The 53,882-nt window shown below is 69.7% G+C and carries 62 protein-coding genes (2 of these 62 cut by a window edge); 26 read left to right on the top strand and 36 right to left on the bottom strand.

Annotated elements, in window-relative coordinates; genetic code table 11:
- From AB0L64_RS03440 to AB0L64_RS03430, 3 genes are all read left to right on the top strand, one after another.
- Window positions 1-496, top strand: the 3' end of a protein-coding gene (locus AB0L64_RS03440) for a diguanylate cyclase (RefSeq protein WP_363707270.1). 944 nt of this gene lie to the left of the window's left edge; only the last 496 of its 1,440 coding nucleotides appear in the window; its start codon lies beyond the left edge, outside the window; the stop codon is at window positions 494-496.
- Window positions 497-570: 74 nt separating this feature from the next.
- The gene (locus AB0L64_RS03435) at window positions 571-1,644 is read left to right on the top strand and encodes a hypothetical protein (protein WP_363707268.1); all 1,074 of its coding nucleotides are present in this window, start codon (window positions 571-573) and stop codon (window positions 1,642-1,644) included.
- Window positions 1,645-1,769: 125 nt separating this feature from the next.
- Window positions 1,770-2,714, top strand: a complete 945-nt coding sequence (locus AB0L64_RS03430) for a hypothetical protein (protein WP_363707266.1) — start codon at window positions 1,770-1,772, stop codon at window positions 2,712-2,714.
- Here the strand turns inward: AB0L64_RS03430 and AB0L64_RS03425 are convergent.
- From AB0L64_RS03425 to AB0L64_RS03415, 3 genes are read right to left on the bottom strand one after another with little or no spacing between them, the layout of a single operon-like run.
- The gene (locus AB0L64_RS03425; RefSeq protein ID WP_363707264.1) at window positions 2,698-3,180 is read right to left on the bottom strand and encodes a GNAT family N-acetyltransferase; all 483 of its coding nucleotides are present in this window, start codon (window positions 3,178-3,180) and stop codon (window positions 2,698-2,700) included. The two genes, AB0L64_RS03430 and AB0L64_RS03425, sit on opposite strands and share 17 nt — an antisense overlap.
- A 31-nt stretch (window positions 3,181-3,211) precedes the next feature.
- Window positions 3,212-4,036, bottom strand: a complete 825-nt coding sequence (locus AB0L64_RS03420; RefSeq protein WP_363707262.1) for a Fic family protein — start codon at window positions 4,034-4,036, stop codon at window positions 3,212-3,214.
- Entirely contained in the window at window positions 4,033-4,263 is a 231-nt protein-coding gene (locus AB0L64_RS03415) for a hypothetical protein (RefSeq protein ID WP_355693036.1), read from the bottom strand. Before AB0L64_RS03415 ends, AB0L64_RS03420 begins: the two co-directional genes overlap by 4 nt.
- Before the next feature lie 157 nt (window positions 4,264-4,420).
- On the opposite strand from AB0L64_RS03415, the gene AB0L64_RS03410 reads away from it, so the two are divergent.
- A complete protein-coding gene (locus tag AB0L64_RS03410; protein WP_363707260.1) occupies window positions 4,421-6,001 on the top strand; it encodes an alkaline phosphatase D family protein in 1,581 nt (526 codons plus the stop codon).
- A gap of 3 nt (window positions 6,002-6,004) precedes the next feature.
- Here the strand turns inward: AB0L64_RS03410 and AB0L64_RS03405 are convergent, their stop codons facing one another.
- Together AB0L64_RS03405 and AB0L64_RS03400 are read right to left on the bottom strand one after the other, a co-directional pair.
- Complete coding sequence (locus tag AB0L64_RS03405; RefSeq protein WP_363707258.1) at window positions 6,005-6,814, bottom strand: polysaccharide lyase family protein; 810 nt, start codon at window positions 6,812-6,814, stop codon at window positions 6,005-6,007.
- Window positions 6,814-8,322: an alkaline phosphatase D family protein gene (locus AB0L64_RS03400; RefSeq protein ID WP_363707256.1), complete on the bottom strand. Its 1,509-nt coding sequence runs from the start codon at window positions 8,320-8,322 to the stop codon at window positions 6,814-6,816. The genes AB0L64_RS03405 and AB0L64_RS03400 overlap by 1 nt, the downstream gene beginning before the upstream one ends.
- A gap of 155 nt (window positions 8,323-8,477) precedes the next feature.
- On the opposite strand from AB0L64_RS03400, the gene AB0L64_RS03395 reads away from it, so the two are divergent.
- From AB0L64_RS03395 to AB0L64_RS03380, 4 genes are all read left to right on the top strand, one after another.
- Entirely contained in the window at window positions 8,478-9,353 is an 876-nt protein-coding gene (locus tag AB0L64_RS03395) for an aldo/keto reductase (RefSeq protein WP_363707254.1), read from the top strand.
- 44 nt (window positions 9,354-9,397) lie between these two features.
- Window positions 9,398-9,733 carry a tetratricopeptide repeat protein gene (locus tag AB0L64_RS03390; RefSeq protein WP_363707252.1) on the top strand — a complete coding sequence of 112 codons (336 nt, stop codon included), beginning with the start codon at window positions 9,398-9,400 and terminating at the stop codon, window positions 9,731-9,733.
- A gap of 136 nt (window positions 9,734-9,869) precedes the next feature.
- Window positions 9,870-10,982 (top strand): LLM class flavin-dependent oxidoreductase, encoded by a 1,113-nt coding sequence (locus AB0L64_RS03385; RefSeq protein WP_359940128.1) that lies wholly within the window; start codon window positions 9,870-9,872, stop codon window positions 10,980-10,982.
- A complete protein-coding gene (locus tag AB0L64_RS03380; RefSeq protein ID WP_359940131.1) occupies window positions 10,979-11,581 on the top strand; it encodes an FMN reductase in 603 nt (200 codons plus the stop codon). Before AB0L64_RS03385 ends, AB0L64_RS03380 begins: the two co-directional genes overlap by 4 nt.
- Here the strand turns inward: AB0L64_RS03380 and AB0L64_RS03375 are convergent.
- The gene (locus AB0L64_RS03375; RefSeq protein WP_363707249.1) at window positions 11,567-12,340 is read right to left on the bottom strand and encodes a TetR/AcrR family transcriptional regulator; all 774 of its coding nucleotides are present in this window, start codon (window positions 12,338-12,340) and stop codon (window positions 11,567-11,569) included. The genes AB0L64_RS03380 and AB0L64_RS03375 overlap by 15 nt on opposite strands.
- Before the next feature lie 96 nt (window positions 12,341-12,436).
- On the opposite strand from AB0L64_RS03375, the gene AB0L64_RS03370 reads away from it, so the two are divergent.
- The gene (locus AB0L64_RS03370) at window positions 12,437-13,378 is read left to right on the top strand and encodes an ATP-binding cassette domain-containing protein (RefSeq protein WP_363707247.1); all 942 of its coding nucleotides are present in this window, start codon (window positions 12,437-12,439) and stop codon (window positions 13,376-13,378) included.
- A complete protein-coding gene (locus AB0L64_RS03365) occupies window positions 13,375-14,166 on the top strand; it encodes an ABC transporter permease (RefSeq protein ID WP_363707245.1) in 792 nt (263 codons plus the stop codon). Before AB0L64_RS03370 ends, AB0L64_RS03365 begins: the two co-directional genes overlap by 4 nt.
- A 97-nt stretch (window positions 14,167-14,263) precedes the next feature.
- Here the strand turns inward: AB0L64_RS03365 and AB0L64_RS03360 are convergent, their stop codons facing one another.
- Complete coding sequence (locus AB0L64_RS03360) at window positions 14,264-14,590, bottom strand: hypothetical protein (RefSeq protein ID WP_363707243.1); 327 nt, start codon at window positions 14,588-14,590, stop codon at window positions 14,264-14,266.
- Between the two features lie 39 nt (window positions 14,591-14,629).
- On the opposite strand from AB0L64_RS03360, the gene AB0L64_RS03355 reads away from it, so the two are divergent.
- On the top strand, window positions 14,630-15,529 hold the full coding sequence (locus AB0L64_RS03355) for an FkbM family methyltransferase (RefSeq protein WP_363707241.1): 900 nt from the start codon (window positions 14,630-14,632) through the stop codon (window positions 15,527-15,529).
- On the opposite strand, the gene AB0L64_RS03350 is transcribed toward AB0L64_RS03355, so the two are convergent.
- Window positions 15,504-16,271, bottom strand: coding sequence for an SDR family NAD(P)-dependent oxidoreductase (locus tag AB0L64_RS03350; protein ID WP_363707239.1), 768 nt, complete (start codon window positions 16,269-16,271; stop codon window positions 15,504-15,506). The two genes, AB0L64_RS03355 and AB0L64_RS03350, sit on opposite strands and share 26 nt — an antisense overlap.
- Before the next feature lie 80 nt (window positions 16,272-16,351).
- Here AB0L64_RS03350 and AB0L64_RS03345 point away from each other — a divergent pair, with 80 nt between their 5' ends.
- Window positions 16,352-16,891: a GNAT family N-acetyltransferase gene (locus tag AB0L64_RS03345; protein ID WP_359940152.1), complete on the top strand. Its 540-nt coding sequence runs from the start codon at window positions 16,352-16,354 to the stop codon at window positions 16,889-16,891.
- Here the strand turns inward: AB0L64_RS03345 and AB0L64_RS03340 are convergent.
- The 6 genes from AB0L64_RS03340 to AB0L64_RS03315 are packed head-to-tail and all read right to left on the bottom strand — an operon-like array spanning window position 16,881 to window position 23,664.
- Complete coding sequence (locus AB0L64_RS03340; protein WP_363707236.1) at window positions 16,881-17,696, bottom strand: bifunctional allantoicase/(S)-ureidoglycine aminohydrolase; 816 nt, start codon at window positions 17,694-17,696, stop codon at window positions 16,881-16,883. The genes AB0L64_RS03345 and AB0L64_RS03340 overlap by 11 nt on opposite strands.
- Complete coding sequence (gene allB / locus AB0L64_RS03335; RefSeq protein ID WP_363707234.1) at window positions 17,693-19,033, bottom strand: allantoinase AllB; 1,341 nt, start codon at window positions 19,031-19,033, stop codon at window positions 17,693-17,695. Before allB ends, AB0L64_RS03340 begins: the two co-directional genes overlap by 4 nt.
- Window positions 19,030-20,163: a glycerate kinase gene (locus AB0L64_RS03330; protein WP_363707232.1), complete on the bottom strand. Its 1,134-nt coding sequence runs from the start codon at window positions 20,161-20,163 to the stop codon at window positions 19,030-19,032. Before AB0L64_RS03330 ends, allB begins: the two co-directional genes overlap by 4 nt.
- 9 nt (window positions 20,164-20,172) lie before the next feature.
- Window positions 20,173-21,948 carry a glyoxylate carboligase gene (gene gcl, locus AB0L64_RS03325; protein WP_363707230.1) on the bottom strand — a complete coding sequence of 592 codons (1,776 nt, stop codon included), beginning with the start codon at window positions 21,946-21,948 and terminating at the stop codon, window positions 20,173-20,175.
- Complete coding sequence (locus AB0L64_RS03320) at window positions 21,948-22,832, bottom strand: 2-hydroxy-3-oxopropionate reductase (protein WP_363707228.1); 885 nt, start codon at window positions 22,830-22,832, stop codon at window positions 21,948-21,950. The genes gcl and AB0L64_RS03320 overlap by 1 nt, the downstream gene beginning before the upstream one ends.
- 19 nt (window positions 22,833-22,851) lie before the next feature.
- Window positions 22,852-23,664, bottom strand: a complete 813-nt coding sequence (locus tag AB0L64_RS03315) for a TIM barrel protein (RefSeq protein WP_363707226.1) — start codon at window positions 23,662-23,664, stop codon at window positions 22,852-22,854.
- Window positions 23,665-23,930: 266 nt separating this feature from the next.
- Between AB0L64_RS03315 and AB0L64_RS03310 the strand changes: the two genes are divergently transcribed.
- From AB0L64_RS03310 to guaD, 6 genes are all read left to right on the top strand, one after another.
- On the top strand, window positions 23,931-25,463 hold the full coding sequence (locus tag AB0L64_RS03310) for a helix-turn-helix domain-containing protein (RefSeq protein WP_363707224.1): 1,533 nt from the start codon (window positions 23,931-23,933) through the stop codon (window positions 25,461-25,463).
- 143 nt (window positions 25,464-25,606) lie between these two features.
- Window positions 25,607-27,532 carry a 2-oxo-4-hydroxy-4-carboxy-5-ureidoimidazoline decarboxylase gene (uraD, locus tag AB0L64_RS03305; RefSeq protein ID WP_363707222.1) on the top strand — a complete coding sequence of 642 codons (1,926 nt, stop codon included), beginning with the start codon at window positions 25,607-25,609 and terminating at the stop codon, window positions 27,530-27,532.
- Complete coding sequence (locus AB0L64_RS03300) at window positions 27,529-28,965, top strand: FAD binding domain-containing protein (protein WP_363707220.1); 1,437 nt, start codon at window positions 27,529-27,531, stop codon at window positions 28,963-28,965. The genes uraD (AB0L64_RS03305) and AB0L64_RS03300 overlap by 4 nt, the downstream gene beginning before the upstream one ends.
- The gene (gene xdhB / locus AB0L64_RS03295; RefSeq protein ID WP_363707218.1) at window positions 28,962-31,301 is read left to right on the top strand and encodes a xanthine dehydrogenase molybdopterin binding subunit; all 2,340 of its coding nucleotides are present in this window, start codon (window positions 28,962-28,964) and stop codon (window positions 31,299-31,301) included. Before AB0L64_RS03300 ends, xdhB begins: the two co-directional genes overlap by 4 nt.
- On the top strand, window positions 31,289-32,212 hold the full coding sequence (gene xdhC, locus AB0L64_RS03290) for a xanthine dehydrogenase accessory protein XdhC (protein WP_363707216.1): 924 nt from the start codon (window positions 31,289-31,291) through the stop codon (window positions 32,210-32,212). Before xdhB ends, xdhC begins: the two co-directional genes overlap by 13 nt.
- On the top strand, window positions 32,209-33,489 hold the full coding sequence (guaD, locus tag AB0L64_RS03285; protein WP_363707214.1) for a guanine deaminase: 1,281 nt from the start codon (window positions 32,209-32,211) through the stop codon (window positions 33,487-33,489). Before xdhC ends, guaD begins: the two co-directional genes overlap by 4 nt.
- 62 nt (window positions 33,490-33,551) lie before the next feature.
- Here the strand turns inward: guaD and AB0L64_RS03280 are convergent, their stop codons facing one another.
- From AB0L64_RS03280 to AB0L64_RS03245, 8 genes are all read right to left on the bottom strand, one after another.
- Window positions 33,552-34,517, bottom strand: coding sequence for a type IV toxin-antitoxin system AbiEi family antitoxin domain-containing protein (locus AB0L64_RS03280; RefSeq protein ID WP_363707212.1), 966 nt, complete (start codon window positions 34,515-34,517; stop codon window positions 33,552-33,554).
- A 116-nt stretch (window positions 34,518-34,633) separates the two neighbouring features.
- Window positions 34,634-35,977 (bottom strand): 8-oxoguanine deaminase, encoded by a 1,344-nt coding sequence (locus AB0L64_RS03275; protein ID WP_363707210.1) that lies wholly within the window; start codon window positions 35,975-35,977, stop codon window positions 34,634-34,636.
- Entirely contained in the window at window positions 35,974-36,882 is a 909-nt protein-coding gene (gene pucL, locus AB0L64_RS03270) for a factor-independent urate hydroxylase (protein WP_363707208.1), read from the bottom strand. Before pucL ends, AB0L64_RS03275 begins: the two co-directional genes overlap by 4 nt.
- Before the next feature lie 6 nt (window positions 36,883-36,888).
- Entirely contained in the window at window positions 36,889-37,206 is a 318-nt protein-coding gene (uraH, locus tag AB0L64_RS03265; RefSeq protein WP_363707206.1) for a hydroxyisourate hydrolase, read from the bottom strand.
- Window positions 37,203-37,697: a 2-oxo-4-hydroxy-4-carboxy-5-ureidoimidazoline decarboxylase gene (uraD, locus tag AB0L64_RS03260; RefSeq protein ID WP_363707204.1), complete on the bottom strand. Its 495-nt coding sequence runs from the start codon at window positions 37,695-37,697 to the stop codon at window positions 37,203-37,205. Before uraD (AB0L64_RS03260) ends, uraH begins: the two co-directional genes overlap by 4 nt.
- A gap of 89 nt (window positions 37,698-37,786) precedes the next feature.
- Window positions 37,787-38,194: a helix-turn-helix domain-containing protein gene (locus AB0L64_RS03255; protein WP_363707202.1), complete on the bottom strand. Its 408-nt coding sequence runs from the start codon at window positions 38,192-38,194 to the stop codon at window positions 37,787-37,789.
- A complete protein-coding gene (locus tag AB0L64_RS03250; RefSeq protein WP_363707200.1) occupies window positions 38,187-38,426 on the bottom strand; it encodes a thiamine-binding protein in 240 nt (79 codons plus the stop codon). Before AB0L64_RS03250 ends, AB0L64_RS03255 begins: the two co-directional genes overlap by 8 nt.
- A gap of 9 nt (window positions 38,427-38,435) precedes the next feature.
- The gene (locus AB0L64_RS03245) at window positions 38,436-39,635 is read right to left on the bottom strand and encodes an aldolase/citrate lyase family protein (protein ID WP_363707198.1); all 1,200 of its coding nucleotides are present in this window, start codon (window positions 39,633-39,635) and stop codon (window positions 38,436-38,438) included.
- Window positions 39,636-39,735: 100 nt separating this feature from the next.
- Here AB0L64_RS03245 and AB0L64_RS03240 point away from each other — a divergent pair, with 100 nt between their 5' ends.
- Window positions 39,736-40,497 carry an IclR family transcriptional regulator gene (locus tag AB0L64_RS03240; RefSeq protein WP_363707195.1) on the top strand — a complete coding sequence of 254 codons (762 nt, stop codon included), beginning with the start codon at window positions 39,736-39,738 and terminating at the stop codon, window positions 40,495-40,497.
- Between the two features lie 16 nt (window positions 40,498-40,513).
- On the opposite strand, the gene AB0L64_RS03235 is transcribed toward AB0L64_RS03240, so the two are convergent.
- From AB0L64_RS03235 to fgd, 4 genes are read right to left on the bottom strand one after another with little or no spacing between them, the layout of a single operon-like run.
- On the bottom strand, window positions 40,514-40,639 hold the full coding sequence (locus tag AB0L64_RS03235; RefSeq protein ID WP_363707193.1) for a hypothetical protein: 126 nt from the start codon (window positions 40,637-40,639) through the stop codon (window positions 40,514-40,516).
- Window positions 40,640-40,663: 24 nt separating this feature from the next.
- A complete protein-coding gene (locus AB0L64_RS03230) occupies window positions 40,664-41,248 on the bottom strand; it encodes a GNAT family protein (protein ID WP_363707191.1) in 585 nt (194 codons plus the stop codon).
- A 38-nt stretch (window positions 41,249-41,286) separates the two neighbouring features.
- On the bottom strand, window positions 41,287-41,862 hold the full coding sequence (locus AB0L64_RS03225) for a GNAT family N-acetyltransferase (protein WP_363707189.1): 576 nt from the start codon (window positions 41,860-41,862) through the stop codon (window positions 41,287-41,289).
- Between the two features lie 10 nt (window positions 41,863-41,872).
- Window positions 41,873-42,877, bottom strand: coding sequence for a glucose-6-phosphate dehydrogenase (coenzyme-F420) (gene fgd, locus AB0L64_RS03220; RefSeq protein WP_355693103.1), 1,005 nt, complete (start codon window positions 42,875-42,877; stop codon window positions 41,873-41,875).
- 380 nt (window positions 42,878-43,257) lie between these two features.
- Between fgd and AB0L64_RS03215 the strand changes: the two genes are divergently transcribed.
- Together AB0L64_RS03215 and AB0L64_RS03210 are read left to right on the top strand one after the other, a co-directional pair.
- On the top strand, window positions 43,258-44,088 hold the full coding sequence (locus AB0L64_RS03215) for a carbon-nitrogen hydrolase family protein (protein WP_363707187.1): 831 nt from the start codon (window positions 43,258-43,260) through the stop codon (window positions 44,086-44,088).
- Between the two features lie 36 nt (window positions 44,089-44,124).
- Window positions 44,125-44,616, top strand: coding sequence for a methylated-DNA--[protein]-cysteine S-methyltransferase (locus AB0L64_RS03210; protein WP_363707185.1), 492 nt, complete (start codon window positions 44,125-44,127; stop codon window positions 44,614-44,616).
- A 107-nt stretch (window positions 44,617-44,723) separates the two neighbouring features.
- Here AB0L64_RS03210 and AB0L64_RS03205 read toward each other — a convergent pair whose 3' ends face one another.
- Both AB0L64_RS03205 and AB0L64_RS03200 read right to left on the bottom strand, forming a co-directional pair.
- On the bottom strand, window positions 44,724-45,176 hold the full coding sequence (locus AB0L64_RS03205; protein ID WP_363707183.1) for a hypothetical protein: 453 nt from the start codon (window positions 45,174-45,176) through the stop codon (window positions 44,724-44,726).
- A 19-nt stretch (window positions 45,177-45,195) separates the two neighbouring features.
- Window positions 45,196-46,038, bottom strand: a complete 843-nt coding sequence (locus AB0L64_RS03200) for a DUF72 domain-containing protein (protein WP_363707182.1) — start codon at window positions 46,036-46,038, stop codon at window positions 45,196-45,198.
- Window positions 46,039-46,058: 20 nt separating this feature from the next.
- Between AB0L64_RS03200 and AB0L64_RS03195 the strand changes: the two genes are divergently transcribed.
- Window positions 46,059-47,003 carry a phosphotransferase gene (locus AB0L64_RS03195; RefSeq protein ID WP_363707180.1) on the top strand — a complete coding sequence of 315 codons (945 nt, stop codon included), beginning with the start codon at window positions 46,059-46,061 and terminating at the stop codon, window positions 47,001-47,003.
- Between the two features lie 87 nt (window positions 47,004-47,090).
- On the opposite strand, the gene AB0L64_RS03190 is transcribed toward AB0L64_RS03195, so the two are convergent.
- Entirely contained in the window at window positions 47,091-47,465 is a 375-nt protein-coding gene (locus AB0L64_RS03190; protein WP_363707178.1) for a hypothetical protein, read from the bottom strand.
- A gap of 60 nt (window positions 47,466-47,525) precedes the next feature.
- The gene (locus AB0L64_RS03185) at window positions 47,526-47,924 is read right to left on the bottom strand and encodes a hypothetical protein (RefSeq protein ID WP_363707176.1); all 399 of its coding nucleotides are present in this window, start codon (window positions 47,922-47,924) and stop codon (window positions 47,526-47,528) included.
- A gap of 98 nt (window positions 47,925-48,022) precedes the next feature.
- Between AB0L64_RS03185 and AB0L64_RS03180 the strand changes: the two genes are divergently transcribed.
- Window positions 48,023-48,361: a ClpX C4-type zinc finger protein gene (locus AB0L64_RS03180; RefSeq protein WP_363707174.1), complete on the top strand. Its 339-nt coding sequence runs from the start codon at window positions 48,023-48,025 to the stop codon at window positions 48,359-48,361.
- A gap of 4 nt (window positions 48,362-48,365) precedes the next feature.
- Here the strand turns inward: AB0L64_RS03180 and AB0L64_RS03175 are convergent, their stop codons facing one another.
- The 6 genes from AB0L64_RS03175 to AB0L64_RS03150 form a co-directional block, all read right to left on the bottom strand.
- The gene (locus AB0L64_RS03175; RefSeq protein ID WP_363707172.1) at window positions 48,366-49,217 is read right to left on the bottom strand and encodes an alpha/beta hydrolase; all 852 of its coding nucleotides are present in this window, start codon (window positions 49,215-49,217) and stop codon (window positions 48,366-48,368) included.
- Window positions 49,218-49,319: 102 nt separating this feature from the next.
- Window positions 49,320-49,484: a hypothetical protein gene (locus tag AB0L64_RS03170; protein ID WP_363707171.1), complete on the bottom strand. Its 165-nt coding sequence runs from the start codon at window positions 49,482-49,484 to the stop codon at window positions 49,320-49,322.
- Window positions 49,485-49,529: 45 nt separating this feature from the next.
- Entirely contained in the window at window positions 49,530-50,297 is a 768-nt protein-coding gene (locus tag AB0L64_RS03165; protein ID WP_363707169.1) for a phosphotransferase, read from the bottom strand.
- 11 nt (window positions 50,298-50,308) lie between these two features.
- The gene (locus AB0L64_RS03160; protein ID WP_363707167.1) at window positions 50,309-50,743 is read right to left on the bottom strand and encodes a VOC family protein; all 435 of its coding nucleotides are present in this window, start codon (window positions 50,741-50,743) and stop codon (window positions 50,309-50,311) included.
- 24 nt (window positions 50,744-50,767) lie between these two features.
- Window positions 50,768-51,250, bottom strand: coding sequence for a hypothetical protein (locus tag AB0L64_RS03155; protein ID WP_363707165.1), 483 nt, complete (start codon window positions 51,248-51,250; stop codon window positions 50,768-50,770).
- Between the two features lie 5 nt (window positions 51,251-51,255).
- Complete coding sequence (locus AB0L64_RS03150) at window positions 51,256-51,750, bottom strand: hypothetical protein (RefSeq protein ID WP_363707163.1); 495 nt, start codon at window positions 51,748-51,750, stop codon at window positions 51,256-51,258.
- A gap of 32 nt (window positions 51,751-51,782) precedes the next feature.
- Here AB0L64_RS03150 and AB0L64_RS03145 point away from each other — a divergent pair, with 32 nt between their 5' ends.
- From AB0L64_RS03145 to AB0L64_RS03135, 3 genes are all read left to right on the top strand, one after another.
- Complete coding sequence (locus AB0L64_RS03145; RefSeq protein WP_363707161.1) at window positions 51,783-52,493, top strand: hypothetical protein; 711 nt, start codon at window positions 51,783-51,785, stop codon at window positions 52,491-52,493.
- A gap of 172 nt (window positions 52,494-52,665) precedes the next feature.
- The gene (locus tag AB0L64_RS03140; protein WP_363707159.1) at window positions 52,666-53,715 is read left to right on the top strand and encodes a class I SAM-dependent methyltransferase; all 1,050 of its coding nucleotides are present in this window, start codon (window positions 52,666-52,668) and stop codon (window positions 53,713-53,715) included.
- Window positions 53,716-53,882, top strand: the start of a protein-coding gene (locus tag AB0L64_RS03135) for a hypothetical protein (RefSeq protein ID WP_363707157.1). It continues 916 nt past the right edge of the window; the window shows 167 of its 1,083 coding nt (coding positions 1-167); it begins with the start codon at window positions 53,716-53,718; its stop codon lies beyond the right edge, outside the window.

Genomic DNA, 53,882 nt, shown 5'->3' with positions numbered 1-53,882 from the left:
CCGCAAGGACGCCGAGCGCGAGCTCCGGCACCACGCGGCGCACGACCCCCTCACCGGCCTGCCGAACCGCCGGCTCCTGCAGCACCGATTCGCCAAGGTCCTGGAACAGACCCGGATCACCGGCCGCCCCGGCGCGCTGCTGTTCTGCGACCTCAACCACTTCAAACTCGTCAACGACGGTTACGGCCACGAGGCCGGCGACCGCGCACTCCGCGAGATTGCCACCCGCCTCAGCGCCGCCGTCCGCCACGGCGACACCGTCGCCCGGCTCGGCGGAGACGAGTTCGCCGTCCTCGCCGAGGACATCTCCGGCGACGACCTCACCACCCTCATCACCCGCCTCGAATCCGCCGTCAGCCGCCCCCTCCCCAACATCGCCGTCGAGGTCACCACCAGCGTCGGCACCGTCCCCATCACCCCCACCACCACCGACCTCGACACCCTCCTCCACGAAGCCGACCAGGCCATGTACGCCGCCAAGAGCCGCCGTACCTAGCCGCACGACTGGCGCGAACCCCCGGAGTGTGGTTGAAAGGACCCCGGCACCAACGATCCTGGGGGGATTAAGCCATGCGCACCTTGATGACCGGGCCTGCCGACGTCGCCTACGGGCAGATCTACATCGAGAGCGGTGAATGCTCCCCGGAGGTACCGGAGAGCTTCGGCGGCCAGCGGAACGGCCTGTGCGGCGCGACGGTGGCCGGCACTCTGTTCCTGGTGACCGGGATGCATACCGGGCGGGTCGGGTTCGGCGTCGAGTTGTACGACGAGGCGCCGCCGGTCGACGAGGGGTGGGAGGAGATCGTCGAGGCATCGTTCCGGCCGGCCGGGGACGTCGCCCTGCGTGGTTGGGACAGCGGCTACTGGCCGCTGGACCTGGCGCAGGTGGACTACCGCGTGCGTTACTGCGGTTCGGGGATGGACGCCGGCCATGATGCGGCTCCGCCGGACGAGGACGAGCCGGAGATCGACCGGTACCTCCTGCAGTTCTGGCCGGCGGCTCCGGCACCGGACGAGGTGGTGAAGGAAAGCAGCCGCACCGCGGCGTACTGGCACGGCGTCGCGCGGAAGACACCTCCGCCGCCGACTCCGGATCAGCGCGCGGAGATGCAGCGGGCGCGTGAAGTCCGCGAGGTGGAGGAACGCCGGGCCGCGGAGTTGGAGTCGTGGGGTGGGAGCCTCCCGAGCGAACGGATCCGGGACAAGTACATGTCGATTCTGCTGGTGCAGTACGACCGGCCGCTCCTCGACCAGCTGGATCGGGCCGCCCCGGAGACACTCGTGAAGATCGCCCGATGGGCCGCTCGCCGGGGGTGCGTCGCCACGGGGCTGGACCGCACCGACTGGATCGCGCAGCGGCTGGACCAGATGGACGAGGGGCTCGATCCGCGTGAGCTGACCGGTCCGCCGCCCGGCACCTTCGACACCGACGGCCCGATCCTGGTGTCCACGTTCGGCGGTGCCTGGCCGCACAACCTGAGCGCGCCGCTGCAGGCGCTGACGGTGATCGACTCGACGTACGACGACGACCCGCTGGACGCAGTCATCGATACCCTACTGCGCGCCATCGACGCGGTCGGCGACGGTCACCGGGTCGTCACCGAGCTCCGCGAGTCCTTCCCTCACCTCAGCCAGGCGAACTGATGCGCACGGTGATGACGGGAACTGCGTGGGTTGCCTATGCGCAGATTTATGTGGAGAGCGGGGAGGGCTTCGCTGATCTCGGGGAGTGCTTTGCCGGGCAGCGGAACGGGCTGTGTGGTGCTGCGGTGGCGGGGAAGTTGTTCCTGATCACTGGGTTGCATACGGGCAAGGTCGGGTTCACGGTCGAGGTGCACGAGCGGATGCCGTCGGTCGAGTACAGCGCGGAGGACGTGGTCGAGGCGTCGTACCGGCCGATCGGGGACGCCGCTCTGGTCTCGTGGGGTGGGAGCGGGTCGTGGCCACTGGAGCTCCAGCCGGGGGTGGACTACCGGGTTCGGTACTCCGCCTGGGGTATGGATGCCGGTCATCAAGCCGGTCCGCCGATGGACGAGCCGCCGGTCGATCGGTACCTGCTGCAGTTCTGGCCGGCGCGGCCGGCGCCTGATCGGGTGGTGAAGGAGACGAGCCGGCAGGCGGCGTACCACCACAAGTTCGCCCGCGAGCAACCCACGCCGGAGGAGTTCGCCGAGCGTAAGCGCGAGAAGGCCCGCCAGGCCGAGGCGGAACGGCTGGCCGAACGGATGGCGGCCTGGGGCGGGGCGTTGCCGACCGAGCGGATGGAGCGTGCCCCCTACTGCCGCGAGCTGTCGGCGCTGGATCGGGCCTTGGTGGACATGCTCGAGCAGACCGAGCCGGAGACGCTGCAATCGATCGCTCGCTGGGCGGCGCGACGTGCCTGCGAGGAGGCCGGGTACGGCGGCAACGAGCAGGTCGCCGGCATGCTCGATCGGATGGACAGCGGCGCCGGCTGGTTCGAAACCCTCAACGGACCGCAGTTGCCGGTCGAACCAGGCCCGGGCATGCCAGTCATTCGGCTCGTCACCCAGATCCACGGGTGGTTCGACAACCGCGATCCCTACGAGAACACGTCGACGGTAGTGACCCCGACCTTCAACGACGACCCGTTCCAGGCCGCCGTCGAAACGGTGTGGCTGGCAACGAGTCCGTTCACCGACAAGAACGAGTTGCTCACCGAACTGCGGCGCCGGTTCCTCACGAACCCAGGCTAGTGAGGGCCTCGTCGGTGAGGCGGTAGATGGTCCATTCGTCTTGGGGGGTGGCGCCGAGGGATTTGTAGAAGTCGATAGCGGGGGTGTTCCAGTTGAGGACGGACCATTCGAGGCGTTCGTAGTTGTTGCGGACGCATTCCTGGGCGAGGGCGGTGAGGAGAGCCTTGCCGAGGCCGGTGCCGCGGGTTTCGGGGCGGACGAAGAGGTCTTCGAGGTAGATGCCGTGGACGCCGCGCCAGGTGGAGAAGCTGAGGAACCAGATCGCGCAGCCGACGACCTCGCCCTCGTGTTCCGCGACGTGGCAGAACACGGCGGGCGTGGCGCCGAAGAGTGCGGTGTGCAGCTGGTCGGCGGTCAGGTGGCACTCGTGGCGGGCGCGTTCGTACTCCGCGAGGGAGTACACGAGCTCCACGATCGCCGGTACGTCGTCCGGCCGGGCACGGCGGATCCGTTCGTCGGTCTGCATACCGCCTATCCTGCACCGGCGGCGCCCGCGCTCAGCTTTCGCGTTCGGTTTCCTGCTCGGCGACCCGGTCGACGGCGTGGGTGTCGGGACGCTCGCCCCTGCCGGTCGTGTGCTGGGCGTCCACGCCGGCGTACGTCGAGTTCTGCAGCTGCAACGCCGCCGCCAGTTCCGGGTCGGCGCGGATCACGGCGCCGCGTTCGACGGTCATCTTGTCGAAGACGGCGTACAGCGCCCGCGGGTCCGGGTCCGTGCTCTTCTCCAGGTCCTTCGGGTACGACGCGTCGGCCGCGGCGTTCCACTCGTCGCGCTCGACCTTGTCGAAGTCGAGGCGGTACGGCGACATCTCCGACACGTGCTGGGCGAACACCTTGGCGGCGGCTCCGTTGCCCTCGCGGAACGGGTGCGTCAGGTTCTGATAGGCGTAGACCTCGGAGATGCTCTGCACGAACTCCTCGCGCGACATCGTCGACCAGTCCTTGTCCTGCACCTTCGCGCTCACCTTGTCGGTCCACGCGTCCAGCCGCCCCGGCGGAACGAACTCGTTGCCCTGCTTCTGGATCTGGACGTTCCGGAACTCGCCGGCCCAGTCGTACACGTCCTGCAGCAGATGCCGGTGGATCGCCTGGATGTGCGCCTTGTCGTAGGTGCGGGGGATGTCGGCCTCACCGCGGTCGATCTCCGCCTGCCGGTTGGCCCGCAGCGCGTATTCGGCGAAGTGCAGCTCGATCGGGTTCTTGATGTCGAGCTTGTTCCGCAGGCAGCTGCCGGGCTCCCACAGGTAGGCGTTCCAGCGCTCCTTCTCGGCGGCTCTCCACTGCTCCTCTTCGGAGAGCTGCGCGGAAACCTCCTGGGTCACGCCGAGCCGCCGCGGGTCACCTTCGCCATGGTCCGGCGGATGTACTCGGCGGTGTCGATGCGGCCTGCTTCGCGGTCGACCAGGTCGGCCACGTCGTCGCGCTGCGGCTCCCAGCCCTCGAGCCGGTTGTTCGACAGTGCGTCGCTGACGCGCTGCTTCTGGTCGTCGTCGAGCGCTTCGAACAGCTCCGGCCAGCGCTGCGCGTAACGGCAAGGTTCGTAGGCCATTGGTAACTCCCCGGTAGCTAGCAATTCGGGCAAGCCTAGCGAAGACCGGATTCATACCGTCGCTTGTCGTTAAGTTCCCGGACGATCACGTTAACCTCCCCGCCATTCTCCGCCAGAACACTGGCACCGCTTCGACCGCCCAGCATCTGGAGGAACCATGTCCGTGTCCCGCCGTCGCTTCCTCGGGTACGGGGGTGCGGGCTCCGCCGCCGTACTGCTCGGCACCGGGGCCTGGACCGCCTCGACGACGTACGCCGCCCCGTCCGGCACCGGCAACCCGTTCACGCTCGGTGTCGCGTCGGGCGACCCGCAGTGGAACAGCGTGGTGCTGTGGACCCGGCTCGCCACCGACCCGTACGCCGTGGACGGGAAGGGCGGCATGCCCGCGAAGCCGGTCCGCGTCGAGTACGAGGTCGCCCGGGACGAGAACTTCCGGCACGTCGTCCGGCGCGGCAGCGTCGTCGCGACCCCCGAGCTCGGCCACTCGGTCCACCCGGAGGTCCAGGGCCTGCAGCCGGACCACGTGTACTACTACCGTTTCCGCACCGGCGCCGAGGTGTCGCCGACCGGCCGGACCCGCACCACGCCGCACCCGTTCGCACAGCCGCGGGAGCTGCGGTTCGCGTTCGCGTCCTGCAACGCATGGCAGGACGGATACTTCACGGCGTACGACCACATGGCCCGGGAGGACCTCGACCTCGTCGTGCACCTCGGCGACTACCTGTACGAGTCCGGGGTGAGGACCAACAAGCGCGGCGTCGCCACCGACCCGCGGTTCCACACCGAGACGTTCGACCTGGCGCGGTACCGGCTGCAGTACTCGCTGTACAAGACCGAGGCCCCGCTGCAGGCCGCGCACGCGGCGCACCCGTGGATCCACACGTTCGACGACCACGAGGTGGAGAACAACTGGGCCGGCGACATCTCCCAGATCGACACCGAGCCGGACCAGGACCCCGCGGTCTTCCGCGCGCGCCGGGCGCAGGCGTTCCAGGCCCTGTACGAGAACATGCCGGTGCGGCACGAGCAGATGCCGGCCGGGCCGGACATCCGGTACCACCGGCGGCTGCCGTACGGCCGGCTCGCTGACTTCACGATCCTTGACACCCGCCAGTACCGCAGCGACCAGCCGTGCGGCGACGGCGACTCGTCGACCTGCGACGACCGGTTCGACCCGGACAACACGATGCTCGGCGGCAAGCAGCGCGAGTGGCTGCTGAACGGGTTCCGGACCTCGCACGCACGCTGGCAGATCCTCGGCAACCAGGCGCCGATGGGCCAGACCGACTGGACGCCCGGCCCGGAGACGCACGTCTGGCTGGACCCGTGGGACGGGTACGTTGCCGAGCGCAACAAGGTACTCGCGGCCGCGCAGGACAGCGGCGTCCGCAACCTGGTGGTGATCACCGGCGACCGGCACCAGAACTACGCGCTCGAGCTGAAGCGCGACTTCGCGGACCCGGACTCGGCGACCGTCGGCACCGAGTTCGTCGGTACGTCGATCACCAGCGGCGGCAACGGCGCCGACACGACCGACCAGGGACAGCAGTTCCTGGCCGCGAACCCGCACCTGAAGTTCTTCAACTCCCAGCGCGGGTACTCACGGGTCACGGTCGACCAGCACCAGTGGCGCAACGACTTCCGCGTCGTGCCGTACGTCGACACGCCGGGCGCCCCGATCAGCACCCGCGCGACGTACGTCGTCGAGGACCGGCGCCCGCACGTCCACGCCGGCTGATCCTCAGGGCCGGGCGAAGAGGCCGAGAGCGTCGTACGCGATCCAGGAGCCGACGTCCTTGAAGAGTTCGAGGACGTTGGCGCCTGGGCGGAAGAGCGTCCGCGGCAACGGCTGCTCGAGGTACGACGGCTTCAGCGGCGAGCCGGGATAGGTGCTGTCGGCAATCGTCGAGCCCTTCGTCGCGCCGTTCGCGAAGGCGAGCCGGCCGACCTCGACCCCGTTGACCGTCAGCAGGGCCGATGCAGCCAAGCTGGCGTGGCTGTCGATCAGCCAGAGCGCGAGATCGAGATCCTGCGACGGTACGGCGGGCAGCTCGAAGCGGAACGTCGCGCGGTGGTTCTTCGAGCCGGCCCACTTGTCGGCGGGCCCCGGCAGCAAGTACGACCAGTCCGCCGCCGGGGTCGACGTACCGAACGTGTAGTCGACGTCCGCCGGGAAGCGGGTCGGATACTGGGCGTAGCCCTTCGGCGAGAGGGCCAGCTCGGAGCCCTTGCCGTCGAAGGTGCCGACGGTCGCCACCGGCGTACCGGAGATCGTCACCGATGTCAGGTTGGCGACGGCGGCGGCCGCGGACTCCACGGACCGGTTGCCTGCGGCATCGACCGTGACGACCGAGTAGGACCTGGTGACGCCGGTGAAGCCGAGGCCGCGATGGACGAAGTGCGGGTACACGGTCTTGCCGATCAGGGCGCCGTCGGCGTAGACGGCGTAGTGGTCGACGACGGTCGCCCACGACACGGGCTTCCAGTCGAGCGTCACGATCCGGATGCCGCCGCTGCCGTGCAGACCGGTGATTGCTGGTGGACGACGCATTACAAGGCCTCCAGGCGGGGGTCGGCGACGGGCGTGCGGAAGCGGGCGAGGATGTTCGGCTGCGCGTTGGCGTCGGCCTGGATGTACGGGAAGTTGACGAACTCGGTGGTCAGCTCGGTGCGGGTCATCGTGCTGTGCACGTAGCCGCGACGAGCGTTGTAGAGCTTGATGTTCGGGTGCTGCAGCCAGTCCTTCGCGTAGGTATCGGTGTCGGTGCCGTCGCCGTTCGAGCCGACCGACGAGCACACCAGCTCGACGCCGACGGTGCGCTCGTCGAGCTGGAGCTCCGACGCGACATGGCGGTGGATGTCGCCGGTGAGCATCACCGACGTCCCGGCCCCGGCCATCGCCTCGAGCACACGGCGCCGGTTGGCGGGATAGCCGTCCCACTGTTCGGTGCGGTCGTCGGTGACGGCGGTGAGGACGACGCCGCCCGCGACGATGTTCCAGGACGCGCGCGAGCTGCGCAGGCCGTCGTACAGCCAGGCCTCCTGCTCGGCGCCCATGATGGTGCGCTGCTCGGAGACGCGGTCGGCTTCGTCGACAGGCAGCGGGTCGCGGTACTGGCGGGTGTCGAGCAGGTGCACCCTGGCCAGCGAGCCGATGTCGTACCGGCGGTAGACGCGGCTGTCCGGCCCCTGCGGGAGGCTGTCGAGGGCGAGCGGGGCGTTCTCGTAGTACGCGCGGTACGCGACGGCTCGGCGGTGGACGAAGAGCTCGGGCGGTACGCCGTACAACGAGTTGGCTGCGCCGTAGTTGTTCTGCACCTCGTGGTCGTCCCAGACCATGAACCACGGCGCGACCGCATGCGCGGCCTGGAGATCGGGGTCGGTCTTGAAGAGGCTGTAGCGCAGCCGGTACTGCTCGAGCGTCTCGATCTCGACGCCGTGCTCCGGCCCGACCGCGACACCCGCGCGCCAGAGGTTGTCACCGGCAACGATTCCGTACTCGTAGATGTAGTCGCCGAGGAAGAACACCGCGTCGGGGGCACGGCGGGCGATGTCGCGATGCGCCGCGAAGTACCCGTGGTACCAGGCCTGGCAGGACGCGGTCGCGAAGGTGAACCGGTCGCCGTACGTCGGCAGGGTCTTGGTCCGGCCGACCGGGCTGAGTTGCGTGCCGACGCGGAAGCGGTAGAAGTACTCGCGTCCCGGCCGGAGCCCGGCCACCTGCGGATGGACGGCGTGCGCGAGTTCCGGCGAGGCGATCGCGAGCCCGCGCCGTACGACGTGCCGGAAGCCGCTGTCCTCGGCCACCTCGTACTGCACCGGCACGTCGACGGCGGGCATGCCGCCGTGGCCGTCGGTGGCGAGCGGGGTCGGGGCGAGGCGGGTCCAGAGGACGAAACCGTCCGGGCGCGGGTCGCCGGACGCGACCCCGAGGGCGAACGCGCCGTCGGGGATCGGGCGGGCCGGCGTCGCGTCGGCGGTCGCCGGGGCGGAGACGCCAAGCGTGACCGAGGCCGCGCTGAGGCCGGTGAGCTGGAGGAAGGTACGACGGGACGGCACGGGGCGGGCTCCGTTCCTGGGGTGAGTTCCGCCATATTCTTACGTAACTTCTCTGCGTTTTGTAAGCCCTTGACTCGGCATTGTCCACTCGGAGTGCTGAATCCGTGCGGAGATCCCTGTTGGATTTCGCAGTCCGCGCGCGGGAGGTTGGAGGTATGGCAGCTGACACGAACAAGACCCGCCGGATCGGTGACGTCGAGGTGTCCGCGATCGGGCTCGGCGGGATGCCGATGTCGATCGAGGGCCGCCCCGACGAGGACCGGTCGATCGCGACCATCCACGCCGCCCTCGACGCCGGCATCACGCTGATCGACACCGCCGACGCGTACCACCTGACCGCGACCGACGTCGGCCACAACGAGAGCCTGATCGCCAAGGCGCTGTCGACGTACGGCGGCGACACCTCGGACGTGCTGGTCGCAACCAAGGGCGGCCACCTGCGGCCCGGCGACGGCAGCTGGACCCTCGACGGCTCGCCGAAGCACATCGCGGAGGCCGCCGAGGCGTCGCTGAAGCGGCTCGGCGTCGAGGCGATCGGGCTGTACCAGTTCCACCGGCCGGACCCGAAGACGCCGTACGAGGAGTCGATCGGCGCCGTCCGCGACCTGCTCGACGCCGGCAAGATCCGGATGGCGGGCATCTCGAACGCGAACCCCGCCCAGATCAAGCAGGCCAACGAGATCCTCGGCGGCCGGCTGGTGTCGGTGCAGAACCAGTTCTCGCCCCGGTTCCGCTCGAGCGAGCCGGAGCTGCAGCTGTGCGACGAGCTCGGTATCGCCTTCCTGCCGTGGTCCCCGCTCGGCGGCATCTCCAACGCCGGCGAGCTGGGCGCCAAGTACCCGGCCTTCCAATCGCTGGCCGCCGAGCTCGGTGTGAGCCCGCAGAAGCTCACGCTGGCCTGGATGCTCGCCAAGTCCCCGGTCGTCATCCCGATCCCCGGTTCGAGCCGCCCGGAGACGATCCGCGACTCGTACTCGGCCGTCGACCTGAGCCTGACCCCGGACCAGGTGGCCGCCCTCGACGCCGCCTGAGGAATACCGCCCCGGCGTACGGCGTTGCGGCGCCCATGGAGGACATGCGCGCACTGAGCTACGGACTGGCACAGCAGTACTTCGAGGAGCGGGACTACCGCGGTGCGATCCGGGCGCTGAAGCCGGTGGTCGACGAGACGCCCGACGACGTCGGGACGCGACTGCTGCTGGCCCGGGCGTACTACCACGCGGCCCTGCTGAAGCCGGCCGAGGAGCACCTCCTCGAGGTCATCGACCGCGAGCCGACCGAGTACTACGCCCACCTGATGCTGGCCCGCACCCTCGAGCGGCAGTCCCGCCGCGACGAGGCGGGCAAGCACCGCCGGATCGCCGCCGCGCTGACCGGCGACGACGAGCTGCTGAAACCGCATACCGTTTGACCTGGACACCCGAAGGCCCGCGATCCCGTCCGGATCGCGGGCCTTCGGCGTATCCAGGACGGAATGCCCGGGCGAGGATTGGTGTTCTGGTGGGTGTTAGTAGTTTAATAGTGAACTATCTACCCGAGGAGGACGGATGCAGTTCGGCGTGTTCAGCGTCGGGGACGTGACCGAGGACCCGACGACCGGGACCACGGTCAGCGAGGGCGAGCGGATCAAGTCGATGGTCCGGATCGCGAAGAAGGCCGAAGAGGTCGGTCTGGACGTGTTCGCCCAAGGTGAGCACCACAACCCGCCGTTCGTGCCGTCGTCGCCGACGACCCAGCTCGGGTTCGTCGCGGCGCAGACGTCGAAGATCATCCTGTCCACCTCGACGACCCTGATCACGACCAACGACCCGGTGAAGATCGCCGAGGACTACGCGATGCTGCAGCACCTGGCCGACGGCCGGGTGGACCTGATGATGGGGCGCGGCAACACCGGTCCGGTGTACCCGTGGTTCGGTCAGGACATCCGCAACGGCATCGCGCTCGCCGTGGAGAACTACGCCCTGCTGCGCCGGCTCTGGCGCGAGGACGTCGTCGACTGGGAGGGCAAGTTCCGCACGCCGCTGCAGGGTTTCACGTCGACCCCGCGGCCGCTCGACGACGTACCGCCGTTCGTCTGGCACGGGTCGATCCGGTCGCCCGAGATCGCCGAGCAGGCGGCGTACTACGGCGATGGCTTCTTCCACAACAACATCTTCTGGCCGATGTCGCACACGCAGCGGATGATCCAGCTGTACCGGCAGCGCTTCGAGCACTACGGGCACGGCGCCGCGGACCAGGCGATCGTCGGTCTCGGCGGTCAGGTCTTCATGCGGAAGAACTCGCAGGACGCGGTCCGCGAGTTCCGGCCGTACTTCGACAACGCGCCGGTGTACGGGCACGGACCGTCGCTGGAGGACTTCAGCCGGGAGACGCCGTTGACGGTCGGGAGCCCGCAAGAGGTGATCGAGCGGACGCTGTCGTTCCGCGAGCAGGTCGGCGACTACCAGCGGCAGTTGTTCCTGATCGACCACGCCGGGTTGCCGCTCAAGACCGTGCTGGAGCAGCTCGACATCCTCGGTGAAGAGGTGATTCCGGTGCTGCGGAAGGAGTTCGCGGCGTTGAAGCCGGCCCACGTACCGGACGCGCCGACGCACGCCTCCTTGAAGGCGGCGGCGGAGCGGGCGCGTGAACTGGAGACGATCGAGGAGCCGACCCGATGAAGGACAAGGTCATCGCCGTCGTGACGGCCGGGCTGACGACACCGTCGTCGTCCCGGCTGCTCGCCGACCAGTTGGCGGCCGCCGTGCGGGACGAGCTGTCCGGACGCGGCATCGGCTCGCGGATCGAGCTGATCGAGGTCCGCGACCATGCCCACGCCCTGACCGACAACCTGCTCACCGGCTTCCCGTCGGCGTCGCTGCGCGAGGTCCTGGACACGGTCGCCGCCGCCGACGCCCTGATCGTCGTCAGCCCGACCTTCAGCGCGTCGTACTCCGGTCTGTTCAAGATGTTCTTCGACGTGCTCGACGACAAGGCCCTGGCCGGCAAGCCCGTCCTGCTGGCTGCGACCGGCGGCACCGAGCGGCACTCGCTGGTCCTGGAGTTCGCCCTGCGGCCCTTGTTCGCCTACCTGAAGGCGCTGCCGGTCCCGACCGCCGTGTACGCCGCCTCCACCGACTGGGGCCCGAACGCCGTCGGACTCCGCGCACGGATCACGCAGGCCGCCACCGAACTGGTCGCGGCTCTGCACAACGAGACGCCCACGCAGGCCGACCCCTTCGAGAACCCGACTCCGTTCGAGGACCTACTGAACAGCTGATCGCGACTCGATCAGCTGGGCCAGACCGTCGAGGATCGTGCTCAGCCCGAAGCTGAGCGCGTGAGCCGGGTCGATGACCGACTGGAAGTGCTCGCCGACCGAGGTGCCGACGCGCCCCGCGACCGGGAAATGCGTGCCGGACATGACCGTGGTGAGCGTCGGAGAGATCTGACGCCACCACTCCTCGTCCGACAGGCCGGAGTCGCGTTGGGTGCGCAGCTGTTCGGCGCCTGCCCGCGCGGTGCCCTGCACGTGGGTGAGGACGAGGGTCAGCGCCGAGTCCATCTCGACGTCGGTCAGGCCGAGGCCGTCCAGGGGACGCAGCTCGGTGTCGTACTTCCGGGTGATGTTCGGCCCGAGCGCCGTCCGCATCGTCGGCACCTCGTGGATCCACGGGTGCGCGGTCAGCACGTCCCAGTTGCGCCGGGCGATGAACTCGAGCGCACCGCGCCAGCCGCCCGGTTGCCGGGCCGGCTCGTCCGCGTCGGCGTACAGGTCGCCGTACGCCTGGTCGAACATCAGGTCGGTCAGCTCGCCCTTGCCCGGGACGTGCGTGTAGAGCGACATCGTGCCGACCTTCAGCCGGTCGGCGACCATCCGCATCGACAGCGCCTCGAGCCCGCCCTCGTCCGCCAGCGCGATCGCCGCGCCGACGATCGCGCGCACCGTCAGGCCGGAGCGGCCGGGCTTGGTGTGACTTCCCCAGAGCAGCGCCAGGCTGCGCGCCGGATCGGGTGCCGCCGCCTTCCTACCCGCCACTCGGACCCTTCCTCCAGCGCTCGTCGTTGGCTGCATCGTACCTGAGCCGTACAATGTACGGTACACTCTACGGCTCAACGGACGGAGAGGTGGGAAGTGACCACGGAACGAGTGATCGAGGCCGTCGGCGTACGGAAGAACTACCGGGGCGGCACGGAGGGCGCGGGGCTGAACGGCTTCGACCTGGAGGTCACGGCCGGCACGGTGACGGGCCTGCTCGGCCCGAACGGCGCCGGCAAGACGACAGCGGTACGGATCCTGTCCACACTGCTGGAGATGGATTCCGGTACGGCGACGATCGCGGGGTTCGACGTGCGCCGGCAAGGGGCGGAGGTACGACGACGGATCGGACTGGTCGGGCAGTACGCCGCAGTGGACGAGATCCTCACCGGGCGGCAGAACCTGGTGATGTTCGCGCGGCTGAACCATCTGAGGAACGCCAAAAGCCGGGCGGACGAGTTGCTGGAGCGGTTCGGTCTGACCGAGGCGGCCGGACAAGCGGTGAGCAAGTACTCCGGCGGGATGCGGCGGCGGCTCGACCTGGCGGCGAGTCTGATCGTGGCGCCGCGGGTGCTGTTCGTCGACGAGCCGACAACCGGGCTCGACCCGGCGGCGCGGATCGAGGTGTGGTCCGCCGTACGGCAGCTGGTCGCGGGCGGTACGACGGTGTTGCTCACGACGCAGTACCTGGAGGAGGCGGACCAACTGGCGGACCGGATCTCGATGCTCAAGGCGGGGAAGGTCGTCGCGGAGGGCACACCGGACGAGTTGAAGACGCGGCTGGGGTCGGACTGGCTGGATCTGGTCCTCGCGGATCCGGCCGAGGTTCCGCGGGTGCTGGAGCTCGCGGCGGCGCTGGCGGACGGGGAGGTCCGGGTGCAGGACGTCCGGGTGAGCGTGCCGGTGAAGGATCGCACGAAGGCGCTCGTACAGCTGGCGAACTCGTTGCATGAGGCAAAGATCGAGCCGGAGGACATCACGTTGCGGAGGCCGACGCTGGACGAAGTGTTCCTGCACCTGACCGGGGCGGCCGCATGAACGGCCTGGGCTGGGCGCTCGCGGACAGCTGGACGATCGCGCGGCGGACCTTGACGCACTGGCGGATGCAGCCGGGACTGGTGATCTTCCAGTGGTTCTTCCCGGTGCTGATGCTGCTGATGTTCGGCGGGCTGCTCGGCGGGGCGATGGAGCCGCCCGGTTCGTCGTACTACGAGTTGCTCGTGCCCGGGATCTTCGCGCTGGCGATGCTCTTCGGGCTGGAGGGCACGATGACCGCGGTCACCACCGATGTCTCGAAGGGCGTGACGGACCGGTTCCGGTCACTGCCGATGAGCTCGGCGGCGGTGGTGCTCGGGCGCTGTATCGCCGACATGCTCGACTCGGCGGTGACGCTCGCCGTCCTGGGCGGGACCGGGCTGGTGCTCGGATGGCGATGGCACGAAGGTCTGCCGTCGGCGCTGGCCGCGTTCGGGTTGCTGTTGCTGCTGCGGTTCGCCTTGCTGTGGGTCGGCATCTTCATCGGCCTCACGGTCAAGAACGCCCAGAGCGTGACGATGGTGCAGGTCCTGGTCTGGCCGATCGGTTTCCTGTCCAGCGCCTTCGTCGCCACGTCGACGATGCCGCCCTGGCTGGGCACGATCGCCCAGTGGAACCCACTGTCAGCCACCGCCACCGCCTCCCGCGCCCTCTTCGGCAACCCCGACCCATCGGCCACCGCCACCTGGATCGGCACCCACGCGGAAGTCGCGGCCCTCGTCGCGCCGCTCCTGCTGGTAGCGATCTTCCTGCCGCTGTCTGCCCACCGCTTCCGCACGCTGTCGCGATGAACCGGACGCCCGTCACTCACTAACCACGGATTCCTCTGCGCCGCTGAGCGTGACGCAGTGCTCCGGCCGGGGGTTAGTGAGTGGCGGACGTCCGCTGTCACCAGGGTCGGCGCAGGGATCCACCTCGTGTGGGCAGTCGCGTCGGCTCGACGGGAGCCGGCGACGCGATCGCCGCGGCCAACTCCCGCTGTCGTTCGAGATCGGCCTCGGCGGCGGCCTTCGAGTGGTAGCGCACCTTCCTGTAGTAGTGGTCGCCGACGGAGACGTGCAACGTCCAGCCGCACTTGAACACGAGCACGTGAGTCAGCACGTTGCCGACGAAGGCGACGGGGATCAGGAGCAGCAGCGCCCACAGTTCGTCGGCATAGACGAAGCACCACTCCACGAAGCCGGAGCGGCGTAGCTCGACGTTGACGTCCCCCACGACGTGAGTATGCATCCTGATCCTGGGTAACGGCTGAGGATGGACGTCCGAGACGTGGGGGTACGGCGGCTGGCCTGGAGCCTGGCATCTGCGGTGGAGCGCGCGATGGGTCCCGGGGCGGCGCGCCGGGCCGGGCGGATGGCGGGGGCGGTCGAGGGGCTGACCGAGGCAGGGGTGCATCGGGTCGCGCTGCGGATCTCGCCGCGGTTGGCGGAGGCGAATCCGGGGTTGGTGAAGATTCCCCCGCGGTGGGCGGCGACGGTGCAGGTACGGCGGCAAGGGGTGCTGCTGGAGTTGGATCTGCGGGACAACCTGCAGGCTGTTCTGTATTACGCGGGACGGTACGAGCCTGCCGTACGGCGGTTCTTGCGTGCTGAGCTGCGGCAGGGGGACGTGATGCTGGATGTCGGCGCGAACATCGGTGTCCATGCCCTGGCTGTCGCGAAGCGGTTGCAGGAGCTCGGGGGTGGGCGGGTGATCGCGTTCGAGCCGGCCGCGGACAGTGTGGCGAAGCTCGGCGCGGCGGCGGCGCGCAACGGCGTACAGCTCGAGGTCGTGCCGATGGCGCTCGGTGAGCGACCGGAGCTGGCGCTGCTCCGGGCGGACCGGCGGTACGACGAGGCGGACGCGGGGGTGCGTTCGCTGTACGGCGACGGCGACGTGGTGCAGGAGGTGCCTGTCGTCCGGCTCGACGACTGGGCCTGCGGGCTGGAGCGGCTGGATGTCGTGAAGCTCGACATCGAAGGCGCCGAGATCGCGGCCCTGTCCGGAGCCACGCGGACGTTCAAGCGGTTGCAGCCGCGCGTCGTGATCGTCGAGGACAAGCGCCCCGAGTCGCGCGCGCGGCTGCACGCCGTACTGGATGAGCTCGGTTATCTGCCGACCGGTGAGGTCTTGGACCACAACGCGGTCTTCAGGGCGTCAACTGACCGCCGTTGACCTCGATGATCTGGCCGGTGATGTAGGAGGACATCCGCTCGGAGGCCAGGAAGAGGATCGTGCCGACGCATTCGTGGGGAGTGCCGGTCCGGCCCATCGGGATGGTGGTGAGCATGGTCTGCATCTGGGCCTCGGCGGTGTGGCGGTCGTGGAAGGGGGTCTTGATCACGCCGGGGGCGATCGCGTTCACACGGATACCTTCCGGGGCAAGTTCCTTGGCGAGACCGCGGGTGAACGTGCTGACCGCGCCCTTCGACGTCGCGTAGACGACCGAGCCGCCGGCGCCGCCGGTCCGCCCGGCGATCGACGTGACGTTGACGATCGACCCGCCGCCCTGCGCCCGGAGCACCGGCACGATCCGCCGGCTGAGCGCGAACACCGAGGTCAGGTTGACGTCCAGGATCCGGTGGAACTCCTCGTCGGTGACCTCGGCGATCGCGGACCGGTTCACCAGGTCGCCGGCGTTGTTGACCAGGACGTCGATCCGCCCGTGCTGCGCGAGCACCTCGTCGACGAACGCGTCCGCCGCCTTCGGGTCCGCGAGGTCCGCCTGGTGCAAGGACGCCGTACCGCCGGCCGTCTGCACCGCCCCCACGGTGTGCTTCGCACCCTCCTCGTTGCGGTGGTAGTGCAGCGCGACCGTGGCCCCCGTCTCCGCGAACCCGACCGCCGCCGCGGCCCCGATCCCGCTGCTGGCCCCGGTGACCACCACGACCTGATCCCTGAAATCCAGATATGCCATGCGTCCTATCCTCTCCCGGCCGCGCCGGGAACGCGCCGGAGGACGGGATGCTGGGACGGGTCCAGGAGTATTTTCGTTGGATGGGATACGCGCTCGGGGAGCTCGGGCTCCGGCGGTGGCGGACTGGTGACGCGCTGCGGCTGGCGGCGGCGCACGACGATCCGGAGATGGTGCACCAGGGTGGGATCGTGGACCGCGCGTCCGCCGTCGACTGGATCGGGCGGGTCGCGGACCTGGACAACGGGCACGTGTACGCCGTCGCGGACGCGGACGATCACCCGATCGGCTGCGTGGGGGTGACGAACATCGACCGGCACCGGGTCGGCTGGACCTGGTACTGGACGCTCGCCGACGTCCGCGGCCAGGGAGTCGCGCGGGACGCGCTGCGCGCGCTCGCCGACTGGGCCCATCACGACGCCGGGCTGTACCGGCTCGAGATCGGGCACCGGCTCAACAACCCCGCGTCCTGCGCGGTCGCGGCCGCAGCCGGATTCCTGCCCGAGGGCGTCGAACGCGAACGCCTCACCTACGACGGCAACAGGTACGACGTGGAGCGGCACGCGCGGCTCATCACCGATCCGTTGACACCTCCGCTGCGCCCGGTGACCGTCAGAGCGTGAGCTTGGGGTGCCGGTTGACGTCCTTGTAGAGCAGATACCGGAAGCGGCCGGGCCCACCCGCGTAACAGGCCTGCGGACAGAACGCCCGGAGCCACATGAAGTCGCCTTCCTGTACCTCGACCCAGTCCTTGTTCAGCAGGTAGACCGCCTTGCCTTCGAGGACGTAGAGGCCGTGCTCCATCACGTGCGTCTCCGGGAACGGGATCACCCCGCCCGGCTCGAACGTCACGATGTTGACGTGCATGTCGTGCCGCACGTCGTCCGGGTCGACGAACCGCTGCGTCTTCCAGGCGCCGTTCGTGTCCGGCATCTCCCGGCCCTCGACGTCCGCCTCGTTGGTGACGAGCGCCGGCGGTACGTCGATGCCCTCGATCCGCTCGTACGCCTTGCGCACCAGGTGGAACGTCACGGGGGCGTCGCTGGTGTTCCGCACCGTCCAGTCGCCGCCGGGCGGCAGGTACGCGTAACCGCCTTCGGTCAGCGTGTGCTTCTCACCGGCGACCGTGAGCACAACGTTGCCAGCGACAACGAACAGTACGGCCTCGGCGGCCGGGTCGATCTCGGGCTTGTCACTGCCGCCGCCCGGTGCGACCTCGACGATGTACTGCGAGAACGTCTCGGCGAACCCGGACAGCGGCCGCGCGATCACCCACAAGCGAGTGTCGTCCCAGAACGGCAGCCGGCTGGTGACGATGTCGCGCATCGTGCCGCGCGGCAGGACGGCGTACGCCTCGGTGAAGACCGCGCGGTCGGTGGTGAGGTCGGTCTGCGCGGGCAGCCCGCCCTTCGGCGCGTAGAAGGTCATCGTTCTCCTCGGGTCAGCAGGCGGCCGCGCGGGTCGGCGGCGAGGTCGACGGGTACGCCACGGAGCCAGGTGCTCCGCACGACACCGGTCAGCGTGCGGCCGTCGTACGGCGTGATCGCGTTCTTGTGCTGGAGCTGCTGGGCGTCGACGACGAAGGTCTCGTCGGGGGCGAGGACGCAGAAGTCGGCGTCGTACCCGGCCTCGATGCCGCCCTTCGCGGACAGGCCGGTCTGCGCGGCCGGGGCGGCGGACATCCAGCGGACGACGTCGGTCAGCGTGAAGCCGCGGCGGCGGGCCTCGGTCCAGACGGCGGGCAGGCCGAGCTGGAGGGACGCGATCCCGCCCCACGCGGTGCCGAAGTCGCCGGTGTCGAGGTGCTTCAGGTCGATCGTCGACGGCGAGTGGTCGGACACGACCAGGTCGATCGTGCCGTCGCGCAGGCCTTCCCACAGCAGCTCGCGGTTCGCGGCCTCGCGGATCGGCGGGCAGCACTTGTACTGCGTGGCGCCGTCGGGAATGTCCTCGGCGGCGAAGCTCAGGTAGTGCGGACACGTCTCGGCGCTGATCCGTACGCCGTCGTTGCGGCCTCGCGTGAGCAGTGCGAGGACGTCGGCGCTGGAGACGTGCAGGATGTGGACGCGGCAGCCGGTCGTCCTCGCCAGGTCGATGACCTGCGTGACGGCCTCGTTCTCGGCCGCGCGTGGGCGGGAGTCGAGGAAGGCTTGGTAGCTCGCACCGCTCGGTGCGGTCGCATCGTCGATGCGGTGCGCGTCCTCGGCGTGCACGATCAGCAGGCCGTCGAACGCGGCGATCTCGCGCATCGCCGCGACCAGTTGGTCCGCGTCGAGCGGCGGGAACTCGTCGACGCCGGAGTGCAGCAGGAAGCACTTGTAGCCGAACACGCCGGCCTCGTGCAGCGGACGCAGGTCGGGCACGTTGCCCGGGATCGCGCCGCCCCAGAAGCCGACGTCGACGTACGCCTGGGTCTCGGCGGTCTTGCGCTTGAGCGCCAGCGCCGGCACGTCGCAGGTCGGCGGGATGCTGTTCAGCGGCATGTCGACGATCGTGGTGACGCCGCCGGACGCCGCGGCCTTCGTCGCGGAGGTGAAGCCCTCCCAGTCGGTGCGGCCGGGGTCGTTGACGTGGACGTGGGAGTCGACGAGACCGGGCAGCAGCACTTCGTCGTCCCCGAGGCGCAGCTCCGTCGCGGCGTCGAGCTCCGCGTCGTACGGCGAGATCGCGACGATCCGCCCGTCCCGGACACCGACCGCGGCCGGCCGCTCCCCGTCGGGTCGCACCACGCGGCGGGCCCGAATCACGAGATCAAGAGCGCTCATACGATGCCTTTCTCTCTTCGTGCCATCGTAAGGTGATCGACCGCGATCCGTTCGCCGAGCTGTTCCAGCAGCGGGCGGGGTTCGGCGATGCATCTGCTGACATCAGGCTCCAGGTCTGTCAGTGCGTAGGCCGCCGATACGCCGATCTTCTGGAGTTCGTCGGGCTGCAGGAGGTTCACACCGCAGACCGCGACGACCGGGATTCCCGCGCCGTCGCGACCCAGCCGGCCGGCAGCGGCCGCTACGCCGGCAACGGCCTTGCCGTGCAGCGTTTGTTCGTCCAAGGCCCCTTCGCCGGTGACGACGAGATCCGCGTCGGCGAACTGTTCGCGGAAGCGCACCATCTCCAGCACCAGGTCGATCCCAGGGCGTAGTTCAGCATCTAGCAGCGCTAGCGCGGCGAAACCGACCCCGCCGGCCGCACCGGCGCCCGATGTGTCGCGGAGGTCCGCGCCGGTCCAATCAGCGACCGCATCGGCCCAGCGCCCCAGGCGAGCGTCCAGCTCCGCAACCTGCTCCGGCGTAGCCCCCTTCTGCGGCCCGTACACAGCCGCCGCACCCCGAGGCCCGGTCAACGGATTGTCCACATCACAAGCAACGACCAACCGCGCGCCTTGGAGCCTCGCGGCGACAAGCGCCGGGGTCTGGGAACAAGCAATGGCCTGTTCCCAGACCCCAGCGGGTGTTCCCAGGTCCGCCAGGGCGGCGATCAGGCCGAGGCCGCCGTCGGTGGAGGCGCTGCCGCCGATGCCGAGGATGATGCGGGTGCACCCGCAGTCGACGGCCGCGGCGATCAGCTCGCCGGTGCCGTACGACGTGGCGGTGAGGGGTGCGGGTATGCCGTCGGGGAGGCGGACCAGGCCTGAGACATCGGCCAGCTCGACCACCGCGGTGTCGCCCAGTCGGGCGTAGCCAGAATGCACTGGCTCGCCGGTGGGGCCGGAGGCTACGACTGGGACGAAGGTGTAGCCGGCTGCGACCGCGGCGGCGAGGGTGCCGTCGCCGCCGTCGGCGACCGGGACTGCGACCACAGTGGCGTCGGGGCAGGCTCGTCGTACCCCGGCGCCGACCGCGTCCGCGACCTCCGCGCTCGTCAGCGTCCCCTTGAATTTGTCGGAGGCAACAACCACGCGCACAGGTCAGTCCAGCAACGCGAGGGCCGTGGGCGCGTCCTCGGGTGAGATCGCCAGGTCCTCGAACTCGACGACGTTGTCGATCTCGACACCCATCGACACGTTGGTGACCCGCTCCAGGATGACCTCGACGACGATCGGGACCTGGTGCTCGACCATCAGCTTCTTGGCCTGCTCCAGCGCCGGCAGGATCCCGTCCGGCTCGGAGACCCGCAACGCCTTGCAGCCCAGGCCTTCGACGACCTTCACGTGGTCGACCCCGTACCCGTTGACCTCCGGGCTGTTGATGTTCTCGAACGACAGCTGCACGCAGTAGTCCATGTCGAACCCACGCTGCGCCTGCCGGATCAGCCCGAGGTACGAGTTGTTCACCACCACGTGGATGTACGGGATGTTGAACTGCGCCCCGACCGCGAGCTCCTCGATCAGGAACTGGAAGTCGTAGTCACCCGACAACGCGACCACCGTGCTGTCCGGATCCGCGACCGCGACCCCGAGCGTCGCCGGGACGGTCCAGCCGAGCGGACCGGCCTGGCCGGCGTTGATCCAGTGCCGCGGACGGTACACGTGCAGCATCTGCGCGGCCTGGATCTGCGACAACCCGATCGTGCTGACGTACCGCACGTCCGGCCCGAAGGCACGGTTCATCTCCTCGTAGACCCGCTGCGGCTTGATCGGCACCGCGTCGAAGTGCGTCTTCCGCTGCAGCGTCGTACGACGCTCCCGGCACTCCGCCGCCCACGCCGTACGGTCCGGCAACCGTCCGGCGGCGGCCCACTCGCGCGCCACCTCGACGAAGACCTCCAGCGCGGCGCGCGCGTCCGACACGACCCCGTAGTCCGGTGCGAACACCCGCCCGATCTGCGTCGGCTCGATGTCCACGTGAATGAACTTGCGCGAGCCTCGATAGACATCCAGCCCGCCGGTGTGCCGGTTCGCCCACCGGTTGCCGATGCCCAGGACCACGTCCGAGGCCAGCATGGTCGCGTTCCCGTACCGGTGCGACGTCTGCAGCCCGACCATGCCCGCGCTCAGCGGGTGGTCGTCGGCGATCGCGCCCCAGCCCATCAGCGTCGGTACGACGGGGATCCCGGTGATCTCGGCGAAGGAGACCAGCAGGTCCGACGCGTCGGCGTTGATGATTCCGCCGCCGGCCACGATCAGCGGCCGCTCGGCGGCGGCGAGGAAGGACAGCACCTTCTCCGCCTGCGCCCGGGTCGCCGCGGGACGCGAGACCGGAAGCGGCTCGTAGGTGTCGATGTCGAAGTCGATCTCGGCGAGCTGCACGTCCAGCGGCAGATCGATCAGCACCGGCCCCGGCCGGCCTTCGCGCATCACCTGGAACGCCTTCTGGAAGGTGCCCGGGACCTGCGCGGCCTCCATCACGGTGACCGCCCACTTCGCGACCGGCTTGGCGATCGAGGCGATGTCGACGGCCTGGAAGTCCTCCTTGTGCAGCTTCGCGACCGGGGCCTGGCCGGTGATGCACAGGATCGGGATCGAGTCCGCGGAGGCGGAGTACAGCCCGGTAATCATGTCGGTTCCGGCCGGTCCCGACGTACCGATGCAGACGCCGATGTTGCCGGCGCGGGCCCGGGTGTAGCCCTCGGCCATGTGCGACGCGGCCTCGACGTGGCGGGCGAGCACGTGCTTGATCCCGCCGTGCACGCGGATCGCGCTGTAGAACGGGTTGATCGCGGCGCCGGGCAGCCCGAACGCCTGCGTCGAGCCTTCCTTCTCCAGGATCAGTACGGCGGCGTCGACCGCGCGCATGCGGGTCATCAGCCGACCACCTTGCCGGACAGGCGCTCCACGCCGCGGAGCAGCGCGGAGTGGTCGAGGCCGCCGTCGCCGTTCGCCCGGGCGGACGCGACCAGCTGGGCGACCAGCGCGCCGAGCGGTACGACGACACCCGCCTCGCGAGCGGCCGCGGTGACGATCCCCATGTCCTTGTGGTGCAGGTCGATCCGGAACCCGGGCTCGAAGGAGCGCGACAGCATGTTCTCCTTCTTCTGGTTCAGCACGGTGGATCCGGCCAGCCCGCCGCCCAGGACCTCGAGCGCGGCCTTGGTGTCGACGCCGTACGCCTCCAGGAAGACGACGGCCTCGGAGACGGCCTGGATGTTCGCGGCGACGATCAGCTGGTTGGCGGCCTTGACCGTCTGGCCGGACCCGCTCGGGCCGACGTGCACGACGGTCTTGCCGACGACGTCGAACAGCGGCTTGGCCGCGGCGAAGTCGTCCGCGTCGCCGCCGACCATGATCGACAGCGCGGCGTTCTTGGCGCCCGCTTCGCCGCCGGAGACCGGGGCGTCGAGCAGCCGGAAGCCGTTGGCCCGCGCCTGCTCGGCAAGCTGCTGCGTGACGTCCGGCCGGATGCTGGAGAAGTCGATGATCAGCGTGCCGGTCTCGGCCAGTTGGAAGACGCCGTCCTCACCCTCGAGCACGTCCTGGACGTCGGGCGAGTCGGGCACCATCACGCAGATCACGTCGGCGCCCTTGACCGCGTCGGCGAGCGAGGTCGCGGCGCGGCCGCCGGCGGCGACCAGGGCCTCCGCGCGCTCCGGCGTACGGTCCAGGCCGGCGACGGTGTGGCCGGCGTTGGCGAGGTGGACGGCCATCGGGTTGCCCATGATGCCGAGGCCGATGAAGGCGAGGTTGGTCATGATTCGTCTCCTGGGTCGATCAGCGGCGCTCGAACGGCAGCCAGCCGAAGCTTGCATCTGAGGTGGTGGACGGCTTGTACTCGAGCCCGACCAGGCCGGTGTAACCGTTCGCCTCGAGGGCGGCCAGCCGGCGGTCGAGCGGGAGCGTGCCGGTGCCGGGCTCGTTGCGGCCCGGGTTGTCGGCGATCTGGACGTGGGCGACGCGGCCGGCGTGGTCGGCGATCACCCGGTCGACGTCGTCGCCGTTGACCGCCAGGTGGTAGAGGTCCGCGAGCAGCCCGACGTTCGGTACGTCGTACGCCGCCTGCACGCGATCGATCACGCCCAGCGCGTCGGCCGCGATCTTCAGCGGGTAGCGCTCCGCGCCGCTGACCGGCTCGACGAGGACCGTGGCGCCGATCCGCGCGGCGGCCTTGGCGGCGAGCGCGAGGTTCTCGACGGCCAAGTCGTCCTGCTCCTGCACCGTGCTGCCCTCGACACGGTTCCCGTACAGGGCGTTGAAGCCCTGGGCGCCGAGCCGCTCGCCGATGCCGACGGTGACGTCGATGTTGTCGCGGAACTCACCGGACCGCTTCGGCCAGGACACCAGGCCGCGGTCGCCGCCCGGCATGTCGCCGGCGAAGAAGTTGAGGCCGGTCAGCCGCACGCCGGCGTCGGTGACCGCGCTGACGAACGCGTCGACCTGCCGGTCCGGCGGGACGGCCTCGACGAACGGCCACCAGAACTCCACCGCGCTGAACCCGGCCCGGCGCGCGGCGGCCGGCCGCTCGAGCAGAGGCAACTCGGTGAAGAGCAAAGAACAGTTCACCGTGTACTTCAGCTGGTGACTCATCCCGACTCCAATTTCCGCATTGTGGAACTTGATTTCTGTTCTGCGAAATGACCATAAGCTCACACCCTCCACCCGTCAAGGCGCTGCCCGGAGCCGTTTGAGTGGTTAACCACCGCCCCTGCCCCTTCACCCCTGGCATGCGGCAGGTGAAGGGGCAAGCCGCGCGGTTAACGTCGGAAACGACGGCTGGGCGAGGTGCCGGGGGCGCGGGAGGGCTGTCGTGCGCGGGCGCGCGCGTTGTACTTTCCTCTAAAGGGAGGTACGTCGTGTTGCTGGCCGAGTTGCTCGATGCGCCCGAGCTGGGGCTGCGGTTGCTGTACTCCGGCGCCGGCATGCTGGATCGGCCGATCGGGCGGCTGGTGACCACAGACCTGCTCGAGCCCGGGCGGTACCTGAGCGGCGGCGAGGTCGTCCTGACCGGGTTGGTCTGGCGCCGGCAAGCCGCCGACAGCGAGGTGTTCGTGGCGTCGATGGCCGGCCGCGGCGCGACCACGATCCTGGCCGGGAAGGCGCAGCTGGGCGACGTGCCGGCGGATCTCGTGGCGGCCTGCCGGCGGCATGACGTGACCCTGGTCGAGGTCCCGATCGAGATCGCGTTCGCCGACGTCACGGAGTACGTCGCGGCGGCGGGATCGGCCGAGACCGGCGCGCGGCTGTCGGCCAGCCTGGTACGCCAGCGGCAGCTGCTGTCGTCGATCGCCGCCGGGCGGAGCCTCGACGAGCTGGCGGCGCGGATCTCCGCCGAGATCGGGCACGACTGCCGGGTGCTGACCCCGACCGGGCGGCACGTCGTTCCCGGGCCGGGCGAGCTCGACGCGGCCGCGGTCGACGCGGTCACCCGCAAGTTCCTGACCGCGGACCGGACACCGGCCGTGGCGATGACGATCGACGCGTCGTACAGCCTGTTCCCGGTCGGATCCGGGCTCGGCAACCGGCTGACGGCGTGGGTGCTGGTGATCGAGGGCGACCACAACGAATGGTCCGGCGATCACGTCGAGGCGGTGCACGAGCTGTGCGCGATCGCCGCCCTGGACCGGGCCCGGCGGGACGAGGGCCGCCGCGCACTGCGCCCGTTGGTGGCGGACGCGTTGGCCATGGTCGAGTCGGGCGCCCCGCTGACAGAGGTCGCCGCCCGGCTGCGGCAGGCCGGCGCGCACTCCGAGCGGCCGATGGTCGTGGCGGTGGCCGAGCTACGCGACGACGGTCCGAGCGAGGTCGCCCTGAGCCTGCTGGAAGATGTCGCGCTGACGGTCGGCCCAGCCGTGGTCGCCCCTGGGCGGGACGGGCTGCTCGTCGGATTCCTGCCGTTCGCGCCGGGCCTCCCGGAGCACCTGCGCCGGGCGTTCGGTCGTCTCGCCCCGGGCCTCAACCGGGCACGCCTCGCGGTCGGGATCAGCGGCGAGACGGCGGTCGACGCACTCGCCGGCGCGCTCGAGGAGGCCAGGTTCGCGCAGCGGGCGGCAGGTGCCGCGCGAGCGCCGGTGTCGGTGGTCACTTCGGACGAGGTCGCCTCGCACGTCCTGCTGCTCGCCACGTTGCCGGACGACGTACGCCGTACCTACAGCCACCGCGTCCTGGGAGCGGTCCTCGACCACGACCGCCGGACCCACGCCGACCTGCTCACGACGCTGCAGGCGTTCCTCGCCTGCTCGTGCTCCTGGACGCGGACGGCGGAGTCGCTGCACCTGCACGTCAACACCGTTCGCTACCGGATCGAACGCGTTGAGCAACTGACCGGACGCGATCTGTCGAGCCTCGAGGACCGGGTGGACGTGTTCCTCGCGCTCAAATCGCTGTAGTTGTGTGATCGCACAAAACGGCCCGTTCTCCGGCCGTTCATCTTCGGAGGTTCACCGGGTGCAATCCGTAGCCCGGTGAGCCGATGCTCAGGTGCAGGTCAAATCCCCGCACCGCCCCAAAGCAGCCGAGGAGCGTGTCCCCGATGAAGGCAGTCCTGCGACCGAGCCGCCATACCAACCGCCACCCCGTCGACCAGGTGCTGCCGCCTGCGAAGCTTGCGGTGTACGGCGCTCAGCACGTACTGGCGTTCTACGCCGGGGCGGTGATCGTACCGATCCTGCTCGCCAGTGCGATCGAGCTCAGCACCGAGCAGCTCATCCACCTGATCAACGCCGACCTGTTCACCTGCGGCATCGCGTCGATCATCCAGTCGGTCGGCTTCTGGAAGGTCGGCGTCCGGCTGCCGCTGCTGCAGGGCGTGACGTTCACGGCGGTCTCGCCGATGATCGCGATCGGCCTCGCGGCCGGCGGTGGCACCGACGGGCTGCTGGTGATCTACGGCGCCGTCCTGGTCGCGGGACTGGCCACGTTCTTCATCGCGCCGTACTTCAGCCGGCTGATCCGGTTCTTCCCGCCGGTGGTGACCGGGTCGGTGATCACGATCATCGGTCTGGCGCTGCTGCCGGTCGCGGCCGGGGACGCGGTCGGCGGCGCCGGCCCGAGCGCCGCGCCGACCAGCGGCAAAAACATGGCCTACGCACTCGGCACGCTGGCGCTGATCGTCCTGATTCAGCGGGTGTTCAAGGGCTTCATGGCGACCATCGCCGTCCTGCTCGGCCTGGTCGTCGGGACGCTGGTCGCCTGGGCGTTCGGGGACGCGCATTTCGGCGCGGTCGGCGACGCGGCCTGGGCCGGGGTGACCACGCCGTTCTACTTCGGCTGGCCGAAGTTCTCGATCGCCGCGATCATCTCGATGGTCGTGGTCATGCTGATCACGGCGGTCGAGACCACCGGCGACGTGTTCGCGACAGGCGAGATCGTCGAGAAGCGGGTCGGCCGCGAGGACATCGCGCGGGCGCTGCGGGCCGACGGCCTGGCCACCACGATCGGCGGCGTCTTCAACTCGTTCCCGTACACCTGCTTCGCGGAGAACGTCGGCCTGGTCCGGCTGACCCGGATCCGCAGCCGGTGGGTGGTCGCGGCCGCGGGCGCGATCATGATCCTGATCGGCCTGGTGCCGAAGGCCGGTGCGATCGTGGCCGGCGTACCGCATCCGGTGCTCGGCGGCGCGGCGCTGGCGATGTTCGCGACCGTGGCCGTGGTCGGGTTCCAGACGCTCGCGAAGGTCGACTTCCACGACCACCGCAACGTCGTGATCGTCGCGACCAGCGTCGGGCTGGCGATGTACGTGACCGCGCAGCCGCAGGTCGCGCAGGCCGTACCGAACTGGGCCGAGATCATCTTCGGCAGCGGCATCACGCTCGGCAGCCTGACCGCGATCGGCCTGAACGTCCTGTTCCACCACGTCGGCAAGAACTTCGGGCCCGCGGTGGCGGGCCAGCCGGGTGACACGGTCCGGCTCGACCAGGTGAACGAGATGACTCGCGAGGAATTCGTCGAGACGTTCGGTCCGCTCTTCCAAGGTCCGCGCTGGGCCGTCGAGCGGGCCTGGGAAATGCGGCCGTACGCCGACACGCACGCGCTGCGCCGCTCCTTCCAGGAGGCGCTGTTCTCGGGCTCCCGCGAGGAGCAGCTGCAACTGATCCAGGCGTACCCGCGGCTCGGCTCGCAGTTCGTCGCCGACGGTCTCAGCGGCGAGGCGTCGCTGCGGGACCAGTCCGACAAGGGGCTGACGTTCCTCGGCGACCCCGAGCGGGACGAGCTGACCGCGATCACCTCGGCGTACGAGGACCGGTTCGGGTTCCCGCTGGTGATCTCGGTCCGCGACGCCGAGTCGTACGAGCGGATCGTCGAGCAGGGCCGGGAACGGCTCGGGAACTGCGAGAACCAGGAGCACGCCGCCGCCCTGCTCGAGATCGCGAAGATCGCCGGCTACCGATTCGACGACTTCGTCTCCGACGCCAATCCGATCCACAGCGCACGCACCCGATGGAGCACCAACCGATGACTACCCAAGCCCTGCGCGCCCCCGCCTTGACGGTGAACGGCGAACTCACCGCGATCGGCGCGGTCTCCGTGCACACGACGGTTCTGGACTGGCTGCGCGACCGCGGCCTGACCGGCGCCAAGGAGGGGTGCGCGGAGGGCGAGTGCGGTGCCTGTTCCGTCCTCGTCGCCCGCCCCGGCACCGACTCGCGCACCGAGTGGACCGCGGTGAACGCGTGTCTCCTGCCGGTCGCGTCCCTCGACGGCCAGGAGGTGATCACCTCCGAAGGCCTGGGCACCCCCGCCGACCTGCACCCCGTGCAGAAGGAGATGGCGGTCCGCGGCGGCTCCCAGTGCGGCTTCTGCACGCCGGGCTTCATCTGCAGCATGGCCGCCGAGTACTACCGGCCCGGTCGTGCTTGTGGTGAAGGTGACCACGAGCATGGCGCGAACGGGTTCGACTTGCACGCGTTGAGCGGGAACCTGTGCCGGTGCACCGGCTACCGCCCGATCCGGGACGCGGCCTATGCGTTGGACATGCCTGCGGAGAACGACGCGCTCGCCGTACGCCGTGACACGCCGCCGCCCGCCCCGGCGCCGACCGGCATGGTGTCTCCGGAAGGCGAGTTCGTCCGCCCGGCGTCACTCGGCCAGGCGCTTGCGGTGCTGGGCGATCGGGACGATGCGGTGGTCGTTGCCGGTTCGACCGATCTCGGTGTTCAGGTGAACATCTTCGGTGACCGCCCGTCGCTCACCGTCGCGATCGACCGGCTGGAAGAGCTGCGGGAGTTCTCGTTCGGCGACGACGAGGTGCGGATCGGCGCGGCGCTCACGCTGACCGAGATCGAACGGCGGCTGGCCGGGCGGATCCCGCTCCTCGACCAGCTCTTCCCGCAGTTCGCCTCACGCCTGATCCGCAACGGCGCGACGATCGGCGGGAACCTGGGGACCGGATCACCGATCGGCGACACTCCACCCGCACTCCTGGCACTGGACGCGGAGCTGGTTCTCGCATCCAGCCGGGGCGAGCGGCAGGTGCCGCTGGCCGAGTACTTCACCGGCTACCGGCAGAGCGTGAAGGCGCCGGACGAGCTGATCAGGACGATCGTCATTCCGTTGCCCTTGGCACCGATGAGCGCGTTCCACAAGATCGCCAAGCGGCGCTTCGACGACATCTCGAGCGTCGCGATCGGGTACGCCGTCGACGTCGCCGACGGCATCGTCCGGGACGCGAAGATCGGGCTGGGCGGTGTCGCGGCGACCCCGCTGCGCGCCCGCGAGACGGAGGGGGCGCTGATCGGCCGGCCGTGGACCGAGGAGACCGTGCGGACGGTCGCCGCTGTGATGGCGGCCGAGGGTACGCCGATGGACGATCACCGCGCGAGTTCGTCGTACCGCTCCGCGATGCTCGGCCAGTCCTTGTTGCGCTTCTACTTCCAGGGGGTCGGCGCATGAGCTCGTTGTCTGAACGGCCCGCCGCGGCCGTGGTCGGCGTACCGATGCCGCACGAGAGTGCTGCGCTGCACGTGACCGGTGCGGCGTTGTACACGGACGATCTGGTGATGCGCACCCGCGACGTACTGCACGCGTGGCCGGTGCAGTCGCCGCACGCGCATGCCCGGGTCACCGCGTTGCGCGTGAAGCCGGCGTACGACGTACCCGGTGTGGTCCGCGTCCTGACGGCGGACGACGTACCAGGGGTGAACGACGCGGGCGTCAAGCACGACGAGCCGCTGTTCCCGGGTGAGGTGATGTTCAACGGGCATGCGGTGTGCTGGGTGCTCGGCGAGACGCTGGAGGCCGCGCGGCTGGGGGCGTCGGCGGTCGAGGTCGAGTACGAGCCGCTGCCGTCGCTGGTGACCGTTCGCGAGGCGATCGAGGCGGAGAGCTTCCAGGGCATCGGGCGGCACCTGGAGCGCGGCGACGTCGAGCAGGCGCTGGCCGGGGCGGAACACGTGTTCCGTGGCGAGTTCGAGTTCGCCGGGCAGGAGCACTTCTACCTCGAGACGCACGCGGCACTGGCGCTGGTCGACGAGTACGGGCAGATCTTCGTGCAGTCCAGCACGCAGCATCCCTCGGAAACGCAGGAAATCGTCGCCCACGTGCTCGGGCTGGCCAGCCATTCGGTGACCGTGCAGTGCCTGCGGATGGGCGGCGGCTTCGGCGGCAAGGAGATGCAGCCGCACGGCTTCGCCGCGATCGCCGCGCTGGGCGCGACGCTGACCGGCCGGCCGGTGCGGTTGCGGCTGAACCGCACGCAGGACATGACGATGTCGGGCAAGCGGCACGGGTTCCACAGCTCGTGGACCGTCGGCTTCGGCGCCGATGGCAAGCTTGTCGCGCTGGACGCGACGCTGACCGCCGACGGCGGGTGGAGCCTCGACCTGTCGGAGCCGGTGCTGGCGCGGGCGATGTGCCACATCGACAACGCGTACGAGGTCCCGCACGTCCGGGTCGACGGCCGGATCGCGAAGACGAACAAGACGTCGCAGACCGCGTTCCGCGGGTTCGGCGGGCCGCAGGGCATGCTCGTGATCGAGGACATCCTCGGACGGTGCGCGCCGCTGCTCGGGTACGACGCGGCGGAGTTGCGCCGGCGGAACTTCTACCAGCCAGGCGACTCCACGCCGTACGGGCAGCCGGTCCGGCACGCGGATCGGCTCGAGTCGTGCTGGTCGCAGGTGCTGGCCAACGGAGAGATTGCCGAGCGGCAGGCCTCGGTGGAGGCGTTCAACGCGTCGCACGAGCATGTGAAGCGCGGGCTGGCGCTGACGCCGGTGAAGTTCGGGATCTCGTTCAACCTGACCGCGTTCAACCAGGCGGGCGCGCTGGTGCACGTCTACAAGGACGGGTCGGTGCTGATCAACCACGGCGGCACGGAGATGGGCCAGGGCCTGCACACGAAGATGCTGCAGGTCGCGGCGACCACGCTGGGTGTGCCGCTGGCGCGGGTACGGCTGGCTCCGACGCGGACCGACAAGGTGCCGAACACCTCGGCGACCGCGGCGTCGTCCGGTGCCGATCTCAACGGCGCGGCGATCAAGAACGCGTGCGAGCAGATCCGCGAGCGGCTGGCGCAGGTCGCCGGCGGGAAGCTCGGGATCAGCCCTTTGGATGTCCGGTTCGTCGATGGAGTCGTCCGCGGGCTGTCCGGGGACGGCGTGGACTGGAACGAGCTGGTCAATCTCGCGTACCACCAGCGCGTGCAGCTGTGGGCGGCCGGCTTCTACCGGACCGAGGGGCTGCACTGGGACGCGAACGCGATGCGCGGCGAGCCGTTCAAGTACTTCGCGTACGGCGTCGCGGCCGCCGAGGTGGAGGTGGACGGGTTCAGCGGCGCGTACACGCTGCGCCGCGTCGACATCGTCCACGACGTCGGTGACAGCCTCAGTCCGCTGATCGACATCGGCCAGATCGAGGGCGGTTTCGTGCAGGGCGCCGGCTGGCTGACGCTCGAGGATCTCCGCTGGGACGAGAGCTCCGGTGATCGGCGTGGGCGGCTGTCCACGCAGGCCGCGAGCACGTACAAGCTGCCGAGCTTCTCGGAGATGCCCGAGGTCTTCAACGTCACGCTGCTGGAGAAGGCACACGAAGAGGGCGCCGTCTACGGCTCCAAGGCGGTGGGCGAACCGCCGCTCATGCTGGCGTTCTCGGTCCGCGAGGCCCTGCGCCAGGCTGCGGCCGCCTTCGGCCCAGCCGGCACCAGCGTGGATCTGCCGTCGCCGGCCACACCGGAGGCCGTGTACTGGGCGGTCGATCGGGCCCGGGGAGGTATCTCGTGGAGTGGGTGAAAGCCGTTCAGCGGTTGCGATCCGGACGGCGGGCCGGCGTACTGGTCACCGTCGTGTCCGTTCGAGGACATGCTCCGCGGGAGGCCGGCGCGAAGATGGTTGTTGCTGCCGACAACGTCTGGTCAACGGTCGGCGGCGGGAATCTCGAGGCGTTGGCGGTCGAGCGTTCGCGGCAGATGATCGCCGACGGCCTGACGACCCCGGAGGAGCTGACGGCCGCGTTGTCCGACAAGGCGCCGTACCAGCACGGAGTGCAGTGCTGTGGTGGTGAGGTGAAGCTGTTGCTGGAGCCGTTGCCGGTCGTTCCGTCGGTGGCGATCTTCGGGGTCGGGCACGTCGGCCTGGAGCTCGCGCGGATCCTCGCCCGGCACGATCTCGAGCTGCACCTGATCGACTCCCGGGCCGATCAGCTGACGGCCGAGCGGCTGTCGGCGCTGGACGCTGCGGTCGCGCACGTCCACGTCCACAACGTGCCGGTGCTGCCGGAGCTCGTCGTCGGCGAGCTCCCGCCCGGCACCCACGCGGTGATCATGACCCACGACCACGCCGAGGACGCGGCTCTGTGCGACGCCGCGATCCGCAAGGAGGACCTCGCGACGATCGGCCTGATCGGCTCCAGCGCCAAGTGGACGCGGTTCCAGCGCAAGCTCGCCGAGGACGGCAACCCGCCCGAGGCGATCGCGCGGATCACCACACCGATCGGCCTGCCCGATCTCCCCGGCAAGGAGCCGGCCGTGATCGCGGTCAGCGTGGCCGCGTGGCTTCTGCAACGGTTCGCGGCCGAACGGCCACCCGCACCGTCCCGATCCGCCGAGCGATCCGCCCGGCCCGAATCCGCCGACCGGCATCCCGCGTCGGCTCGTCCTGCCGTGCGTCGCCCCACGCCGGCTCAGCGTGAGGCACAGGCATGACTCTTTATCGTGGCACGTTCATCGACACGCCGGAGAACCCGTTCGACGGCGCCGGCCTGCGGGTCGGCAGCGACACGGGGCTGCTGGTCGATGACGGGCTGATCGTTGCCCGGGGCCCGTTCGCGGAGCTCCGCCAGGCGCATCCCGCCGAGCAGGTCGTGGACCTGCGCGACGGCGTCGTACTGCCCGGATTCGTCGACACCCACGTGCACTTCCCGCAGATTCGCGCGGTCGGCGGTCTCGGGCTGCCGCTGCTCGAGTGGCTCGACCGGTACGCGCTGCCCGAGGAGGCGCGGATGGCCGACGTGGACTACGCCACCGGTGTGGCGAACGAGTTCGTTCGCGGGCTCGCGGCCGCCGGTACGACGTCGGCGCTCGTCTTCGGCGCGCACTACACCGACGCCGTCGACGCGCTGTTCGGCGCCGCGTCCAAGGTCGGCCTGCGGGTGACGAGCGGTCTGGTGCTCAGCGACCGGCTGCTCCGGCCGGAACTGCTCACCACACCGGTCCGCGCGTACGCCGAGTCGCTCGCGCTCGCGAACCGCTGGCACGGCACCGGCCGCAACCGCTACGCCGTGACGCCGCGGTTCTCGCTGTCGTGCACCGACGAACTGCTCGCGACCTGCCGGGAGCTGATGGAGGCGATCCCCGGCGCGCTGTTCACCTCGCACGTGAACGAGAACGAGGCCGAGATCGCGTCGGTCGCCGACCTGTTCGGCGGCTGTGACTACGTGACGACGTACGACCGGCACGGCCTGGTGGACCGGCGTACCGTCCTCGCGCACAACGTGCACCCGACGGACGTCGAACTGAAGACGCTGGCCACCAGCGGCGCGACGGTCGCGCACTGCCCGACCAGCAACGCGGCGCTCGGCAGCGGACTGTTCCCGCTGACCCGGCACCTGCAGTTCGGGGTCCGGGTAGCGCTCGGATCGGACGTCGGCGCGGGCACCGGCTTCTCGCTGCTGAAGGAAGGCCTGCAGGCGTACTTCTGCCAGCAACTCCTCGGCGACCAGGGCCGACCGCTCACCGCAGCCCACCTGCTCTACCTCGCCACGACAGCCGGCGCCGAAGCCCTGGACCTCCCCCACGTCGGCCACCTCTCGGTCGGCCAGCACTTCGACGCCCAACTCCTCCGCCCCGCGGAAGGCTCCCCCCTGGCCGTAGCCATCACCCACGCCGAAGACACCGAAGAAGCCCTCGCCCGCATCTTCACCCTAGGCACCCCCGCCGACGTCCAGGCCGTCTGGATCAACGGCGACCTGCTGCACCACTAACGAACCTGGTCGAGCGCCGCGCGAAGGTCGGCCCCGGAGGCGTCGGACGACACCTGCTCGGGTCAGGGAACAAGCAATTGCTTGTTCCCAGACCCCGCCGTGTGTCTCTTCAGCGCGTCCCAGATCCGGGCGGCCGTGTCGCGCGGGTGGTCGAGGTCGGCCCAGCCGACGCGGAACACGCCGTACCCGTGTTCGCGGAGGCGGTCCTCGCGCCACTTCTCCGCGAGTACGGCGTCCGCGGTGTTGCCGTACTTCAGCGCGCCGTCGAACTCGATGACGAGCACGCCCGCGAGCAGGAAGTCGACCCGCCCGATCAGCCGGCCGAAGGCATCCCGGATCTCCACCTGCAGCTGCGGTGCCGGCAGACCGTGGTTCGCCAGCAGCACGCGCAGGCGCGATTCCCCGACCGACTCGCTCAAGGCGTTCGCGAACTGCGCGGCGGCCGTCGCGGCCGGAGAGCCGTGCCGGCGCCGATGCCGTCGTACGACGTCGGCCAGCCGCTCCGGGGTGGTGAGCCGCATTCGGAGCGCGGCGTCCGCGAGGACCACGCCGACTTCGTACGAAGTCGTACAAGCGGTCTCCACGATCGCCCGATCGACGCTCGTGAGCCGCAGACCGCCGACCTCCACGAGCTCGTCAACAGCAGGCGTTCCGCGGTGTATCCGGATCCCTCGACCGCTCCGGGCGCGGCCTGACGCGACGCGAGTGAAGTGCGCCCTCGTCAGATCGGTCCCCCAGACAGGCAGACCGTGGAGCACGGCCGCGGACTGATGGCTCACGACGACGTCACCGAGCCGCGCGCTCGCCATCCGCACGTTCAGCAGATGGAGCCGGATCGCGCGCTCCCACGGCGGCTCGTCGGCCGGCCAGCCGCGCGGGTCGACGTACGAGTTGAAGCTCAGTCGGAGCCACTGCCCGCTTCGCACCCGCTGCCGCAACTCGCTGTCGCTGTACCCCGCGGCGACCGCGTCCGGGCGCGTGAACCACCCGCCCCGCTCGGCCGCAATCACTTCCAGTCGCCTGTTCATGCCCAAGAAGGTGCACGTTCCGCACCCCGCCCGGACGTCCGATCGCGCATCTGTGGATAAGCCCCGGGGTCCCGAGACAGGTTATTCCTTGTTCCCCGACCCCGGCGCCTGTCCACTCACCCCAGCAACCGGGCTTGGGTCCGAGCTACGTCGGTGGAAAGGGTGGGTTCGTCGGCGGTGCGGAGTACGTCGTGTTCGACGATGGGGTGGCCGTTGCTGAGGAGGAGGGTTAGGGGTGGGGGTGTGGAGAGAGCGAGGGCTGCGATCGGGTCGGGGATGCCGGCGTGGGGGAGGGTGGTGAGGTTCCAGACGGCGAGGTCGGCGAGTTTGCCGGGTTCGAGGGAACCGAGGTCGGCGGAGCGGCCGAGGATGCGGGCGCCGTCCAGAGTCGCCATTTCCAGTGCGGCGCGGACGGTCAGGGCTTGTGGGCCGCCGCGGGCTCGGGCGAAGAGGAGGGCGTGGCGCAGTTCCTCCACCAGGCTGCCGGATTCGTTGCTGGCCGCGCCGTCCACGCCGAGGCCGACGGGCGATCCGGCGGCGCGGAGGTCTGCGGCGCGGGCGATGCCGGCGCCGAGGCGGGCGTTGGAGCTGGGGCAGTGGGCGACGCCCGTACCGGTGCCGCCGAGGTGCTTGATCTCCGCGTCGTCGAAGTGGATGCCGTGCGCGAACCACACGTCCGGACCGGTCCACCCGAGCTGGTCGGCGTACTCCAGGGGCGTACACCCGTGCGTCTCCTGGCACCACGAAGTCTCGTCGGTGGTCTCGGCGAGGTGCGTGTGCATCCGTACGCCGCGACGCCGCGCCAGCTCGGCCGACTCGCGCATCAGTTCACCGCTCACGCTGAACGGCGAGCACGGCGCGACCACGATCTGCAGCATCGAGTCCGGTGACGGGTCGTGCCAGCGGTCGATCGCGGCCTCGGTCGCGGCGAGGATCTCGTCGCGGTTCTCGACCACGGAATCCGGCGGCAACCCGCCGTCCTTCTGACCGCGGTCCATCGAGCCGCGCGCGGGGTGGAACCGCAGACCGATCTCACCCGCGGCGGCGATCTCGGCCGCGAGCAGGTCGCCGCCGTCGCGCGGGAACACGTAGTGGTGATCGGCCACGGTCGTGCAGCCGGTCCGCGCGAGCTGGGCGAGTGCCGCCCGTGCCGCGACGTACACGGTTTCCTCGGAGATCCGCGCCCAGACCGGGTACAGCGTCGTCAGCCACTCGAAGAGCGTCGCGTCAGCGGCGAGCCCGCGCGTCACCCACTGGTACAGGTGCTGATGCGTGTTCACGAACCCCGGCGTGACCAGGCAGCCCCGCCCGTCCACGATGCGAGCATCGTCGTACGACGGCGCGGGCCCCGGCCCGACCGCGACCAGGCGATTGCCCTCGGCAACCACGTGGCCGACGAACTCGCGCCGGGCCGGATCGAGGGTCGCCACGTAGGCGCCCTCGATCACGGTCCTGCTCAACAGAATCCCGGCGTCGCGTGCCAGGCGGACCCGGCGTCGCCGGCGTCGTCGCGTGTCACGGTCGCCTCGATCAGGCCGTACGGGCGGTCCGCGGCGATGAACACCTCACCCGGGTTCTCCACCCCGAACGGCGACAGGTCGACCAGGAAGTGGTGCTTGTTCGGCGCCGAGAACTTGATCTCCGCGACTTCCGGATGCGCCTCCAGCACCGCGGAACCCATGCCGTAGAGCGTCTGCTGCAGGGCCAGGCTGTGGATGTTCGCGAACCGCTCGAGCAGCAGCCTCTTGATGCCGTCGTACGACTTGTCCCAGTCGACCGAGCCATCCCCGGTCGGACTGGCGTCGTACCGCCAGCGCGCGACCAGCGACGTCGCCAGGATCCGGTCGTCGGTTTCCTGCAGGGTCGTGTACCTGTCCTTCAGGAAACCGTGGAACTCCGACCCGGTCGACTTCAGCACGACGAGATCGCTGATCCCGGAGACGACGTACGCCTTGCGCTGCGCACCCCGGCCCTCGACGTTGACGACGGTGTTCCGGACGCCGGTGCCGGCCCGGACGAACGCGTGGTCGTGGTCGTCGATGCGCTCCCAGGCGTACTCCTCGACCTCGATCCGCGCGCCCTCCGCGGCCGGCGACGCGTCCAGGAAGTGTGCGCCGAGCGTCAGCGCGTAGTCCTCGATCGCCCCGATCCCCTTCTCCTTGGCGAAGGCGAACGCGGTGTTCTTCTGCGTGTCGGTCGGCAGTACGTCGGCCTGGTCGCCGGTCGTGTGCGCCGCCTCGAAACTGCCGCGGAGCGACGTCGACACGTTCAGGTCGCGGATCTGGTGCCGGGGCGTGTCGCGGTAGACGCGGACGACGCGGTTCTCGGCTTTGCCGTACTGGTTGGCGCCCAGGTGGATGGCCATCGGAGGTCAGCTCCCTCGGTAGGTGGAAAACGCGAACGGGCTGAGCAGCAACGGGACGTGGTAGTGCCGCTCGTCGGCGACCGTGAAGGTCACGGAGACCTCGGGAAAGAAGATGTCCTGGCCGGTGGCCTTCGCGTACGCCGCGACGTCGAACCAGAGCCGGTAGGTGCCCGGCTCGAGCTTCGGTTGCAGCTCGGCGATCCGGCCGTCGGCGTCCGTCGTACCGCCGGCCTCGAGGGCGTCGCCCCGGTAGAGCCGGACCTCGACGTTCTGCGCCGGTCGCCCCAGCGCGGTGTCGAGGACGTGCGTGCTGAGCGAGCTCATGCCTCCACCACCTTGCTCAACCGGAGCAGCGCGATCTTGCGCAGCTCCTCGTGGACGACGGTTGCCTCGGTCGCGTCGTCGTGCGTGAGACGGGTCCGCAGGCTGTCCAGCATCTGCGCCGCGGACAGCCCGGTCGCACAGATCAGGAACACCCGGCCGAACCGGTCCTCGTACTGACGGTTGCCCTCGGCAAGTTCCTGCCGGACCGCCGGGTCCGCGCCGACGCCGGACTGCTCGTTCCGCGACCAGCTGGCCTCGGCACCCGCCCCCTGCGGGCGGTCACCGATCCGCGGGTGCGCCTGGAGCGCGCGATCGACCTCGTTGTCGTCGAGCTCGCGGAGCAACTGGTCGGCGACCGCGGTCAGCGCCGCGCGATCGCCGTACGGCCGCTTGGCCAGGATCGCGTCGACCCAGCGGGGCACGTCGCAGCAGGCCGCCAGTGCCGGCCGGAGCCGGTCGGCCGCAGTGGAGTTGAACTCCTCCAGGTCCACGGATCACACCTTCTCGAATCCCGAAATCGACTTTCCGTATGACGAGAGCGTGACACCCGCTCCGCCTGTCGTCAACAGTTTGTTGAAAATCAGCGGGCGCGGTTCAGGTAGTTGTAGACGGTGAAGCGGGTGACGCCGAGCGCCTCGGCGACGATCTCGGCCGACTTGCGGTACTCGAACGCGCCGCGCGCCTCCAGCAGCAGAACGGCCTGCTGTTTGTCATGCCGGGACAGGTCGCGCAGCGGACCGCCCAACTCGTCAGCTACCTCTGCCAGCAGGCCCTGCACACCGCCGGCGTTTGTTCCGGCGCCCATACCGGCCACGGCGGCAGCGGTGCCGCCGTCGGCGGGTTTCGGCAGCCGGACGGCGACCACCGCCTCTCCTTCCCACCTCAGCGGGATGTCGTCGTCCCGGGCGTCCGCCGGCGCGATCAGCTCGGCGTTCAGCCGCTCCACCAGCGGCGTGATCGCCTCGACCAGGGGATGCTGCTCAGGCATCGCGCCGTACCTGCAAGGTCACTTGGCTCGCGCCGCCGGCGAACGCCGCCTCGAGCACTTTCGGGAGGGCGGGCAGCAACAGGTGCTGTTCGCCGCTGACCTGCGTACCGAGCGGGCCGAAGTCGCAGTCGAGCCCGGCCTCCTCCGCCGCGCGCAGCGCCTCGGTGGCGTGCGCGGGCGGCGACCCGTCCACGTCGAACGGTTCCGTGGTGAACTCCGCAACCAGTCGCATGGTGCGAGGCTAGGGCATGTCCCGGCGGGCGAGTCGAGCCAGGGCCGCGGTGTCGAACTCGGTCGTCTCGATCGCGCCGCACTCGATGCCGCGCAGCACGAAACCGGCCAGGGCGACAGCCGTCGCCGGCTCGTCGAGGTAACCCGACTCGCCGTCACCCAGGTACGCCCGCAGACGCTGCGCGGCCTCGTCGTACCCCTCCCGGTAGAAGAGGTACGTCGCCGCGAAGCGGGTCGGCAGCTGGGCGGGATGCATGTCCCAGCCCTGGTAGATGCCGCGCGCGAGCGAACGCCGTACCAGCCGGAAATGCAGCCGCCACGCGTCGTGGACCGCGTCGCCTACCGGCACGACGTTGGTCGAGCCGTCGGACACGAAGACGCCGGTACCGGCCGCGGCCAGCTGCATCACGTCCTTCGCGTGGTCGGCGACCGGGTGCTCCATGCTCTGGTACGCCGCCGCGACGCCGAGCGAGGCGGAGTAGTCGTACGTGCCGTAGTGCAGCCCGGTGACGCGCTCGCCGCCGGCCTTGACCATCCGGGCGATCAGCGCGGTACCGTCCGCGCCGAGGATCGCCTGCGGGGTCTCGACCTGGATCTCGAAGTTCAGCCGCCGTACGCCGTGCTTCTGCTCGAGTGTCTCGAGGACGTGCACCATCGCCTCGACCTGCTCGACCGAGGTTACCTTCGGGAGCGTGATGACGAAGCCGTCGTCGACCGCCCCGAGGTGCTCGAGGAACAGGTCGAGCGTGCGGACTCCGCGTCGCCTCGTTGGCGCCTCCAACGACTTGATCCGCAGACCGTGGTACGGCGTCCGCGGGCCGGCCGCGAGAGCTTCGGCGGCGGCGATCGCCGCGGCGTCCTCCTCGTCGTCCGGCCGGTTGCCGTAGCCGTCCTCGAAGTCGATGCGGAGATCCTCGATCGGCTCGCGCTCGAGCTTGGCGCGGACCCGCTCGTACACGTCGTCGGTCAGATCGGCCGCGACGATCTTCGCAAGGTCGGCGGCCGAGCCGGCGTACTCGTCGAGAGCCGCACGGGCCTGCGCGCCCCAGTCGTCCACCGTGCGGACGTCGTACCGGTCGGCCGGGACGTACACGGTGTGGATCGGCTGCCGGACCCCGCGGTCACCGCGGTAGTCGGCGGCCAGCGCGGCGTCGGCAGCCGCCAGACGTCGGTCGAGCTCGGCCATCAGGTCGTCCACTGCAGCCTCCATTTCCGTATTGTGGAGACTAATATCTACTCTGCGGAAGGCGCAAGCATTCGACCTTCCGGGATCTGGCGCTAAACTTCCGTGATCCGGAAAGGTAGGTGTCATGGCGGAGACGAACGGCAAGGGCCGGACCGGCAGCGTGCAGTCGATCGAGCGCGCCTTCGGGCTGCTCGAGACGATGGCCGACGCGGGCGGGATGATGGGCCTGTCGCAGCTGGCCACGGCCTCCGGGCTGCCGCTGCCGACGATCCACCGGCTGGTGCGCACCCTGGTCGACCTCGGCTACCTGCGTCAGGAACCGTCGCGGCAGTACGTGCTCGGACCGAAGCTGATCCGGCTCGGGGAGAGTTCGTCGCACATGCTGAGTGTGTTCGCCCGGCCGCATCTCGCGCGGCTCGTCGACGAGCTCGGCGAGTCCGCGAACATGGCGATGCTCGACGGCGACCAGATCGTGTACCTGGCGCAGGTCCCGTCGCGGCACTCGATGCGGATGTTCACCGAGGTCGGCCGCCGCGTCCTCCCGCACTGCACGGCGGTCGGCAAGGCGATCCTCGCGCAGTACGCCGACGCCGAGGTCCGCGAGCTCCTGCGCCGCACCGGCATGCCGAAGCACACCGACAACACCATCACCAGCCCCGACGCGTTCACCGCCCAACTCCATCAGGCCGCCGGCGACGGCTATGCGATGGACGAGGGCGAGCAGGAGGTCGGCGTACGGTGCGTGGCGGTGGCGGTGCCCGACGCGCCCTCCCCGCTGGCCATCTCCATCTCCGGCCCCGCGGGACGCATGACCGAGCCGCTGGTAGAACGCGCCATCCCGCTCCTCACCCAGGCCGCCAAGTCGCTCTCCGAAGACCTCCACTGACAGCCCCGCCGCGGTGCTACCCGCGGTGAGACGGCGGCTGCAGGACGCAGAACTCGTTTCCGTCCGGGTCGGCCAGCACGTGCCAGCCCCACCCTGCCTCGACCACCAACTCACCACGCAGGTACTGCTGAGGTGTCCGCATTTCCCAGACAGTACGCACCTCGAGCTATCGGCTGTCGGTGCGCAGTCGGCCGTGCACGTGCCAGTCGTGCCAGCCGTCCGCGTGCATGATCGCCTGCCGCAGGGTGCCTTCGAGCTGGTAGCCGGCGTTCGTCGCGACCCTGCAGGACGCGGTGTTCGCGGTGGAGTGGTGGATGTTCAGCCGGTTGAACCCGGCCTGACCGAAGGCCCAAGCGGACAACGAGTCCACCGCTGCGGCTGCGACGCCCCGCCCACGGGCGGACGGTGTCACCCAGTAGGACAGTGCCGCCGAGCCTTGTGTCAGCGAGACCTCCCGCAGCCCGACCTGGCCGAGCGGCTCATCGTCATGACCGACGACTGCCCAACTCGCCGCCGTCTCCGCGTCCCAGTGATCAGCCCACTGCCCGACCCACTCCCCAGCCTCCTCGAGCGTGTCCAGGCGTCGAACATGCCACTGCTGAATGTCAGGACACCCGAACGCCGTTCGTACGACGTCGGCATCCCTCCCCTGCCAAGGCCGCAACAACAACCCGTCCCCCACCGCCAACCGCGGCTGCGCCACATCCCGCAAAGTCCCCCGAGACAACACCGATCCCACAAGCAGAGGCATCCCGAGATGCTATTCCGCCTGCCCGCCGGCCGGGGCCCTCAGGGGGCGTAGGTGCGCCAGTGTTCGGTGAGTTTGTAGCCGAGGGACTGGTTGGCTTGGAGGCTGGCCTGGTTGGCGGCGGCCCCGCCGGTGCTGAAGCGGGTGATGCCGATGTCGAGGAGGGCGAGGATCGAGGCGGCTTTCACGGCCTGCGCGACGCCGCGGCGGCGGTGCGTGGACAGGACCGACGTGAACCGCGTGTCCCCGAAGCCGTCCTTCGCGCGGATGACCGTCGCGCCGACCAGCCGGTTGCCGTCGAAGGCGCCGAACACCCGGTGCTCCGGCCAGAGCGCGCGGGTCTCGGCCAGCTCTCCGACCACGCGGTGCGTTGCGGGCGTGTACGGGTAGTCCGGCTCGTTGGACTTCTCCAGCTCGTGCAACTCCCGGGCGGACTCGGCGCCGAGCTCGCGGATCGTGAGTCCGCCGGCCGTGGCCCGGAGTACGGCGGACTCCAGCAGCTCCCGATCCGGGTCGAACAGCCGCACCGCCCAGGATTCGGCGACCACGCGGTAGCCGGCCGCTTCGAGCTCGGCGCACCGCGGGTCGTTGTCCTGGACGATCTCGTAGTCACCCACCCAGCGATTGTCAGCCCAGTTTGCGCAGCAGCGGAAGGACATCCTCGGTGAACTGGGTGAGGAAACGCTCCTGGTCGTTGCCCGGACCGTGGACGACGAAGTGGTTGAAGCCCGCGTCGGCGTACGGCTGGAGCTGCTTCACCGCCTCCTCCGGGTCCGACGCCACGATCCACCGCTTGGCGACCTGCTCGATCGGCAGCTCGTCGGCCAGCCGCTCCATCTCGGTCGCACTCGTCACGCTGTGCTTCTGCTCGGCGGTCAGCGACAGCGGCGCCCAGAACCGGGTGTTCTCCAGCGCCTGGGCCGGGTCGCGGTCGTAGGAGATCTTCACCTCGAGCATCCGGTCGACGTCCTCGAACTTCTTCCCGGCCTTCTCGGCGCCTTCGCGGACGGCGGGCATCAGCTGCTCGGTGTACAGGTCCATGCCCTTGCCGGACGTCGCGATGAACCCGTCACCGGCGCGCCCGGCGTACCGTGCGACCAGGGGCCCGCCGGCGGCGACGTACACCTTCAGCGGGGTCTCGGGGCGGTCGTAGATGAACGCGTCGACGGTCTTGTAGTACGGCCCGTCGGAGCTGACGCCGTCCTTCGTCCACAGGTCGCGGATCAGCTGCACCGACTCCCGGAGCCGGGCGAACCGCTCCTTGAACTCGGGCCACTCCATACCCGAGACCGCGATCTCGTTGAGCGCCTCGCCGCTGCCGACGCCGAGCATGACCCGACCCGGGTACAGCACGCCGAGGGTGGCGAACGCCTGCGCGATGACCGCCGGGTTGTAGCGGAACGTCGGCGTCAGCACCGACGTACCCAGCAGCACCCGGTTGGTCCGCTCGCCGACCGCGGCCAGCCAGGCGAGCGCGAACGGCGCGTGGCCGCCCTCGTGCCGCCACGGCAGGAAGTGGTCCGAAACGGTCACACTGTCGAGCCCGAGTTCCTCGGCCCGCACGGAGTACTCCACCAGATCCCGCGGCCCGAACTGCTCCGCCGAAGCCTTGTACCCGACCCGAATGCTCACCCTCTGCTCCCAACGTCGTCTGCGCGTACTCCGGAAGACAACCGCGCCCGGGTCCGACTTTATGCCGCCCGGCGGGCCTGATTGACTCCGGCCGCCGGGGTCGGGAAGGATGTGGATCCGGCGCGGCCCGCGCCTCACCTTCGTCGACCGGCCCCAGCTCGGTCACCGTGAGAAGGCAAAGGGACTCCCTGTCTCGGGCCGCTCGTCCTGGTCATCCGCCTCGACGGGATCGCTGGGGGATCGCGTGCGAGTGCGTGGAAGGCCAGATGACAGCGCACAGGAATCTCAAACAACGGGTTCGAGCCCGCGCCGCGAAGACCGGCGAGTCCTACACGGCTGCCCTCCGGCACTTCCGTCCGACTCCTCAAGGAGAACCAGACATGCCGGAAGCCCTACGGATCGCCGTCACGCAGTCGACGGTTCGTGAAGACCCGACGAACGCCGCCCTGCTCCGGGAGAGCGGCGACGAGGTCCGCCGACTGATGCGGGAGGCCGCCAGGTCAGGCGCGCGGCTGGTGCACTTCCCGGAGGGAGCGATCTGCTTCCCGAGCAAGGTGATCATGTCCGAGCTCGGCCCGGACGAGGTCGGTCCGTCCGACTGGACCAAGGCCGACTGGGCCGCGCTGCAAGGGGAGCTCGACCAGATCGTCGCGCTCGCCCGCGAGCTCGGGATCTGGACGGTGATCCCGTCCGTCCACCAGGTCCCCGACGCCCGGCCGCACAACAGCATGTACGTCGTGTCCGACCAGGGAAAGTTGGTCACCCGGTACGACGAGCGGATGCTGTCCACCACGAAGGTCACCTGGATGTACTCCGCGGGCAAGGAGCCTGTGACGTTCGAGGTCGACGGTGTCCGCTTCGGGCTCGCGCTCGGGCTGGACGTGCTGTTCCCGGAGCTGTTCACCGAGTACGACCGCCTCGGCACTGACGTCGTCCTCGTGTCGTACGCGAACAACGAGGGCGTGAACGCGCACATCGGGGTGCAGGTCCGTGGAGCCGCCGCGAACAACACCTGCTGGGTGAGCCTCGCGGCCACGGCCAACCCGGACACCGACCTCACGTCCGGGGTCGCGGGTCCCCGCGGCCAATGGCTGACGCAGTGCGCGGAGGACGGCACGCCGTCGGTCGCGATCGCTGAGCTGCACACCGACGAATTCACCGCCGTCGGCCGCGACTTCCGTCGCCGGACGCGGGACCGTGTCACCCCGTAGCCCTCACAGGTCCGGGTGCTGACACGTTCTGTCTGTATGAACAGGCATGCGGTGGTCAGCACCCGGATCGGGGAGCTCACGGTGGTGGTGTCGGGGACGGAACTGCTCGGAATCTATTTTCCGCACCACTGGGTGAAACCGTCGGCGGAGACGCTGGGTGAGCGGGTCGAGGCGTCCGACCCGCTCATCGCGGTCGTCGTCGAGCAGTTGGAGGAGTACTTCACCGGCGCGCGCCGGTCCTTCGACCTGCCGACCCGGTTGGAGGGCGAGGTGTTCCAGCGGCGCGTGTGGTCGGTGCTCGAGGAGATCCCGTACGGCGAGACCACGACGTACGGCGAGATCGCGGCACGGCTCGGCGAGACGGCGCAGGCGGTCGGCAAGGCGGTCGGGCAGAACCCGCTCTCGATCGTGGTGCCGTGCCACCGGGTGATCGGGAAGGACGGGTCGCTCACCGGCTATGCGGGCGGGCTGAAGCGCAAGCAGTTCCTGCTCGACGTAGAGGAGCCGGTGGGGGCGCGGCTGTTCTGAAGGCGGACCTCAGCCACTCACCAACCCCCGCGAATCGACGGCGGCAGACCGCCGATGAGCGTGCCGCGCGGCGGTGCGGCGTGGTTGGTGAGTGACGGGCGTCCGCGCTATCGACTCAGATCGCCGACCTGGGCGGCGTACCAGTCGAGCTCGGTGAGGTGTTCGGCGATCTCGCGGAGCGTCCAGTTCGGGCTGCGGTCCTTGTCCCACTCGGCCGGGTCGAGAGCGGCGTACCGCAGTGTGAACGTCCGCCCGAGCCGCTGCAGTCGCTGCTCGGCCTCGCGTACGTCCTCCGCGGTGAACGGCGCGAGGTCCGCGGCGGACGTGAGCGCACTCGCGTGCCACTCGTCGGGCTGCGTCGGTACGCCGGCCAGCAGCGACTCGACCTCCGCCAGGTGATCGACCAGGTGATCGGCGATCCGGCGTACCGCCTTGTGCGGCGTGAACGTGCGGCCGTCGTCGGACGTGCGCGGTTCGCCGTCCCAGGCCGGCCAGGTCACGACGAGTTGGAGGCATCGCCCGACGGCCTGCTCGACGAGTTCTCCGGGGTTCTGTGTCATAGCGCCGACGCTAAGTCCTTCATGCTTCGGTGTCGGCCGAAGTGATTCCGAGCTTTCCGGCCAGCCGCTCCGCGTCGTACGGCGCGTGCACCTTGACGTCGTTGTCGAAGTACACGTAGGTGTCGCATTTCCAGGAACGGATCTTCCGCGCCCAGCGACCGAGGGACTTGTCGTCGTATCCGCTGACGTAGAGCTCCTCGGCGCCGTGCAGCCGGACGTAGGCGAACTCCGCGGTGACGTCGCCGAACATCGGCCACTTGCCCGCGGTGTCGGCACAGACGACCGCGACGTCGTGCTCCCGGCAGAGCTCGACGAACTCCTTGGTCTTGAAGCTGTCGTGCCGTACTTCGAGTGCGTACCGGATCGGCTGGTCGACGGCAGTCTCCAGCAGCGCACGGCCTTCCATCCGTTCGTCATGGCGTTTGGCGACCTCGACCGCCTCGACGGTGCTTCGCGGCAGCTGCTCGAAGAACGCGGCGCAGCGCTCCGCGTCGTACTGGAAGTTGGGCGGCAGCTGCCACAGCACCGGCCCGAGTTTGTTGCCGAGCGCAAGCACACCGGACGCGAAGAAGTTCGCCAGCGGCGCGTCCACGTCCGCCAGGCGCTTCAGATGCGTGACGAAGCGCGGCCCCTTGACCGAGAACACGAACCCGTCGGGCGTCTCGTCGTACCAGCGCTGGTACGAGGTGGGGCGCTGGAGGGCGTAGAAGGAGCCGTTGAGCTCGATCGAGTTCAAGCGGGAGGACGCGTACTCGAGCTCGAGGCGCTGCGGCAGCCCGTCGGGGTAGTAGACCTTCCGCCAGGGTGCATAGCGCCAGCCCGAGATCCCCACTCGGTACGGCGAGTCCGGCCAGCGCGTCATCCCTCGATTATGGTCCCCGCATGCAGATCGACCGCGGTGCGTATCCGGACGCAGTGACCCCCTGGGAGGACCCGGCGTGGCGGGCAGCCGCGCTTGGCTGGCTGGACGCGCGACTCGACGAGGCCGGCGTTCACGAGACCGGTCCGCGGCGGGTCCGGGTCCGGCCGTGGTCGGTGCTCGTCCGGGTCGAGGCGGAGGAGCCGCTCTGGTTCAAGGCCGCGTCGCCCGGGAGCGCGTTCGAGGCCGGGCTCGGCGAGGCGCTGTCCCGGTGGGTGCCGTCCCACGTGCTCACGCCGTACGCGGTCGACGCCGCCCGCGGTTGGTCGCTGCTGCCGTCCGGCGGGCCACTGCTCCGCAGCCTGGAGATCGGGCCGCGCGAGTGGGAGGAGGCGTTGACGCAGTACGCCGAGTTGCAGCGGGCCCTCGTGCCGCGGGTGGAGGCGTTGCTGGGTCTCGGCGTACCTGATGCTCGGGTATCGCTGCTGCCGTCGATCTTCGACGAGGCCGTCGCCGGGAACGGGGTGCTGGATGCGGTGGAGCGGGAACGGTTGCGGCGGTTCCGGCCGCGGCTGGTCGGGTGGTGCGAGGAGCTTGCGGGTCTCGGCGTACCGGATTCGCTGGATCATGCGGATCTGCATGACGGTCAGATTCTGGTTGCCGCGGCCGGGCGGTACACGTTCTTCGACTGGGGTGACGCGAATGTGGGGCACCCGTTCTGCAGTCTGCTGGTCGCGCTCGATCGTGCGGCCGACGACCACGGCTCGGAGGTGGTGGCTCGGTTGGAGGACGCATATCTCGAGCGGTGGACGGACGGTCACTCGCTGGCCGACCTGCGCCGCGCCGCCGAGCTCGCCCGCCGGCTCAGCCAGCTGACCCGCGCCGGTTCCTGGGCCCGGCTGTTCCCGACGGCCGCCCACATCGGCGATCCCGAACGCGCGGCCGCACTGTCGCGGTTGGCCGGTTGATCTCCAGGCCCTCACAATTCGGCCCGTTGCGCGCCCGCACGCCTGAGCCCGCCGGCGACGGCGCGATTGTGAGGGCGTGGGGATCCGTCAGGTGGGGATCCACTCCGGCCACCAGGGCGGGACGTTGCCCGGGCAGGTGCCGGGTGAGGCGGCCGGGGTGCCTTGCCACGAGAACAGGGCGAGGTCGGCGATCGCGATCGCGATGGCCGCGGCGATCAGCGAGAACAGGAACGCCTTCCCGGCGTACCTGAAGACGACGGTGAACAGCACCAGATTGACGATCAACGCGATCGGCACACCGAGGAAGAGCAGCGTCAGCCCGTTCGGCACGCTCCCGGCGACGTCCACCTGACACGCCTTCCACGCCCGCGACGTCACCACCACCAACCCGAACGCCGTCCCACCACCGACCACCACCGCAAGGAACGACTCCCCCTTGCTCCCCTTCGCCGCAAACGCCATGAGGATCACGGTAAGTGATCCACCGCCCCACTTCACCTCACCCCGGCGGGTACACCAGACTCAATCGGGCTTCGGGCGGAGCCAGAGCATGGTGGTGAGGTGGGTGAGGTCTTCGGGTTCGTGCGGGACGACGACGACCTGGTGTTCGTCCTCGTAGAGCACCCGGCCTGGCGCGGGTGACTCGTAGCGTTCGCACGGGACGTTGTGGGCCGCGAGGATCGCCAGGTAGCCCGGGAGCGGCTCCATCAGGTGCGCGGCCGACGACCGGAACCACGCCGCCGCCCGCAGGTTGGCCTCGTACACGGTGGGGTCGACGGTCGACGGGTTCGTGTACGTGGCGTCGTACCAGGCGTTCGTCGTCCGGCGGAACGCTTCCTCCTCGGCGCTCAGATATCCGCGCTGACCGAGCATGTTCACCAGCCCGAAGACGCCGATCCGCCGCCCGCGCCGATCCGGCACCGGACTCTGATACCTGACGAACACATCCGCCCCTTCCTCCGACCCGGGTTGACCGTAGCAGTCTGTCAGGGCAACCCTGACAGACTGGAGGACGCGGTATGCCGGACAACGTGCTGCGATGCTCGTTCTGCGGGAAGGTCGCCGACGAGGTGCAGCGGCTGATCGCCGGGCCCGGCGTGTTCATCTGCAACGAGTGCGTCGACCTCTGCGTGCAGGTGATCGACGAGCAATCGTCGCTCCCATCGCCGGACGGCAAGAGCGACGAAGAGTTGCTTGCGGACATCGCGCGGCTCGACAAGTCCCGCGGCCAGGTCGAGGCCGCCGTACAGGAACGCGTGCAGACCCTGCGCTCCCGATCCGTCACCTGGGCACGCATCGGCGAAGCCCTCGGCATCAGCCGCCAGTCAGCCTGGGAACGCTTCTCCGGCGAGGAATAGGCCGTCAGCCTGCCGTGAACGCCGCGATCTCGGCCAGGTAGCGATCAGGCTCCTCGACGTTCGGGAAATGGGCGCTCTCGCCGAAGACGCGGAGCTGAGCCTGCGGTAGCCGGGTGGCCAGGTCACGGCACGCATCCACGCCTGCGTTGCGATCCCAGAAGCCGACGAGCACCAGCACTCTGACTTCCAGCGCGGCGAGCTCGTCGACGAGCGGCACGCGCCGCGGCGGCTCAGCGGCGAGCGCGGCCGCCATCTCGCCGGTGTTGACCAGCCCGCTTTCCTCCCACAGCTCACGGACCCGCCGCGCCGCCGCGGGCCGACGGAACAGGAAGCGGTCGACGGTCTCCCGGTCGACGACATCCCAGACCGCGGCTGGCCCCGACTCAGCAACCGCGGCGCGGATCGCGGCCCGCATCCCGTCGTCGGCGGCAACGGCTTCGAAGCCGGATCCCCACGTCGACGGCGTGAGCGGACCAGCCAGCGCGGTGCCTTGAAGAATCAGGCCGGCGACGCGATCCGGATAGGCGACGGTGTACTCGGCCGCGAGATCCCCGCCGAACGAGATGCCGAGCAGCACGATCCGCGGCAGGCCGAGATGCCGCCGCAACTGTTCCAGGTCGTCGACGAGCAGCGGTACGGCGTACCGCCCGTCGCCGTCGCTGCGCCCGGAGCCGCGCTGCTCGTAGTACACAACCGGCCCGAGCTGCTCGAGCCCAGGCCCCGTCAGCCGCTCGAAGTCGTAGACGAATCCGCCGGGCCCACCGTGTACCACGACGACCGGCGTGCGCCCACGCAGGTCGCCCACCACCCGCACCCACTGCCGGACCCCGTTGAGCTCGACGTACGACTCACCCACCACCGCAGTCTCACACGGCGCCGGCGTACGACGTCGCTCCGCGCTCTTCTGCCCGAGACCGACTGGCCGTCACCTCTCAGCTGACCTGTTGCCCTCGGCAAGCTAGACCTGGCTGTGATGCTTACGCGGCCACAGCGCGATCGCGGTCGCGAACAGGGCCACCGCTACGACGAGGTCGAACAGTTCGCCCTGGCGGACCGCGGAGACGATGCCTCCGAGCCCGGCGAGAACGAAGCACACAGCCAGCAACGTCCGCAGCACTGTCATTCCCCCCACCCCCTACCCGCTAGATCGGGTGCCGCCCGGGGAGTGTTACGCGGGGCCGGAGAGCAGCGCGTCGACCCAGGCGTCGTGATGCCTCGCGACGTAATCGGCGGCCGGGCCCCAGAAGTCGGCGTGGCCGTCTGCGTAAAGCTGGGCCCACGGTTGTTCACCGGTCTCGTGGCCGCGGACCAGCAGTTCGTACGATCCGCGCGTACGGGCCGCGATCTGCGCGGGGAACGCCCGGCGCTGCTCTTGGTCGAGCCCGTACGCGTCCACGAACGCCCGCAATCGCGGGGCGTCCGCCGTCACGTCGCCTCCCGGCAGCAGCGGTACGAGCGACTGCGCGGCGTACCCGAGGTCCCACAACCGGGTCGACGGCCCGGCGTTGTCCCAGTCGATGAAGACCCAGCGGTCGTCGTTGCGGACCAGGTTCCACGGGGCGAGGTCGCCGTGGCAGATCAGCTCGCCGCCGGCCGGGTCCGGTACCGCCGGGTGCCAGGCGGCGTCCGGCGGCGGCTCGAAGTCGTCCATCGCGTCGTGCAGCTCACGGATCAGCCGTCCGGCGCGACGCAGCTCGTCCAGCGTGAACGGCGGCAGCGTGTCCGCGAGCGCCCCTGGGATGTACTCGAGGACGTGGCGCTCTTGCACGTCGCGCCCGAACGTCCGCGGCGCGCCCTCGAAGCGCTTCGCCGCCAGATGGTCGAGCACAGCCTCGACCCCAGCCGTGTGGTCGAGCGCCGGCTTCCGCACCGTCGCGCCGATCTTCACGACCCGATCGGCGACGTTCCCGCCGGTCAGGACCTCTTCAGCTTCCACGCTTGCAGGGATCAGTCGAGGCAGAACTCGTTGCCTTCGACATCTTGCATGTTCTGGCAGGACTCGTTCTCCTCGTCGGCCAGCAGCAGCTGCCCGCGGACGGCCCCCAACGCCTCGAGCCGCTGACACTCGGCCTCGAGCACGGCGAGGCGCTCCGCACCGACGAGACCGGTGCCGACGCGGACGTCGAGGTGCACGCGGTTCTTCACGACCTTGCCCTCAGGAACCCGCTGGAAGAACAACCGCGGCCCTTCCCCGGTCGGGTCGACACACGCGTACGCCGACCCCTGTCGCTCGGCGGGCAGCGACTGGTCGAACTCCTCCCAGGACGCGAACCCCTTCGGCGCCGGCGGCACGACGTACCCCAACACCTCACACCAGAACCGAGCAACCCGCTCAGGCTCCGCACAGTCAAAGGTGACCTGAAACTTCTTCACCGACGCCATACGCCCACCCTAATCGGGCCGGCTTCAACGGGTCACCTGGTTTGCCAACCACTCCTCAGCAGTTACCGTCCGTCCGCCCACCACCGGCCGTAGCTTCTCCCAGGCGTCGCGGAACTCGAGCAACGCCATCGCACTCGCGACCCGGAACCCACCGGCCTCGACGTCGAACACGTTGGCCGGCCACGTGTGGCGCGTAGCACCCCAGAAGTCGGTATACGGGCCCGGCTGCACCAGGAACAGCTCGACTCTGATCCCATCGACCTCGAAGGCTCGCTTGTGCGGGAGCCGCTTGGCCACGATCTCGCGCACGTCACCGCTCTCCAGGTATCCGTCCACAGCCTCGAAGTTGTCAGCCGGATACAGCAGGTCGAGGTCCTGGTGCGCGCGCGGCAGACTCAGCCCGAGCAGCTCCGACGCCCAGCCCCCGAACAACCAGGTCCTGACGCCGGCGCCCTCCAACCGCCCGACGGCATCCCGCACGAAGGCAAGATCATTGGTTCGGGCCATGCCGCTCAGGTTTGCATGATGCGGACGAAGACGGTGGGGCGGGCGGCAGTGGGGTTGTCGACCAGGAGGTCGACGTACAAGGGCAGGCCGTTGGAGTCGGTGTCGTCGACCTGGTCACTCGCTCGCGCCGGCCAGCTGCTCGGCCGCCACTCGGCGAACCGCGCGGGCAACTCGTCGTCCCAGCCGGATTCCTTCGGCAGGGCCTCCGACCGGGTCGTGTCCGTCAGCGCGCCCGGCGTGAGCCGGTAGGCGCCGAGGAAGCCGGCCAGTCCGACCCGGTCGGTGGCGAAGCGCAGATAGATCTCGTTCACGTCCCAGTCGCGAAGCTCCACCCATTCAAGCCCGGTAGCGCCCGCCGGCAGGTGAATGTCGTAGTACTTCACATGCTTCGCGAATTCCGCGCTCTCACCAGTCCCGCTCGAGATCTCCACATGCGGCTGAACCGAGCAGCCGACCACGGCAAGAGCCGCCACAAGCCCCGCCGTACGTCGTCCGCGCACGCCGCCACCGTACAAGGCTAGGGTCTACGCGCATGGATCTCGCAGCCCTACAGGCCCGCGCCGTCGCCATCAACCAGCTCTACGACCGCCACAACGAGGCCGCAGGCCGCACCCCCTGGACCACCACCGACCTCGCCCTCGGCTTCGTCGGCGACGTAGGCGACCTCGCCAAACTCGTCATGGCCACCGAAGGCCGCCGCCACATCGACGACGCCGAAGCCCGCCTCGGCCACGAACTCGCCGACTGCCTCTGGTCAGTACTCGTCCTCGCCGACCGCTACAACATCGACCTACCCACCGAATTCACCCAAATGACCAACACCCTGGAAACCGAACTGACCGCGCTTGACGGGGCGCGGGATCACCGGATCATGACGGCCCCTGCCACGGCAACCGCGATTCGCGAGGCGAGCGATATTGATTGGGCGTGGCGGATGTTGCTGCAGGGCCGCGACCATCTGCGTTTGCTGCTCGACCGCCACGACGGTTCCGAAGCCGCCTGGGAGGCCGCGCCGGACACGACCGGTCATGCGGGTTTCGACACGTTGCTCGCCGTACTGACCGCCCAAGAGTTCAAGGCGGCAGGCGAAGATCCACCCGCCTGGACCGAGGTCGAAGCCCTCCCGGATCCGTGGATCCCCGAGCATCCCTTCCTCGAGCGCGACGAGATCATCGAACAAACCCCGGACTACCTGGCCCAGGTCAACATATTCGTCCCCGCACGCGACCTGGTGACCGCCTGAGCAACACCCACAACGAGTCCAGCTGACCGAGGCTGCACCCAGGAAACGGCGGGCGGGTCGAGGGGTGGCGGGGGATGATGGCGGGATGGTTGAGCGGCATTCGCGGGCTGTGGCTGGTGGGCGGGCGTTTTACTTCACTGAGCGGTTGTGGGAGTTGGCGGAGGGGCTTCCGGTGCAGCCTGTGCCGATCGAGGCGATCAAGGCGTTCGACGAGGATTGCTGGTTCGGAGGCCGGGCGGTCACCTGCCGGATGGTTGCTCGGCATGCCGATCTGATTCAGAAGGCCGATCTCAGTTATCCGGTGATCCTGTCGGCGGACGGGCGGTTGATGGACGGCGGGCACCGGGTCTCCAAGGCCTGGATCAGCGGCCGTACGACGATCGACGCCGTACGGTTCCCGGTCGATCCGGAGCCGGACTACGTCGAGTGGCACACCGATCCGAAAGTCACGCCGGACGAGTCCGCGGCAAACGTCGTACGCGACAACCAGCGGTACTGGGAAGCGTTGGCGCCGGCGCGCAAGGGTGCGCCGGTGGAGTCGCTTCGCTCCGGGGCCGGCGTGTTCAACGAGCACGAGCGCGCGGCAATCGGTGACGTCAACGGACGACGGGTGCTGCAGCTGGCCTGTTCGGTGGGCGACGAGGCACTGACGTTCGCCCAGCTCGGAGCCGAGGTGACCGCCGTCGACCTCGCGCCGAGCCACTTGGCCACGGGCAGGGCGAAGGCCGACACCCTGGGCTTGGCCGTGGACTTCCGAGAGCAAGACATGATGGCTCTGTCCGAAGACCTCAACGGGTTCGACCTGATCTTCATCTCCTGGGGCGGTCTCTGCTGGGCACCGGACATCAACGCCTGGGCCCACCTGGTTGCGCAACGACTCAACCCCGGCGGTTCGCTGGTCATCAGTGAGCACCATCCGTTGTGGGAGGTGCTGACGGTCGCCGACGAGGACCGTCTGAGCGTTTCCGGCGACTACTTCGTCCCGGATCGCGTCGGCTACGCCGATCCGCTCAAGGCACCCGAGATCACCCGGACGCTGGGAGTCCCGGATCTCCCCCACAAGAGTTTCGTCTGGAGCATCGGCAACGTCATCGGCGCCGTCCTGACCGCCGGGCTGACGCTCCGCTCGTTCCAGGAGTTCTCCGAGGGCGACATGTACCCGGCCCTCGGCGACACCGCGGACCGCATCCCGGCCACCTACCTGCTGACCGCCACCCGCTGAATGCCCCACTACCCGCCGCCCGCAAGACCACTCGGCCCGGATGCCGAGGGTCAGTGGGTCACTCGCTGGACGTCACCGGAGTGGACGCAGACCGCAGACGCATGGGTCGGCGACCGCCTCGCCGAGCATGGCCGCCGGATCAGCGGCGAGCCCGTCACCTACCGGGC

Source organism: Kribbella sp. NPDC051936, from assembly GCF_040680955.1.
GTDB lineage: Bacteria > Actinomycetota > Actinomycetes > Propionibacteriales > Kribbellaceae > Kribbella.
The sequence above is the reverse complement of the archived record's forward strand: the minus strand, read 5'-3'. Positions and strand labels throughout refer to the sequence as shown.

Excerpts from the sequence above, each read along its gene's own strand:
- AB0L64_RS03435 (WP_363707268.1), top strand. The coding sequence starts at position 571 with ATGCGCACCTTGATGACCGGGCCTGCCGACGTCGCCTACGGGCAGATC.
- AB0L64_RS03425 (WP_363707264.1), bottom strand. The coding sequence starts at position 3,180 with ATGCAGACCGACGAACGGATCCGCCGTGCCCGGCCGGACGACGTACCG.
- AB0L64_RS03415 (WP_355693036.1), bottom strand. The coding sequence starts at position 4,263 with ATGGCCTACGAACCTTGCCGTTACGCGCAGCGCTGGCCGGAGCTGTTC.
- AB0L64_RS03410 (WP_363707260.1), top strand. The coding sequence starts at position 4,421 with ATGTCCGTGTCCCGCCGTCGCTTCCTCGGGTACGGGGGTGCGGGCTCC.
- AB0L64_RS03405 (WP_363707258.1), bottom strand. The coding sequence starts at position 6,814 with ATGCGTCGTCCACCAGCAATCACCGGTCTGCACGGCAGCGGCGGCATC.
- AB0L64_RS03395 (WP_363707254.1), top strand. The coding sequence starts at position 8,478 with ATGGCAGCTGACACGAACAAGACCCGCCGGATCGGTGACGTCGAGGTG.
- AB0L64_RS03390 (WP_363707252.1), top strand. The coding sequence starts at position 9,398 with ATGCGCGCACTGAGCTACGGACTGGCACAGCAGTACTTCGAGGAGCGG.
- AB0L64_RS03385 (WP_359940128.1), top strand. The coding sequence starts at position 9,870 with ATGCAGTTCGGCGTGTTCAGCGTCGGGGACGTGACCGAGGACCCGACG.
- AB0L64_RS03380 (WP_359940131.1), top strand. The coding sequence starts at position 10,979 with ATGAAGGACAAGGTCATCGCCGTCGTGACGGCCGGGCTGACGACACCG.
- AB0L64_RS03365 (WP_363707245.1), top strand. The coding sequence starts at position 13,375 with ATGAACGGCCTGGGCTGGGCGCTCGCGGACAGCTGGACGATCGCGCGG.
- AB0L64_RS03355 (WP_363707241.1), top strand. The coding sequence starts at position 14,630 with ATGGACGTCCGAGACGTGGGGGTACGGCGGCTGGCCTGGAGCCTGGCA.
- AB0L64_RS03350 (WP_363707239.1), bottom strand. The coding sequence starts at position 16,271 with ATGGCATATCTGGATTTCAGGGATCAGGTCGTGGTGGTCACCGGGGCC.
- AB0L64_RS03345 (WP_359940152.1), top strand. The coding sequence starts at position 16,352 with ATGGGATACGCGCTCGGGGAGCTCGGGCTCCGGCGGTGGCGGACTGGT.
- AB0L64_RS03340 (WP_363707236.1), bottom strand. The coding sequence starts at position 17,696 with ATGACCTTCTACGCGCCGAAGGGCGGGCTGCCCGCGCAGACCGACCTC.
- allB (WP_363707234.1), bottom strand. The coding sequence starts at position 19,033 with ATGAGCGCTCTTGATCTCGTGATTCGGGCCCGCCGCGTGGTGCGACCC.
- gcl (WP_363707230.1), bottom strand. The coding sequence starts at position 21,948 with ATGACCCGCATGCGCGCGGTCGACGCCGCCGTACTGATCCTGGAGAAG.
- AB0L64_RS03320 (WP_363707228.1), bottom strand. The coding sequence starts at position 22,832 with ATGACCAACCTCGCCTTCATCGGCCTCGGCATCATGGGCAACCCGATG.
- AB0L64_RS03315 (WP_363707226.1), bottom strand. The coding sequence starts at position 23,664 with ATGAGTCACCAGCTGAAGTACACGGTGAACTGTTCTTTGCTCTTCACC.
- uraD (WP_363707222.1), top strand. The coding sequence starts at position 25,607 with ATGAAGGCAGTCCTGCGACCGAGCCGCCATACCAACCGCCACCCCGTC.
- AB0L64_RS03300 (WP_363707220.1), top strand. The coding sequence starts at position 27,529 with ATGACTACCCAAGCCCTGCGCGCCCCCGCCTTGACGGTGAACGGCGAA.
- xdhB (WP_363707218.1), top strand. The coding sequence starts at position 28,962 with ATGAGCTCGTTGTCTGAACGGCCCGCCGCGGCCGTGGTCGGCGTACCG.
- guaD (WP_363707214.1), top strand. The coding sequence starts at position 32,209 with ATGACTCTTTATCGTGGCACGTTCATCGACACGCCGGAGAACCCGTTC.
- AB0L64_RS03280 (WP_363707212.1), bottom strand. The coding sequence starts at position 34,517 with ATGAACAGGCGACTGGAAGTGATTGCGGCCGAGCGGGGCGGGTGGTTC.
- pucL (WP_363707208.1), bottom strand. The coding sequence starts at position 36,882 with ATGGCCATCCACCTGGGCGCCAACCAGTACGGCAAAGCCGAGAACCGC.
- uraH (WP_363707206.1), bottom strand. The coding sequence starts at position 37,206 with ATGAGCTCGCTCAGCACGCACGTCCTCGACACCGCGCTGGGGCGACCG.
- AB0L64_RS03255 (WP_363707202.1), bottom strand. The coding sequence starts at position 38,194 with ATGCCTGAGCAGCATCCCCTGGTCGAGGCGATCACGCCGCTGGTGGAG.
- AB0L64_RS03250 (WP_363707200.1), bottom strand. The coding sequence starts at position 38,426 with ATGCGACTGGTTGCGGAGTTCACCACGGAACCGTTCGACGTGGACGGG.
- AB0L64_RS03245 (WP_363707198.1), bottom strand. The coding sequence starts at position 39,635 with ATGGAGGCTGCAGTGGACGACCTGATGGCCGAGCTCGACCGACGTCTG.
- AB0L64_RS03240 (WP_363707195.1), top strand. The coding sequence starts at position 39,736 with ATGGCGGAGACGAACGGCAAGGGCCGGACCGGCAGCGTGCAGTCGATC.
- AB0L64_RS03235 (WP_363707193.1), bottom strand. The coding sequence starts at position 40,639 with ATGCGGACACCTCAGCAGTACCTGCGTGGTGAGTTGGTGGTCGAGGCA.
- AB0L64_RS03230 (WP_363707191.1), bottom strand. The coding sequence starts at position 41,248 with ATGCCTCTGCTTGTGGGATCGGTGTTGTCTCGGGGGACTTTGCGGGAT.
- AB0L64_RS03215 (WP_363707187.1), top strand. The coding sequence starts at position 43,258 with ATGCCGGAAGCCCTACGGATCGCCGTCACGCAGTCGACGGTTCGTGAA.
- AB0L64_RS03210 (WP_363707185.1), top strand. The coding sequence starts at position 44,125 with ATGAACAGGCATGCGGTGGTCAGCACCCGGATCGGGGAGCTCACGGTG.
- AB0L64_RS03205 (WP_363707183.1), bottom strand. The coding sequence starts at position 45,176 with ATGACACAGAACCCCGGAGAACTCGTCGAGCAGGCCGTCGGGCGATGC.
- AB0L64_RS03200 (WP_363707182.1), bottom strand. The coding sequence starts at position 46,038 with ATGACGCGCTGGCCGGACTCGCCGTACCGAGTGGGGATCTCGGGCTGG.
- AB0L64_RS03195 (WP_363707180.1), top strand. The coding sequence starts at position 46,059 with ATGCAGATCGACCGCGGTGCGTATCCGGACGCAGTGACCCCCTGGGAG.
- AB0L64_RS03190 (WP_363707178.1), bottom strand. The coding sequence starts at position 47,465 with ATGGCGTTTGCGGCGAAGGGGAGCAAGGGGGAGTCGTTCCTTGCGGTG.
- AB0L64_RS03180 (WP_363707174.1), top strand. The coding sequence starts at position 48,023 with ATGCCGGACAACGTGCTGCGATGCTCGTTCTGCGGGAAGGTCGCCGAC.
- AB0L64_RS03170 (WP_363707171.1), bottom strand. The coding sequence starts at position 49,484 with ATGACAGTGCTGCGGACGTTGCTGGCTGTGTGCTTCGTTCTCGCCGGG.
- AB0L64_RS03160 (WP_363707167.1), bottom strand. The coding sequence starts at position 50,743 with ATGGCGTCGGTGAAGAAGTTTCAGGTCACCTTTGACTGTGCGGAGCCT.
- AB0L64_RS03155 (WP_363707165.1), bottom strand. The coding sequence starts at position 51,250 with ATGGCCCGAACCAATGATCTTGCCTTCGTGCGGGATGCCGTCGGGCGG.
- AB0L64_RS03145 (WP_363707161.1), top strand. The coding sequence starts at position 51,783 with ATGGATCTCGCAGCCCTACAGGCCCGCGCCGTCGCCATCAACCAGCTC.